Below are 54804 nucleotides of genomic sequence, written 5' to 3' on the forward strand. Positions count from 1 at the left end.
TGGTGCTGGGGTCGTCGAGCGGCACGCTTTCGCAGTCGTTGGGCGTGTTCCAGTCGGCCTCGCAGTCTTGCAGCGTGGCGTAGCTGGCGCGGCGCACGGTCACGCCGGGATCGTCGTCGGCGTCGTCGCTGCAGGAGCCGAGTACGGCGACGCCGGCGACCACGGCGCAGGCGCCGACGATCCACAGCGCGGGCGAGCCGCCCTTCGTCTTCTGTTCGGCCTGGTAGGCGGCGATGCGCGGCGACGCACCGCCGGAGCCGCCACTGCCGGGCAGGTACGGGCTGCCGTACTTGGAGCGTTTGGTGCCCTTCTTCTTGTTGGCCATGGCTTACGCGTGGGTGAAGTAGTGGGGGACGAAGAAGCTGGTGTTCTTGGCGATGGGCCCGGATTCTTCGCGCACGCACAGGCCGCTGGGCACGTCGTCGACGATCCAGACGCCGAGCGTGGTGTAGCGGCCGTCAAAGCGCCGCGCCGGTTCGTAGGCCTGGTAGATGAAGCCTTCCTCGCCATACTCGCCGGGGTTGTGGACGCGCTCGCCTTCTGGCGTGATCAGCGTCACGCTTTCGCCTTCGCGCGACAGGAAGGGCTTCTTCGCGTGCGGCCGGCCGGCGAACTGGCCTGGGTCGAAGCTGGCTTCGATCAGGTTGGGGTGTCCCGGGAACAGCTCCCACAGGATCGGCAGGATGGCCTTGTTGGACAGCACGGCCTTCCACGGCGGCTCGACCCAGCGCACGGGGCTGTGCGCGAGCTGGTCGCGGTAGTCGGAGGTGGCCATCCATTCCCACGGGTAGAGCTTGAACACGACTTCCATCGGCACGTTGTCGGCGTCGTAGAAGTTGCCGCGGCCGTCGGTGCCGATGTCTTGCAGGTCGACCAGCTTGACCGACCAGCCGGCCTGCAGCGCGGTGTCCATCAGGTATTCGGTGTTGCAGATGTCTTCCTGGCTGTCGAACATGCACGCCAGGTGCAGCAGGCTGGCGTTGCGGTAGTGGTTGCGCAGCCATTGCCAGCGCGCGACCAGTGCGTCGTGCAGGCTGTTGAACTGGTCGGCCTGCGGCTGCACGGCGTCTTTCCAGTACCACTGGGCGACGGCGGATTCGATCAGCGAGGTGGGGGTGTCGGCGTTGAACTCGTATAGCTTCGGCACGCCGTGCGCGTCCAGCGTCATGTCGAAGCGGCCGAACAGCGTGGGCTCGTCGCGGTCCCACGAGGTGCGGATCAGTTGCGCGAAATCCTTGTCGATGGCCAGGCGCGCGAACAGGTCGTGGTCGACGACGTGCTGCACGGCTTCCAGGCAGCGCTGGTTCAGGTCATACGCGGCGGCATAGAGGGTTTCCACCTCTTGCTTGGAGAAGGCATAGGCGGCGTCTTCGCGCCAGTAGAAGAAGGTGTTGTCATCGACTTCGCGCGGGACGTTGAACTCGTCCAGCGAATGGAAGTGGAAGCCCACCTTCTCGAGTTCGCGCGGCCAGTTGCGGCGCGGGGTTTGCGGGATGCGTTGCATCAGCAGGCAAGGGTCAGGAGAGCGGGATCGGGCCGGACCTTGGGGTCGTCCAGCAGGAAGTCGGTGAAGGCGAGCGACGCAGCCCCGGGCCGCGGCAGCCAGTCGGTGAATGCCATGCTGAGCGGCGCCCACCAGTGCGCGGCATCGGCCAGCACCGGGCGGAAATCGAGCGCATCGGATTCCACCACGCCACGCGCGGGATGGGCCAGCATCCATTGCATGCCGGCGACCAGGCTCGATGCCACCTGCAGGCTGGTGGCGGTGTTGTAGGGCGCCAGTGAACGCGCGCGCTGCACCGAAAGGCGCGAGCCATGCCAGACCGCGCCGTGCCGGCCGCTCATCAGCAGCACGCCAAGTTCGTCTTCGCCGCACTGGATCTCGTCGCGCAGGATGCGTTCGCCGCGCACGCGCGAGGCGGCGCGCTCGTCCAGCCATTGCATCGAGGCTTGCGTGGCGGCGGTAGGGCGGTAGGCGTAGTAGACGGTAGGGCGATACAGCGGCTGGCCGGCGCTGGTGTCGGTCAGGTACTCGGCGATCGAGATCGATTCGTTGTGCGTGATCAGGTAGGCGTCGAAGGGACCATGCACCGGCGACCACGACCGCACGCGCGTGCGGTGGCCTGGCCGGTCCAGCGCGATCGCGGCGCCGCTGCCGTAGCCGTGGCGATAGCCATCGGGCGGCAACTGCGGCTCATGGCTGCCCCAGCCGAGTTCGGCATCCTGCAGGCATTCGGTGATAAAGCCTTCGGCGGACCAGGTGTTGGCGAACTCGCTGTCGCGCGGATAGCCGGGTGCCTGCTGGCTGTCGTATTCGGACACTTGCACGACGCGCACATCCAGCGTGCGCGCCAGCGCGGCCCAGCCGGCGCGATCGCGGGGCTCCGGCTGGTGCATCCCCGCCTTGCCGGCCAGTGCCATCAGCGCGGCCTTGACCAGCACCGAAACCAGTCCGGGATTGGCGCCATGCGCCACCAGCGCGGTCGGCAGGGTCTCGCGGCCGCGGGCGAAGGCCAGCATCTCGTGGCGCAGCGCGTAATTGCTCAGGTGCGAGGCCTGCGGATCGGCTTCGTAGTCCCAGGGTTCGATGCCGGCGTCGACATAGAAGGCGCCACGCGCCTGCGCCAGCGCGATCAGGTCGCGGCTGCAGACGGACGGGGCCAGGTTCAGCAGGAAGGCGCCGGGCCGCAGCAGCGGGTCCAGCGTGGCTTTGAAATTGGCTGCCGTGAGGGTGGCCTGGATGGCGTGCAGCCCGTGCCTGGTGACAAGCGCCTGGCGAGCGTTGTCCAGCACGCGGTCGACCACGGTGATCGCCGCCCGCGGCCAGGCTCGCTCCAGCAGCGGCAGCACGGCCTGGCCGATGCAGCCAAAACCGACGATAACGATGTGTTCGATCACGCAGACCCTTCCGCCCGTAATACGGCAAGGTGGTCCGCGGGCGCGGCAACGGCCGCGCCGGCGCAGGACTGCCCTCGCCTGGCTTTATCAATTCTGATCAGAATCGCCAAATATAGCGAAGGGCAATACTATCGCCACGAGCGGCGGCTGCCAACTGCCGGCAGGGTGCGCGGACCGCCTTTCAGCGCAACAGGCGCCAGGCCAGCCGGGCCGCCACGCGCGCGCCGTGGTGGTCGCGGTCGTACTGGGGGTTGTACTCGGCGAGGTCGGCGACGCGCAGCTTGCCGCTGCGGCGGACCAGCCGGGCCACTTCTTCCACCACCGGCAACGGCACGCCGTAGGCGGCGGGCGCCGACACGCCCGGCATCACCGCGCCGGGCAGCGCGTCGAGGTCGATGGTCAGGTACACATGGTCGGCGGCATCGATGCGGGCTGACAGCTCCGCCAGCCGCGCGGCGAGGTCGCGTTCCTGCATGTCGACGTCTTCGACGTAGCAGACACCCAGTGCCTCGGCGCGACTGAACAGCGCCGGCGTATTGCTGAGGCGGCTGACTCCCAGGCAGACATAGTCGAACGGCTGGCCGCGCTCGGCGCAGGCGTTGGCAATCTGGTCGAAGGGGGTGCCGGAGCTGGCCGGCCGGCTGGTGCGCAGGTCGAAGTGGGCGTCGATATTGATGATGAGCACGCGCCCGCCATCGTCCTGAGCATCCAAGTGCGCGCGCAGGCCCTGCCACGTGCCCCAGGCCACTTCATGGCCGCCGCCCAGCACCAGCGGAACGCCGCCGCGGGCCAGTACGGCGCGCACGGTGTCCGCCAGCGCCTGCTGCGCCGATTCGAGGTCGCCGTCGTCGCAGTCGACATTGCCGGCGTCATGCAGCACCGGCAGGCCGTGCGCCGGCACGTTGGCCAGCGCCTGGCGGATGGCGTCGGGGCCCTGGGCGGCGCCGGGGCGGCCCTGGTTGCGCAGCACGCCGGCATCGCAACGGAAGCCGAGCAATACCGGCGCGTTGCCCAGCGGCGTGGCCTCCGAGGTGTCCAGCGCCTGCACGATGCGGAACAGCCGCGTGGTGTCGCCTTGCTCGCCGTGGTCGACACGGCCTTGCCACGGGTGATGCGTCACTGCCATCCTCATGCCCGCGTCAGCACGGCCTGCAGGAAGCCGCGCGTGCGTTCCTGCGTCGGCGCGGAGAAGATCACCGACGGCGGTCCCGCTTCGATGATGCCGCCGCCATCCATGACCACCACCACATCGGCCACCTCGCGGGCAAAGCCCATTTCATGGGTGACCACGACCATGGTCATGCCTTCGGCGGCCAGCACCTTCATCACCTGCAGCACTTCGCCCACCAGCTCCGGGTCCAGCGCGGAGGTGGGCTCGTCGAACAGCATCACGCGCGGCTCCATGGCCAGCGCGCGGGCAATCGCCACGCGCTGCTTCTGGCCGCCCGACAGGCTCGCCGGCATGGCATGGGCCTTGTGCGCCAGGCCGACTTTCTCGAGCAGGCGCATCGCCTTGCGCTCGGCGTCATCGCGAGACACGCCGCGCAGCATGCGCGGCCCGACCGTGACGTTGTGCAGCACCGACAGGTGCGGGAACAGGTTGAACGACTGGAACACCATGCCCACTTCGGTGCGCAGCTGGTTCAGCTGCTGCTCCCCGATCAGCTGGCCGTCGGTCACCAGGCGCTTGCCGACGATATCGATGGTGCCGGCTTCGGGCTGTTCCAGGCCGTTGCAGCAGCGCAGGAAGGTGCTCTTGCCCGAGCCGCTGGGGCCGATCACCACTACCACCTGCGACGGCTCCACGTCGAAGTCGATGCCGCGCAGCACCGTGTGGCTGCCGAACGATTTGCCGAGGTTGCGGATCCGGATGATTGCGGAATCGCTCATTGCACCATGCCTCCCATGCGCAGCCGTTGTTCGGCGCGACGCAGGATCAGCCCGGCCGCGCTTGTCAGGATCAGGTAAACCAGCGCGATCGCCAGGTAGACCTCCAGCGAGCGGTACGACACGCTGATGATCTTCTGGCCCTCGTGCATCAGGTCGGCGATGGTCAGCAGCGACACCAGCGCCGAGTTCTTGATCAGCGCGATGAACTCGTTGCCCAGCGGCGGGATCATGCGCACGATCGCCTGTGGCAGGATGATCGCGCGCATGGCCTGGCCAGACGACATCCCGATCGAGCGCGCGGCTTCCATCTGGCCCTTGTCGACGGACTGGATCGCGCCGCGCACGATTTCCGAGACATAGGCGCCGGAATAGATGCCCAGCCCGATCACGCCGCACACGAACGCCGGCAGCAGGATGTTGAACTGCGGCAGCCCGAAGAACAGCAGGAACAGCTGCACCAGCAGCGGCGTGCCGCGAATGAAGGTCACATACGCCGTGCAGATGCTGTAGATCACGCGGCGCTTCGGGTCCAGCCGGCCGATGCCGACCAGCAGGCCCATCACGCAGCCCAGCACCAGCGCGCACGCCGTCACCTGCACGGTGATGACGGCGCCGTGGAGGATGTCAGGCCACCCGGCGAAGACGGGAGAAAAATCCAGTTCCATGATGTCGGTCCGCGTGGCTTACTTGGCGGCGCTGCCGAACCACTTCTGGGTCAGCTTCGCGTACGTGCCATCGGCCTTGACTTTGGCCAGCGCGGCGTTGAGCGCGCGGGTCAGCTCGGGCGTGTCCTTGCGCACGGCCATGCCGTATTCCTCGGTGGTCAGCGGCTGCTCCACCATGCGCAGGCCGCCGCGGGTCTTGACGTACTGCATCGCGGCCGGCTTGCCGGTTACCGCGGCGTCGGCGCGGCCGATCTCGACCAGGTTGAACATTTCCTGGTTCTTCTCCACTTCCACGCGCTGCACTTGCGGATAGGTGTCGCGCAGGAAGCTGACCGACTTGGTTCCCACCTGCACGCTGACCTTCTTGCCGTTCAGGTCTTCCGGCTTGTTGATGGCGGTGTTGCCGCTCTTGACCAGCGCCACCAGGCCGCCGGTGTAGTACGGCTCGGTAAAGTCCACCACCTTGCGGCGCTCCGGGGTGATGTAGATGCCGGACACCGCCATGTCGAAGCGGCGCGAGACCAGGCCCGGGATCAGGCCCTTGAAGTCGATGTTGGTCCATTCCACCTGCTTGCCCATGGTCTTGGCCATGGCCTCGACCAGCTCCACGTCAAAGCCGGTGCGCTTGCCGTTCTCGATGAATTCCATCGGCGGGAAGGTGGCGTCGGTGGCCACGCGCAGCACGTTGCTGTCCTGCGCATGCGCGGCGGCGCCGAAGGTCAGTGCGGCCACGGCCGAGAGGCCGGCGATCAGGCATTTGCGACGAAGGTTCATGGGGGTCTCCTTTTTTCCGGGAACGGGATATCTGCCGTCGCGCGGGCTGCGGACGGCGGCGGTATTGCTCGGGTTTCAGTAGGACTGCAGCCGCGCGGAAATCCGCATGGCCGCGGCCACGGTCATCTCGATCAGCGCGCTTTCGCGCCCTTGCCGGCGCGTGGCCGGCACCATCAGCGTGATAGCGCCCAGCGCGTCGGCCTTGGCGCGCCGCGAGAACAGCGGCGCGCTCACGCCCCACACGCCGGGATCCACTTCGCCTTCGCTGATGGCGTAGCCGGTGTCGCGAATCGCAGCGAGTTCCGCCAGCAGTTGTTCCGCTTCGGCCGGCTCGCACTGCGCGCGGACCACGCGTTCGCGCGTGTCGTCGCGCATGAAGGCCAGCAACGACTTGGCCGACGCGCCCGCGCGCAGCGGCACGCCGCGCCCTTTCTCGAACGAGCAGCGCAGCGACTGGCGGCTCTCCACCATCTCCAGGCATACCGCGTGATCCTTGACCGCGACCACCAGGCCGACGCTTTCATCGGACTGCTGCGCCAGCAGGCGCATATCTGGCAAGGCTTCGCGGGCGAGGTGCGAGGCCATGTCAAAGCCCAGCGCTAGCTGCAGGCTGATCGGGCCCGGCGCATATTCGCCGTCGGACTCGAGCACGAAGCCCCAGCGCTTGAGCAGCATCAACTGGCGATAGAGCGTGCTTTTGGGCAGGCCGGTCCTGGCCACCAGCTCGCGCACCGTGATCGGTGCGCCGTGCTGCGCCAGCGCGGCCAGCACGAACAGCACGCGATCGGCACCGCCCGCGGGCTGGGCGGATTCGGCGGACACGGGCGCCGCCGGCGAGGGGACGATGGTGGGGTCGACAGCATTCAACATGGGGCCCAAGAATAGGACCGGATTCCCGGAAATCAAAACTGCCAGTCCCGGAAAATGGGAATGCGTGCCTAGGGATAACCCTTGGTGATCGGCAGATTTATCGTGCAGGTGAAGGGCGCGCCGCTTCGTCGCGTTCAATAGATGCCCGGCAGCATCCGCCACGTCCTGCCGCAGTACGACGTGTAGGCGTCGCCAAACTGGTCGCGCAGCAGCGCCTCTTCTGCCCGGATGCGGGCCAGCAGTGGCGGCACCATCAGCAGCGTCAGCACCACGCCCATGGCGGAGCGAAAGGCCAGTACCCATCCCAGCGAACTGATCAGGAAGCCGAGGTAGCTGGGGTGCCGGATGACGCCGTAGATGCCCGTGGTGACCAGCGTGTGGCCGGGCTGGATCGCCACCAGGCCGCTGAAGCGCCGCCCCAGCACAAACACGGGCCACAGCCGCAGCACGCCGCCGCCGGCGAACAGCGCCACGCCGATCCAGCGCATGGTGTCGCCATCGATGGTCCAGACGCCAATGCGGTCGGTAAAGGGGGGCAGGTACGCCGCCAGCAGCCCCAGCACGCCGAACACGGCCAGCACCCAGCGGTTGCCGCGGTCCTCGCGCATGCCGCTGCTGACGTTGCCGCCGGAAAAGAGGGCGGCGCCGGCCAGGGCAAACAGGACCAGGGACAGCGCCACGCGCGCCGGGTGCGCGAAGAAGGGCGCGATGCCGCCCCAGCCGGCGATGGCGATGGCCAGGTAGGCAATCGTGCCGGCCAGCGTGGCGAGCGCCATGCCAGGATTCGGGCGCATGGGGACCTCCGTTGCGACGGTGGATGCACAAGCGAAGGGTAAGCCTCGGGCGGCCAGGATGTCGAGGGCGTGCGGGTCATGCTTAAATCTGCGTTTCGTGCCCGTTGAAACCCGCGCCGGCAAAACACTATCGCCACACCATGACACCCCTGATCGATATCAAGAACCTCCAGCAAGCCGCCCAAGCATTTGGCGAAGCCCGACACTGGGGCAAGTACCACAGCCCCAAGAACCTGGCGATGGCGCTAAGCGTGGAGGTGTCCGAACTGGTCGAAATCTTCCAGTGGCAGACCGAGGATGAATCGCGCGCCATCATGTCCACGTCCAAGCGCGAGCATGTGGAGCAGGAGCTGGCGGATATCACCATCTATCTGACCCAGCTGGTGACGGCGTTGGGCGTGGATCTTGACGCGGCGGTGCGGGCGAAGATGGAATCGAATGCGAGGAAGTATCCGGTGCCGGAATGAATCACGGCGACGGCGTCGGATGATGGGGTGGGTGATCCCGGGCCATCAGCGGCTTTCCTCGATCACGACCCCCGCGTGCGCAGGGACGACATCAGCCTTTCCCGGCGGCATCCTTCTGTCTGACAAAAACAAATAAGGACGAGGGTCAACATGGGTCGCAGGAAGCAATCGAGCGTCTTCGAGGATCTGTATGGCATTGCCGCGGCACTGCCATGGTGGCTGGGCGCAACGGCGGCGATCCTTGCCTACGTCGTGTTGCATCGCTATGCAGTGGCCGAAGTGCCGGTCAACGCCGCGCCGGGGCAGATGGGACAGATGGTTGTATCGCAGATGGCCAAGGCGCTGTCGACATACGGCCAGTACATTGTCCCGCTGATATTGCTGGCGGGCGCGCTGGCTTCATGGCTCGGACGCCGCAAGCGGCAAGATCTGGTTCGCGACGTAGCGGCGGCCCGGCCTGGCGATGCGCTGCGTCAGATGACCTGGCAGGATTTCGAGCGGCTGGTGGGCGAGGTGTTCCGGATGCGCGGATATGCCGTCGCGGAGACCGGCGGCAGCGGAGCGGATGGCGGTATCGATCTGCGACTGAGGAAGGGAAACGAACTGGCTCTGGTTCAGTGCAAGCAATGGCGCGCCTACAAAGTCCCCGTCATGGTGGTACGCGAGCTGTATGGTGTGATGGCCGCGCAAGGGGCGGCGCAAGGGTATGTCGTGACATCGGGAAGGTTCACCGCCGATGCCCGGGCCTTCGCATCCGGGCGGAACATCGAACTGATCGACGGCGAAGCACTGATTGCACTGGCCAAGCGCGTCCGCGCGGCCACCCCGGTCGATCTTACCGCCCGGCCGTCCGCTCCTGCGAGCACGCCCGGATCCGCCCCGCAGCAGCCAGGGCGCGAGGCAAAACCGCCCGGCATTGCACCGGAGTGCCCGCGCTGTGGCGCTGCCATGATCCAGCGCATCGCAAAACAGGGAGCGAACGCTGGCAATTCCTTTTGGGGCTGCTCCACCTTTCCGAAATGCCGTGGGGTGCGTGGTCTCTGACCGTCGGCAACCTGCTGTGCGCTGATCAGAGCGACCTGGTCGCAAGGCTCGCCACCCAACCCGCCCCGTACAACCCCACCCCGAACACTGCATGCGTCAACAGGCTATGCAGCCGTGCCATGTTCGGCCGTGGCGTGCGGCGGGCCGCGATACCGGCGCCCATCGCCGGCTGCATCACCAGGAATGGCGCGGCGACGCTGCCGATGCCGACCATCAGTGCTGGCGCCAGCGTCGGGTGGCGCGTCCAGTCCAGGCCCCATAACGCCAGCAATATTCCCGCGAACGCGATCCCCGTCAGGTAATGGGCGAACCAGCCGATGGCCTGCTCGCCGCGCACCGGTGGCGTGGCGGCGATGGGGTGATGGCGCAAACGTCCGCGCGGCAGCCAGGCGAGCCAGCGCCCGACCAGGCCATAGTTCAACGCGGGCACGCCGAGCAGCCGTTTGCGCAGGATGGCCCAGGCATCCATGACCAGCGTCGCGCCGGTGCCGATCACGGTGGCATGGAGCAGCATTGCGGTGGTGCTATCCGGCATGGTTTGAGTCCTGGCCATTGGGCGAAGTGGCCGCGGTCGCGCGGGCGGTGATGGTCCAGCACGCTGCGGTGTAGCGCACGGTGTCGCCATGCACGTAGGGCGCGAATGCGGCGCGCACGGTGTCGATAACCCGCTCGCGCGTGGCGGCGTCGGCGCCTTGCAGCGCCAGCCCCACGGGACCGAGCCGGGACAGGTAGCCGGCCAGGGCCGGCTCCGGCAGCGTGCAGCTCACGTCGGTCGGGCGGATGTCGATATCGCCCCAGCCGCTCGCTTGCAGTACCGACAGCACGCGCCCGCGGTCGCCAAAGGCGAATTGTCCCGGCGCGCCCGGCTGCCGCGGCGGCAGGTTTGGCAGCAGCGGCGCGGCGGCCCGCTCGGCGGTGGTCATGAAGGGGTTGTCGGCGGCGCTGCGCCAGGCGATGCAGTGCAGCGTGGCGTCGGACGTCGCAGCCCGGCGCAGGTTGGCGAAGGCGCGCACCGGGTGGCTGAAGAACATCACGCCCAGGCGCGACACGATCATGTCGAAGCTTGCCGGGGCGAAGGCGTGCTCTTGCGCATCGGCATGGATAAAGTCTGCGTTGGCGCCCTCGCGCTGGGCGCGTGCGCGCGCGGCGGCGAGCATCGGTGCGGAAATGTCGATGCCGGTGCAGCGGCCCCGCGCACCCAGGCGCCGCGCCAGTGCCAGCGTGGTGCTGCCGGTGCCGCAGCCGACATCGAGGATGCGCTGCGCCCGGTTCCGGGCCACGGCTTCGACCAGCAGTTCCTCCAAGGGCCGGAGCATGTCGTCCAGCAGTCCCTGGTGCTCGACCCACGCCTGGCCTGACGCGCCGTTCCACAGTGCGGCCTGCTCGTTGCCATTGCCGCTGGTTTGCCGTTGTTCACCCATGGTCGTATCCCCTTGCCTGGTTGGAAGCTACACTGTGCCAGTTCAAGTCGACTTGAGGTCAAGGGTGCAAAGCCTGGATATTGCGGAAGTGGCCCGGCAGGCCGGCGTGCCGGCCTCGACGCTGCGGTACTACGAGGAAAGGGGCCTGATCGCGTCGATTGGCCGGCGCGGGATGCGGCGCGTGTTCGCCGCCGACGTGCTGGAGCGGCTGGCGCTGGTCGCGCTGGGGCGGGCCGCCGGTTTCACGCTGGACGACATTGCGCGGATGTTCTCGCCGCAGGGCCAGCCGCGCATCGACCGGCAGATGCTGGCCGCCAGGGCGGACGAGCTGGACCGGACCATCCGCAAGCTGACGGCGATGCGCGACGGGCTGCGGCATGCGGCGGTTTGCCCGGCGCCCAGCCATATGGAGTGCCCGACCTTCCGGCGCATCGTGCAGGCGGCGGCTTCCGGGGCGATCGGCGGGCGGCGCGAGCGCGCACCCGCGCCACCGGCCAGATCGCGATGATTGCCCGGGAACTCAGCCCAGCCTGAACTGCCCCACCGCCCCAGCCAGGCTTCCGGCCTGCGCCTGCAGCGCTGCTGCCGCCGCGCTGGACTGCTCCACCAGCGCGGCGTTCTGCTGCACCATCTGATCCAGCTGGCCCACGGCCATATTCACCTCTTGAATGCCGCGCGTCTGTTCCGTCGCCGCATGAGTGATCTCGTTAATAATTTCGGTCACCTTCGAGACGTTGCTGACGATCTCGCTCATGGTGTCGCCGGCGCGTCGGACCTGGTCCGAACCCGTGGCGACGCTGCCGACGGTGGTTTCGATCAGGGTCTTGATTTCCCGCGCGGCCTGGGCGCTGCGCTGGGCCAGCGCGCGCACTTCGCCGGCGACCACGGCGAAGCCCCGGCCCTGGTCGCCGGCGCGCGCGGCTTCCACGGCGGCGTTGAGCGCCAGGATGTTGGTCTGGAAGGCGATGCCCTCGATCACGCCGATGATGTCGGAAACCTTGACCGAGGCGGTTTCGATCTGCCCCATGGTGCTGATCACTGCGCCGATCACCACGCCGCCGTCGGCGGCCACGCGCGAGGCGGCCGCGACGGAGGCGTTGGCGTGCTGCGCCGAACTGGCCGACTGGCCGACCGTGGCGGTGATTTCTTCCATCGACGCGGCGGTCTGCTGCAGGCTGGCGGCGGCGGACTCGGTGCGGCGCGACAGGTCCATGTTGCCGGCGGCAATCTCGTCGGAAGCGGCGCGCACGGATTCGCTGGCATCGCGGATCTGGCGCAAGATCGTGCAGAGCTTGTCGGCGAAGGCGTTGAAGGCGCGCGCGATCTGCGCGACCTCGTCATGGCCTGTAGCGGGCAGGCGCTGGGTCAGGTCGCCGTCGCCGGAGCCGATCGCGTCCATGGCGTCGCGCACGGTGGACAGGCCACGCAGCGACATCGTCGCCACGCCCCACACCACCGCCGCGGCCACGCCGGCGATCAGCACCAGCGCGATGACCGAAGCGATCAGCACGGAGCGCATGCCCGCGGTGGCTTCGGCCTTGTCCAGGGCGACGATGACCATCCAGTCGGTGCCCGGGATGGCGCGCGCGCCCAGCAGCTTGGCGTTGCCGCCGACTTCGACTTCCAGCGGCGTCTTCGCGCCGGTTAAGGCGGCCAGCTTGTCGGCGGTCAGCGCGGGCACCAGCTCCGTCACCGGCTTGAGCGTCAGCTTGTCGTCGGTGTGCGCGACGATGTCGCCGTTCATGGCCACCAGCATGCCGAAGCTTGCCGGCGACGGGTGGATCGCCTTGACGTTGGCGATCACGGTGTCCATGGCGACATCGCCCGACACCACGGCGCGCACGGCGCCGTCGCGCACCACCGGCGTGGCGAATGCCACCACCAGCTTGCCCGTGCCGGCATCGACGTAAGGCGGCGTGACCACGGGCTTGCCGGCCGCGGCGGCCTGCTGGTACCAGGGGCGGCCGGTGGGATCGTAGCCGGGCGGGATGCCTTGCGGGTTGGAAAACTTCGCGCTCTTGTCGGCGTAGCCGACGTAGACGTTGGTAAAGCCGCCGGCATCGGCAACCTGCTTCAGCGCAGCGTCGGGCTCGGGCTGCAGCACGGCATCCTGCAGCGACGCGATCATCTGGCTGTGCGATGCGACCCAGTCGACGATGGCGCTGGCGTGCCCGCTTTGCACGGCGGCCAGGCTGCTGTCGATGGCGTCTTCGTTATAGCGATTGGCAACGAACTGGTTCAGTGCCGTGTTAATGGCGAGCGCGGCGACCACGATGGCCACGCACAGGGCCACGATCCGCGCCGGAGGGAAATGAACATCAAGGGGAATCCTTCGTAAGGAATCGTTGGGGGCGTTTGCAGAGATCTGCAGCGTGGGATTTCCACCCCGCTGTATACGGTGCGCGGCCTGCCGACTTGAGCAATGTGACGGAATCGCGGGCGGTGCGCGAAAGTTGACGAAACAATGGGCCGAAATCGTGCAGGAGTCGCCGCTTTAAAAGGCATTGCAGCAGCGGCAGGCAGCAATTGCGCACCAGCACGCCCGGCGGATGCGAAACGGATCAGCGGTCTGCCGAACCGCGTCAATGCACTGCAATAAGCGCCGCGCTGCGGCGCAACGGCAAAACCGAAGCGCTCGCTTCCGCGCAAGGGCTGGAATGCAGCAGAAGCGCTGCGGCGCCGCGCTGACGGCGTCAAGCGATCGGCCGTGGCGTTCCTCCAAGACAGGCTGACCGCTCATGCAGACAATGCGCGGACTTTTTCACAACGTATTACAAAGATTTACAACGATTATGCGAACCGCAACATATGCTCCGATCACCCCACAAACAACAATGCGGAGAAACTACCGTGTCAGTCCTTTCTAATACTTCCGCGCCGTTGCGTCTGCTGGCCCTGAGCGGCGTCCTTGCGCTGGCCGCCTGCGGCGGTGGCGGCGGCGATGATGGTGGCGCCGGTCGGGGCACGCTGCAGGTGTCGATGACCGATGCGCCGGCCTGCGGCTTCAGCAATGTCTTCGTGACGGTGAACAAGGTGCGCGTGCATAGCAGCGCCAGCGCCGAGACCAACGCCGCCGGCTGGGTCGATATCGATGTGGTGCCGGCGCGCAAGATCGACCTGCTGTCGCTGACCAACGGCGTGATGACGGTGCTAGGCCAGACCGCGCTGCCGGCTGGCAACTACCAGCAGGTGCGCCTGGTGCTGGATGCCAACCGTGGCGGCGGCGCGGCGGCCCTGGCCAATTCCGTGGTGCCCGTCGGCGGCACCGAGCAGGCGCTCGATACGCCCAGCGCGGTGCAATCCGGCATCAAGATCAATCGTCCGTTCACGGTGGCGCGCGACACGCTGACCGACCTGGTGCTGGACTTCGACGCATGCAAGTCGGTGGTGACGCGCGGCAATGGCACCTATGGCCTGAAGCCGGTGGTGACCGCGATCCCGATGACCGTCAGCGGCGAAGTGAACGGCGTGGTGGCCGCGGCGCCGGGTGCGCGCGTCTATGCCGAGCGCAATGGCGTGGTGGTGAAGGCGACCGTGGCCGATGCCAACGGCAGCTTCCGGCTGTCGCCGATCGAGCAAAGCAGCACGGCTGGTCCGGTCGACGTGGTGGTGGTGCCGGGTGCGGCCAACGCCAAGGCCGCGGGCATCGTGCGCGGCGTGCCGGTGGTGGTGGGCACGCCCACCGTGGTCTCGACCGCGGCGGCACCGATGACGCTGCCGGCATCGACCTATCGCCGCGTGTCGGGCGTGGTGGCGCCGGCTTCGGCCGAAGCCACGCTGCGCGCGCTGCAACTGGTCAGCGGCGGTACCTTTGAAATCGCCGCGACCGCGGCGGCCAGCGATACCGGCGCCTACAGCCTGTTTGCGGCCGAACCAGCGCTGCCGGTGGCCGCGCCGGTGATCGGCACCTACCAGGCCGCGCTGCCGATCCCGCTGTCGCCGGATGGCGCCGCGGCCGGCAAGTACAGCATCCAGGCCACCAGCATCACCGGTGCCGCGCAGACGCAGCCCGCGGACGTCAATATCGCGGACGCGCTGCTCAATTTCTCGTTCTGAACCCGGGGGATCGGGGAGCGGGCCGGAAGGGGGCGTTTGCCCTCTTCCGGTTTTTTCATGGGCGATCGGTTTAGGCGCGCCGTCACCCGCCGGGCTTGGATTCCCGCTAGACTGCCAGTCTCGCGATTCGGGAGACCGCGCCATGCCAGCACGCCCCGCGGCGAAGGCCGCATCCACGCCTGCAGTACCCGCAGCGCCCGCGTCCAAAGCAACATCGACCGCGCCATCGCGCAAGGCCGCCACGCCGGCCGGACTGGTGCGCGTGGGCATCGGCGGCTGGAATTACGCGCCGTGGCGCGACAACTTCTATCCCGCGAAATTGCCGCAGTCGCGCGAGCTGGCCTACGCCAGCCGCCACCTCAGCGCGATCGAAATCAACAGCACCTATCACGGCACGCAGAAGCGCACCTCGTTCGCCAAGTGGCGCGACGAAACGCCCGATGACTTTGTCTTTGCGGTAAAGGCCTCGCGCTTTGCCACCAACCGCCGCGTGCTGGCGGACTCCGGGGACTCAATCGCGCGCTTTGTCGACAGCGGCATTGCCGAGCTGGGCCGCAAGCTGGGGCCGGTGGTGTGGCAGTTCGCGCCGACCAAGCAGTTCGATGCCGAAGACTTCGAGGCCTTCCTGCAATTGCTGCCGGATTCGGTGGAAGGCGTAAGGCTGCGCCATGTGCTGGAGGTGCGCCACCCCAGCTTCCGCTCGCCGGATTACCTGAAGCTCGCCCGCAAGTACAAGGCCGCCACGGTCTTTACGGATTCGCATAAATTCCCGTCGATGGCGGACCCGACCGCCGACTTTGTCTACGCCCGACTGATGGAAAGCAGCGAGAAGCTGAAGACCGGCTATGGTCCGAAGGCGCTCGACCAATGGGCCGAACGCGCGCAGTCGTGGGCGCGGGGCGCGCAGCCGGACGACTTGCCGATGCTCGAAGACCGCAAGCCCGCTGCACGCAAGCGCGAGGTCTTTATCTTCTTCATCAACGGTGCCAAGGAACGAGCCCCGGCCGCCGCGCAGGCGTTGCTGGAGCGGCTGGGCTGGACCCCGCCCGCCGATGCGAATGCCTGACGCCGCCTCGCTATAATCGCGCATGAACTCGACCCCCGCCCAGCCGCAAGCCGGCACCGCTTTCTCCACCCTGCCCTTGTCGCCCGCCATGCTCGCCACGCTGGCGCAGCTCGGCTATGACGAAATGACGCCGATCCAGGCGGCCAGCCTGCCGATCACATTGGCGGGCCAGGACCTGGTGGCGCAGGCCAAGACCGGCAGCGGCAAGACCGCGGCGTTCGGGCTGGCGCTGCTGCACCGGCTCGATCCGCGCCGCTTCGACGTGCAGGCCATGGTGCTGTGCCCTACGCGCGAGCTGGCCGACCAGGTCACGCAGGAAATCCGCCGCCTGGCGCGCGCCGAAGAAAACGTCAAGGTGCTGACACTGTGCGGCGGCTCGCCGATGCGCCCGCAGGTCGACAGCCTGATCCATGGCGCGCATATCGTGGTCGGCACGCCGGGCCGCATCCTGGACCACATCGATCGCGGCAGCCTGGACCTGTCCGGCATCAGCACGCTGGTGCTGGACGAGGCCGACCGCATGCTCGACATGGGCTTCTTCGACGACATCGCCTATGTGGCCAGCCGTTGCCCGAAGGACCGCCAGACCCTGCTGTTTTCCGCGACCTACCCGCCCGGCATCGACAAGCTCAGCCACCGCTTCCTGCGCCAGCCGCAGTCGCTCAAGCTGGATGCCACGCACGACAACAGCACCATCCGCCAGCGCTTCTACGAGGTGGAAGAGAGCGAGCGCCTGAACGCGGTGGGGCGGCTGCTGGACCACTTCCGGCCGGCCAGCACGCTGGCCTTCTGCAATACCAAGGCGCGCTGCCGCGACCTGGTGGAACTGCTGCGCGCGCAGGGCTACCAGGCGCTGGCGCTGCACGGCGAACTGGAGCAGCGCGAGCGCGACCAGGTGCTGGTGCAGTTTGGCAACCGCAGCTGCTCGGTGCTGGTAGCTACCGACGTGGCCGCGCGCGGGCTTGATATCGCCCAGCTGGAGGCGGTGATCAATGTCGAGATCACCCCCGACCCGGAAGTCCACGTGCACCGTATTGGCCGCACCGGGCGTGCCGACCAGGAGGGCTGGGCCTTCAGCCTGGTCAGCATGGACGAGATGGGCCGCGTGGGCAACCTCGAGCAGCACCACGGCGGCGAGTTCGAATGGCATCCGCCGGCCGAGTTGACCCCAGCCAGCACCGAGCGCCTGCTGCCGCCGATGGTGACGCTGCAGATGCTGGGCGGCCGCAAGGAGAAGATCCGCCCCGGCGACATCCTCGGCGCGCTGACCGGCGAGGCCGGCTTTGCCAAGGAGCAGATCGGCAAGATCAACGTGCTGGAAATGTCGACCTATATCGCCGTGGAACGCAGCATCGCCCGCGAGGCGGTGAAGCGGCTCAACGCCGGCAAGGTCAAGGGCAAGAAGGTGAAAGTGCGGTTGCTGACAGAGTAAGGCGCCAACGGCCAGTAATGGGTGCGCCACACCCTTGCTTACGAAGATTAGCGTAAGTCACCCTGTAAGCCGGCGCATTCCTTTGCTACTCTGGTTCCATTGGCAGCAAGCCAGGTAGCGCCAGCCGCATGTTTCTAGACGGAAGAGGAGTTGGTGATGAAAACCGCACGCCAGGTTCTGGAGTCCAAGCCGAGTCAGGCCATCTACAGCATTCCCCCCACGGCGACAGTCTACGCCGCGCTGCAGCTGATGGCCGAGAAAGGCATCGGCGCGCTGCTGGTCATTGAGCATGGCGAGATCAAGGGCATCCTCAGCGAGCGCGACTATGCGCGCAAGGTGATCTTGATGCAGCGCACCTCGCGCGAGACGCTGGTGCGCGACATCATGACCACCGCGGTCATCTACGTCAGCGCCAACCAGACCACCGACGAATGCATGGCGCTGATGACCCGGCACCGGCTGCGCCACCTGCCGGTGATGCAGGGCGACGAGCTGATCGGCATGCTGTCGATCGGCGACCTGGTCAAGGACATCATCTCCGAACAGCAGTTCATCATCGAGCAGCTGGAGCATTACATCACTGGCGGCGGACATTAGCGTTTCATGGGTCGCTGCCCGGCCCTGATGGCGAAGGCAGCGGCTCCCGCGGGAGGCCATGTCCGACCGGCCCGATCCCGCTGCAAGCACGATATGCGATGGCCGCATATAATTATGCGTTCGCTGAATTAGGCCAACCGCCCCGGCATCACGCCCCCCTCGCGCGGTTCCCGGCCGAGATTCCCCGCATTCGTCGTTGCTTTCGCCGCACATTGCTGCGGCTTTGTGCTTGCCCATGTCTTCGCCCGCTTCTGCCGCATCGCCTGTTTCGCCAACCCCCGGCAACACAACCGCCCTGCCCGTCCACGATCACCGCGCGGTGATGCGCGTGATTGGCGGCATCGTGCTGTGCATCCTGCTGGCCGCGCTCGACCAGACCGTGGTGATCCCGGCGGTGCCGGCAATCGCCAATGACCTGAACGGCTTCGGCCACCTGTCGTGGATCGTCACGGCCTACCTGATCGTGTCGACGGTGACCACGCCGCTGTACGGCAAGCTGTCCGACAGTTTCGGGCGGCGGCGCCTGCTGATGGTGGCGATCACACTGTTTATCGGCGCCTCGGTGGCGTGCGCGCTGGCGCAGACGCTGGGACAGCTGATCCTGTTCCGCGCCTTGCAGGGCGTGGGCGGCGGCGGGCTGATGTCGCTGGCGCAGGCCGCCATCGCCGACGTGGTGGCGCCGCGCCAGCGCGGGCGCTACCAGGGCTACCTGGCCACGGTATGGGCCGTGGCGTCGATCGCCGGGCCGCTGGTGGGCGGCTGGGTCTCCGACCACATGTCGTGGCGCTGGCTGTTCTGGGTCAACGTGCCGCTGGGCCTGCTGGCGATGTTCATGTGCTACCGCGGCCTGGCCATGCTGCCCGCGCGCGGCGGGCGCGCGCGCGTCGACTGGCTGGGCGCGCTGCTGCTGGCGGTGGCCATCGTTGCCTTCCTGCTGGCGATGAGCTGGGGCGGCGACGTCTACGACTGGCTCTCGCCGGAACTGGGCGCCCTGCTGCTGGCCGCGGTCGCGGCCGTGCTGCTGCTGGGCTGGCAGGAGCGCCGCGCGGCGGACCCGATGCTGCCGCCGCGCCTGTTCGCCAACCGTGCCTATGTGCTCGGGGTGGCCGCGTCGGCGCTGGCCGCGCTCGACATCTTCCTGTGCATCTTCGCCCTGCCCCTGCATTTCCAGCTGGTGCGCGGCGCCGATGCGTCGACCTCCGGCCTGCTGGTGATGCCGTTCCTGCTGGCGACGGTGGCGGGCAACTTCATCGTGGCGTGGCTGGCGCCGCGGGTGGGCCGCATGCGCGGCATCCTGACCGCGGGCTATATCGCCGGCGCGCTGGGGCTGATCGTGCTGGCGCTGGTGACCCCCGGCGTGCCGCTGTCGGTGGTGCTGGCGGCGATGACGCTGGCCGGCGTGGGCCTGGGCATCACCATGGTGGCGACGCTGATGAGCGTGCAGAACACGCTGGAGCGCCGCGATACCGGCGCCGGCACCGGCGCGCTGCTGGTGCTGCGCTCGCTCGGCAGCGCGCTGGGCGGCGCCCTGGCCGGCACGCTGCTGACGCTGGAATTCCGCCATTCGCTCGCGGCCTCGGGGGTCACGCAAGTGCTGGACCTGGGCGCGCTGCGCCATGGCAGCGAGGCCTTCGCGCAGCTGTCGCCCTCGGTACGCGCGGTGTTGGCGGGCGGCGTCGAATCCGGCTTTCACCTGATCTTTGCGGTGGGCGCGGCGGCGGCGGTACTGGCGCTGCTGATCGTGCGCCGCATGCCAGACGTGGAGCTGCGCAGCAGCGTGACCGAACACGCCGCCACGTTGGCGATGGACTGACCGGACTGAAGCGGGGGCGCATCCGGCAGGCCGCCGTGGGCATAAACTAGCGTACCTGCTACTGCGAGCCGACCACCGGAGCCCCGTTGCCATGAGCCGTCGTCCCCTGACTTTCCGCCTGTCCGCCCCCCTGGCTGCCGCCCTCACCCTGGCCGCGGCCGGCGCCACGCTGACGCCGTCGCCGCTGCGCGCCGCCGACAAGCCTGCCGTGCCTGCCGCACTGGCCGCGGCCGGCGCTTGCCCGGCCTCGCTCAACTTCACCTTCCCGCGCCTGCAGGACGATGCGCCACAGAACCTGTGCCAGTACGCGGGCAAGGTGGTGCTGGTGGTCAATACCGCGAGCTATTGCGGATTCACGCCGCAGTACGAAGGGCTTGAGGCGCTGTACGCGAAGTACGGCGCGCGCGGACTGGTGGTTCTGGGCTTCCCGTCCAATGACTTCTCGCAGGAGCCGGGCTCGCAGAAAGAGATCGCGGACTTTTGCTACAACACCTACGGCGTCAAGTTCCCGATGCTGGGCAAGTCGCATGTGCGCGGCAGCGACGCCAACCCGATGTACGCGCTGCTGGCGAAGCAGACCGGCACCGCGCCCAAATGGAATTTCTACAAATACCTGATCGGCCGCGACGGCAAGGTGGTGTCCAGCTACGGCAGCCGCACCGCGCCGGACGACAAGGAGCTGGTGGCGAAGATCGAAGCGCTGCTCGGCGCGCCGCGCTGAGCAGCGCTTCGTCGCGCGGCCTGACTCAGTCGCGCACCAGCCCTTCGGCCCGCATCGCTTCCTGCACCGCGGGCCGCGCGGCAACGCGGGACAGGTATTGCTGCAGCGCCGGGTAGTCATTCAGCGGCAGCTTCAGGATGCGGGCCCAACCGACGATGGTGAAGCAGTACGCATCGGCCACCGTGAAGGTGTCGCCGGTCAGGTACGCGCGGGTTTGCAGATGCTGGTCCAGTTCGGCAAAGCGGCGGTGCAGCTTGGCCTTGCATTCTTCCTGCGTGCTTTGCGCGGTTTCCTTGTGCCACAGCCAAGGGCTGAAGACCTTGTGCAATTCCGTCGACACCAGCGTGATCCAGCCGGTGGCTTGGAGGCGCTCGCGGGTGCCGGCGGCGGGCAGCAGCGCGCGTTCGGGAACCAGGTCGGCGATGTATTGCAGCAGCGAGGCCACCTCGGTATGGCGCGAGCCGTCGTCCAGCTGAAGCAGCGGCACGTAGCCGCGCGGGTTGATGGTGTAGTAGTCGTCGGTGCCGTTTTCCGGCACGGCGAGCTTGTGGTGGTGCAGGTCGACCTTGGCCAGCGTGACCGGCAGGCCGGCTTCGCGCAGCGCGATATGGACGGCCATCGAGCAAACGCCCGGCGTGTAGTAGAGCTTCATCGCGATCCTGTGGTGGTTGCCAGGCCGCCACGCCATGCGGCGGCCGTGCAGGCAGTCTAGGATCGGGGCGCTTGTGCAGCAATGCGCGTCCTTGCGGACGCGCATTGCAGATCTGCACAGGACTTCCGGCTGTCCCGGCTTACTCGACTTCGCGGAACAGGCGGCCCCAGCCGCGCAGCTCGCGCGTGTCCACGCCGCACAGCCGCAGCGATTTCCACACCACCGTGGAGATGGTGTCGTACAGCGGGATGCCGGTTTCGGCTTCCAGTTCTTCCGCCAGGTGCGCCGCGCGCAGGTTGGTGCAGAACGTGGTGATGGCCTGCGGCTGATGCTGCGCCAGCCCGCGCACCATGTCGCGGATGGTGTTTTCCTCGACCTCGGCGAAGCTGTAGTTGACGTGCAGGTCGAGGTGGCTCTCGGCCACGCAGTGGAAGCCGCTGCGCTCGTAGTTGGCGATGATGCGCTGCTGTACGTCGTCCAGGTACGGCGTGGCCAGGCCGAAGTTGCGCGCGCCGGTCTTTTCCAGGATCTCGTTGAGCGCCAGCACCGAGGTGGTGGCCGGGATGCCGGTGGCTTCAGTGATTTGCTTGCACAGCGCTTCGTCCTTGTCGAAGCCGAGCCAGCCGGAAGAGGTGCCGTTCCAGGCGATGACATCGACGCGCGCGTCGGCCAGCAGGCTGGCGGCGGCCAGGATCTTGTCCAGGTTGAACTGGCCCAGCGCCTGGTCGCGCAGCGAGATCTCGGTCACGGTGAAGCGCGAGAAATGCGCGCTGACATTGGGCAGGCCGGCCACCATCGCGCTGGTGATCGGTTCGAGCGCGGTGTTGGAAGACGGCGTCAGCATGCCGAGTCGGATTTGCTTGGTCATTTGCTTGTGTCTCAGGAGTGAGTGCGGGCGCCGGGACGTTGCCGGCGCCTTGCGCGGGTTGCTTTGCGGAACTCGGTGATCCGACGGGTCTTCAGACCGGAATCTTAGTCTCGTAGTCGATCGCGGTGGAAGCCAGCAGCAGGCCCACGCCGGCCGCGGCGAAGAACATCAGCGCCAGGAAGTACGAGCCGGTGAACTGCACGATCATGCCGACGATGATCGGCACCGAGATGCCGCCGATATTGCCGCCCAGGTTCATCACGCCGCCCAGGAAGCCGACCTTGTTGCGCGTGCCCAGCATCGACGGCACGCACCAGAACAGGCCGCACCAGCGCAGGAAAAACAGCGTGGAAGACAGCAGCACGACCACCACCACCGGGTCGGTGACGTAGGCCACCGAGAAGATCGACGCCGTGGCCACTACCGCGGCGATGCCGAACAGCGTGCGCATCACCACATTGGGCCGGCCGCCGGCTTCCTTCCATTTGTCGGCGATCCAGCCGCCGATCAGTTCGCCGATAAAGCCGCTGAAGAAGATGATGAAGCTGGCGCCGCCCATCTGCTTGATGTCGAAGCCGTGCACCTTGTTCAGGTAGTTGGGCATCCAGGTCAGCAGGCCATAGAACACAGTGTTGAAGCACATCCAGCCGATCGCCATGCACCACACCGAGCGGTACTTGAAGAAGTCGAGCGAGCGGCCCGACAGGTTGGCCGGCTCGGCGCGGTGTTCATTGGCCAGGGCTTCCTCGATGTAGCGGGCTTCCAGTTCATTGACGCCGCGGTGCTCGCGCGGGGAATTGCGCACGTAGTACCAGGCCAGTACGCCGGCCAGCACCGTGCCAACGCCGGCGACGATAAAGGCGAGGCGCCACGAGCCGAGCGAGGCGATCAGCCACGTGATGATGATCGCGCCCAGTGCCGCGCCCAGCGGCGCGCCGCCGTCCAGCAGGGTGGCCCCGCGGCCGCGCTCGTTCTGCGTCATCCAGATGGCATTGAGCTTGCCGCCGGCCGGGTAGATCGGCGCCTCCGCCGCACCCAGGCCCAGCCGCGTCAGCAGCAGTGCTGTAGCGCTGGTGGTGAATGCCGCCACAGCCTGGGCAATGCCCCAGAACACGGTGGCGCACGCAATCACGATGCGCGGCTTGTACTTGTCGGCCAGCATGCCGCCCGGTACCTGCATCAGCGCGTAGGTCCAGAAGAAGGAGCTGAGAATCAGGCCCTGCATGGTGGGGCTGAGGTCGAACTCCTTGGCGATCAGCGGCATCGCCACCGACAGTGAGGCGCGATCGATGTAGTTGATCGCGATGAGAAACAACATCATCAAAAAAATCTTCCAGCGGACCGAGGTCCTGGCCTCGGTAACCACTGTTGCCCGCGTTGTCGTCTGCATGACGTTCGTCTCCTGTTTCGTCCTTTGGTTGAGGCAGTTCTAATGGGTGTCGCGCAACAGGCCGGAGTATAGGATACGTAATCTGTAATTACAACGCGTGTAAGTCATTGATTTTACGATGTTGCGGATGCACAATTTCGGGGTGTGGTAGCCTTGCTGTGGTGCATTTCCCCATTTTGGTGACGTCTGTGACACAAACGCTTTCCCCTTCCGCGCGCCTGCGCACGCTTGGCATGTCGGCCGAAATCGCCGCGCGGCTGCGCACCATGATCGAAGAGGGCGAATTGCCGCCCGGCGCGCGCATCGATGAACGGGCCTTCTGCGAGACCTTCGATGTCTCCAAGACGCCGCTGCGCGAGGCGCTGAAGGTGCTGGTGTCCGAGGGGCTGGTGCTGCACCGGCAGTACATCGGCTACCGGGTGGCGCCGCTGGACCTGGAAGAATTGCGCGCCACCTTCGAAACCCTGCACGGCCTCGAGGCGCTGGCAGGCGAACTGGCAGCGCAGCGGCTGGGCGCGGCGGCCATGGCCAAGCTGGAGCGCCGCCACCAGGCCATGATCGACGCCCACGCCGCCGGCCGGCGCACCGACTATTTCCGCATCAACCAGGAAATCCACCAGCTCATCATCGACGGCGCCGCCAACCCGGTGCTGGCCAGCATCTACGCCACGCTGATGAGCAAGGTGCACCGCGCGCGCGGCGCCGCCAACGCCGATACCCTGCGCTGGCAGGAGTCGCACGAGGAACACGAGGCCATCATGGCCGCGCTGCGTGAACCCGGCCGGCCGCGCTTGGCCCAGGTGCTGCGCAGCCATTCCGAGAACACCGCCCGGGAAGTGCTGACCGTGGTGGCGCAAACGCTGGCCGAAGGCACCGGACGCGCCGGCGCGCTCAAGCAATCCGCCTGAACCCCTTAAACATTCACCACACCACGACGACGATGAAACTGGTTCGAGTAGGCCACCCGGGCGCCGAGCGTCCCGCCATGATCGATGCGGCAGGCCGCGTGCGCGACCTGTCTGGCGTGATCCACGATGTCGATGCGGCGCAACTTGCGCCGGCCGCGCTGCAGGCGCTGGCGCAGGTCGATCCGCACACGCTGCCTGTCATCGAAGGCGCGCGTTTTGGCGTGCCCTGGACCGGACTCGGCAAGATCGTCGCGATTGGCCTGAACTATGCCGACCACGCCGCCGAAGCCGGCATGCCGCTGCCGGCCGAGCCGATCGTGTTCCTCAAGGCCAACAGCTCGCTCAATGGCCCCAACGATGCGGTGATGCTGCCATTCGGCTCGAACAAGACCGACTGGGAGGTGGAGCTGGGCGTGGTCATCGGCACCACCGCGCGCAACGTCTCGCGCGAGCAGGCGCTGGAGCACGTGGCGGGCTACTGCGTGGTCAACGACGTCTCGGAGCGCGAGTTCCAGATCGAGCGCGGCGGCACCTGGGACAAGGGCAAGGGCTGCGACACCTTCTGCCCGGCCGGCCCGTGGCTGGTGACGCGCGACGAAGTGCCGGACCCGCAGGCGCTGGGGCTGTGGCTGGAGGTCAATGGCGAGCGCGTGCAGCAGGGCACCACCGCCACCATGGTGTTCGACGTGGCGACGCTGGTCAGCTATGTCAGCCGCTTCATGACGCTGCTGCCAGGGGACCTGATCGCAACCGGCACGCCGCCCGGCGTGGGCATGGGCTGCAAGCCGCCGCGCTTCCTGAAAGCGGGCGACACCATGCGCCTGGGCGTGGACGGGCTGGGCGAGCAGGTGCAGCGGGTGGTGGCGTACGGCGAGCGCTGACAGCGGGCGCCAGAAGGGTTCCCCATCGATACGCTTTCATACAAAGCGTTGGGTTTCCACACAAAGCGTACGATTAGGGCAACAGTTCTGGCGCCTAATGCGGCCCGATTACATGGTTTTACAGGAAATCGCCGGCCTGGCGTTTCGCTCGCGTTTTCTGCGTGAAATACTGGTTACACAGGTTTCGCCAGAGAGCAAAACATCATGTCTGAGCACGCCCCCGAAATCGAGTCTTATCTCGGCACCACCCTGCAGTCCCCCGCGTCATCGCTGAAGCATCGCTACTGCGCGCTGGCCGATACCCTGGACAGCCGCGCCGAACTCGAAGCCATCCGGCGCAATATCCACCAGCATCCCGAACTGGCCTTCGACGAGGTCCGTACCGCCGGCCTGGTCGCCACCTTGCTGGAAGGCTGGGGCTACACGGTCACGCGCGGCGTGGGCGGGACCGGGGTGGTGGGCACGTTGCGCAGTGGCGAGAGCGGGCATAGCGTGGGCATCCGCGCCGACATGGATGCCTTGCCGATCCACGAGCGCACCGCGCTGCCATACGCCAGCGTCAATGCGGGCCGCATGCACGCCTGCGGCCACGACGGCCACACCGCGATCCTGCTCGGCGCGGCCAGGCAACTGGCGCGTACGCGCAACTTCAACGGCACCGTGCACCTGATTTTCCAGCCGGCCGAGGAAATCGGCGCCGGCGGCGGCGCCGAGCGCATGCTGGCCGATGGCCTGTTCGAGCGCTTTCCTTGCGATGCCATCTTCGGGCTGCACAACCATCCGGGCATGGAGCAGGGCACTTTCCTGTTCCGTTCGGGCCCGTTCATGGCGGCGTGCGACACCGTCACCATCACCATCCGCGGCAAGGGCGGCCACGCCGCGCGGCCGCACCAGTCGGTCGACCCGATCCTCGTGGCCGGCAGCCTGGTGATGGCGCTGCAGTCGGTGGTGTCGCGCTATGTCGACCCCAACGAAACCGCTGTGGTGACCATCGGCACGCTGCACGCCGGCCACGCCCCCAACGTGATCCCCGATCATGCGCGCATGGAGATCAGCGTGCGCTCGTTCAGTCCTGATGTGCGCGCCGCGCTGGAGCACCGCATCCGCCAGCTCGCCACGTCGCACGCCGAAGGCTACGGCGCGGTGGCCGAAATCGACTACGTGCGCGGCTACCCCGTGCTGGTCAACAGCGAGCGCGAGACCGAGTTCGCGCGCCAGGTGGCCGAGGAACTGGTCGGCGGCGCCAAGGTGGTGGACCAGGCCGCGCGCATCGCCGGCAGCGAGGACTTTGCCTACTTCCTGCAGCAGCGCCCCGGCTGCTTCGTGCGGCTGGGCAACGGCGCCAACCAGCCGCTGCTGCACAACGCCGGCTATGACTTCAACGACGACAACCTGACCGTCGGCGCCGCCTACTGGACGCGGCTGGTGGAGCGCTACCTGGGCAACTGAGCACGGGGGGGCCCGCGCCCCTAACGGAAGAACGCGCTCGGCGGCACGCCGAACTGCCGCCTGAACATGGTGGCGAATGCGCTCGGGCTGTCATAGCCCAGGTCCAGCGCCACATCCACCACCTTGCTGCCCGCCGCCAGCTTTTCCAGCGCGGCCAGCAGGCGTGCCTGCTGGCGCCACTGGCCGAAGGTCATGCCGGTCTCGCGCGCAAAGCGGCGCTGGATGGTCTTGGGGTCCAGTCCCAGCCGCGCGCCCCAGTCGGCCAGCGTCAGCGCGGTATCGGGCGCGCGGGCGATGGCGTCGCAGATCTGGCGCAGGCTGGCATCGGCCGGGCGCGGCAAGTGCAGCGGCAGCGACGGCACCAGCATTACTTCATCGAGCAGCAGCCGCATCAGCCGGGCATCGCGCGTGTCCGGCGCGTAAGGCAGCGGAATCTCCACCGCGGCCAGGATCAGCTCGCGCAGCAGCGGCGAGATGCCCAGCACGGTGCAGCGCTGTGGCAGGTCGGGCGCGGCATCGGGGCGGATATAGGCGGTGCGCATCTGCACCTGGCCCACCATGCGGATCCAGTGCGTGGTGCCGCCCGGCATCCACATGCCGCGCGTGGGCGGCACGATCCACTGGCCTTCGACAGTCGCCACCACCATCACGCCGTGCACCGCGTGGATCAGTTGCGCGTGCGGATGCTGGTGCGGCCGGGTCACGTGGCCGGGCAGGTAGTCGGCGGCCATCGCGGTGACCGGCAGCGGGCTGCGGTCGAAACGGAAATAGGGTGGCGGATCGCCGTAGGTATCGCCCAGTGCCAGCGTCTCGGGCGTCGGATCGGGCAGTGGCTGCCGGGAACGGCGGCTGGCGGGGGCCGCGGCGGCCGCTTCGGAAAGAGGGCGGGGGGCGCGCGCCATGTCCTTTTCTCCAAGGTTGCGGACCTATTCTCGCAGGACAGGCGCGGGCGCGCCAGCTAGCATCGGGGCTTAGGTCCTTTCCTGGCCGGCGCCCCCGCTGGCCGCTTTCTGTTTGTCGAGAGCCGCCAATGAGCACAACCATCGACGCCGCGCCGGCTGGCGCAGCCCCCGCGACCCCGTCCCCGTCGCCATCCCCGCAGGCAGAACGCACCGGTTTCCGCGTGCTGTCGGCTATCAGCTTCGCCCACTTCCTCAACGACATGATCCAGTCGCTGATCCTGGCGATCTATCCGATGCTGAAGGGCGGCTTCAACCTGAGCTTCAGCCAGATCGGGCTGCTGACCATGACCTACCAGGTCACCGCGTCGTTGCTGCAGCCGGTGGTGGGCCTGTACACCGACAAGCATCCCAAGCCGCGTTCGCTGGCGGTGGCGATGGCGTTTACGCTGGCGGGCTTGCTGCTGCTGTCGGTGGCGCCTACCTATGGCGTGCTGCTGGTGGCCGCGGCGCTGGTCGGCACCGGCTCGTCGATCTTCCATCCGGAGTCGTCGCGCGTGGCGCGCATGGCGTCGGGCGGCCAGCATGGGCTGGCGCAGTCGATCTTCCAGGTGGGCGGCAACGGCGGCAGCGCCATGGGCCCGCTGCTGGCCGCGCTGATCGTGCACCAGCAGGCCAGCCTGGCGTGGTTCTCGCTGGCGGCGCTGGTGGGCATCGTGGTGCTGTGGCGCATCGGCGGCTGGTACGCGCGCCAGCTGGCGCAGGGCGCGCGCAAGCGCAAGGCCGCGGGCGCGGCAGCCAGCCCGGTGGCCACGCGCGTGGTGGTGCGGGCCATGGTAGTGCTGATGGTGCTGGTGTTTTCCAAGTACTTCTACATGGCCAGCCTGACCTCGTACTACACCTTCTACCTGATGGAGCGCTTCGCGATGGCGCGCCAGGACGCGCAGCTGCACCTGTTCCTGTTCCTGTTCGCGGTCGCCGCCGGCACCATCCTGGGCGGGCCGATCGGCGACCGCATCGGCCGCAAGCGCGTGATCTGGGCCTCGATCCTGGGGGTGGCGCCGTTCACGCTGCTGCTGCCGCACGTGGGCCTGTTCTGGACCACGGTGCTGACCTTCATCATCGGCTTTATCCTGGCCTCGGCGTTCTCGGCGATCCTGGTGTTTGCGCAGGAACTGATCCCCGGCAAGGTGGGCATGGTCGCGGGCCTGTTCTTCGGCTTTGCCTTCGGCATGGGCGGCATTGGCGCCGCGGTGCTGGGCGGCATGGCCGATACCCACGGTATCCGCGCGGTGTACGAGTACTGCGCCTACCTGCCGCTGCTGGGCTTGCTGACGGTGTTCCTGCCGGATCTGCGCGAGGGTCCGCAGCGCGCCTGACGCGCGCCAGGCAAGTGCAGGCGATCAGTCGCCCGGCTTGCCTTCGCCGCCATCGCCCGGTGGCGGCTCGAACATGCGCAGCCAGCGGCGTAGCAGCGCGGCCAGCTGCGCGCGCTCCGTCGCGGTCAACCCCTCCAGCAGGCGATGCTCGTTGGCCACGTGCAGCTCCACCGCGTGGTCGACGCGTTCGCGACCCGCGTCGGTCAGCGCCACCAGCAGCCCGCGCCGGTCCTCCGGATTAGGCTCGCGCCGCACCAGCCCGGCTCGCTCCAGGTGGTCGAGCCGGTTGGTCATGGTGCCCGAGGTAATCATCAGCGAACCGATCAGCGCGCCCGGCGACAGCGCATAGGGCGGGCCGCTCCGCCGCAGCGTCGCCAGCACGTCGAACTCCCACGGCTGCAGCCCGGTTGCCCCGAGCGCGGCTTCGATGGCGCGGCCGGTATGGCGGTTGAGCCGGCCCAGCCGCCCTAGGATACCCATCGGCGAGGCATCAAGATCAGGCCGTTCGCGCGACCACTGGGCGAGGATGCCGTCGACATGGTCGGGTAGGTCTTCGGGTTTGCGGCGGGCGGTCATCAGGGCGGCGACGTAGATACGAGGTAGACGGAAGTATCTTGACATCAACCAATCGCCTTCGTAAAGTGATTTATCTTGACATCAAGAATATCGACATGAAGGCGAATGGAGTTTCCACTGCCCCGGCGCCGGCCCCGAGCCTCCGGGACATCCTGCTGACCGGGCTGGCCCCGGCGATCTGGGGCAGCACCTACCTGGTTACCAGCCAGTGGCTGCCGCCCGGGCAGCCGCTGCTTTCCGGCGTGATCCGGGCGCTGCCGGCCGGGCTGGCGCTGCTGGCCTTCGGCAGGCAACTGCCGCGGGGCAGCTGGTGGTGGCGCGCGGCGGTGCTGGGCGTGCTCAATATTGGCTTCTTCCAGGCGATGCTGTTTATCGCCGCCTACCGGCTGCCGGGTGGTGTCGCGGCCACCGTGGGCGCGATCCAGCCATTGATCGTGGTGGTGCTGGCGTGGGCTTGGCTGGGCGCACGTCCGCGCCCCGCCGCGTGGATGGCGGGCGCGGGCGGGCTGCTGGGCGTGGCGCTGCTGGTGCTCGGGCCGGCCGCCAGGCTGGACACGGTAGGCGTGGCGGCAGCGGCCGCGGGGGCCGTGTCGATGGCGGTGGGTACGGTGCTGACGCGGCACTGGCGTCCGCCGGTCTCGCCGCTGGTGCTGACGGCATGGCAATTGTGCGCGGGCGGGCTGTTCCTGCTGCCCTTCGCGCTGGCGTTGGAGCCGCTGCCAGGGCATTTCACGCTGGCCAATTGGCTCGGCTATGCATGGCTGAGCATTGTCGGCGCCGGCTTCAGCTACGCGCTGTGGTTCCGCGGGGTAGGGCGCATGGCGCCGGCGGCGGTGGCGGCGCTGGGCTTGCTCAGTCCGGTCAGCGCCACGGTGCTCGGCTTCCTGGTGCTGGGGCAGGCACTGACGGCGGTCCAGGCCGCCGGCGCGCTGCTGGTGCTGGCCAGCGTGTGGCTTGGCCAGCGCGCGGCCACGCCGGCCGCAGTGACGCGCACGCAGCCCGCCTGATGTCATCCGCGAAGGGTGCTGCTGCCGCGCGGAATTTTGCGGCATCATGGCGGGCACTCAGTCAGACGTGCCCGTTCCCCCCGACGATGCCTCCCGCCCCAACCCCTTCCGCCGCCCCCGCCACGCCGCCCTGCGAGCGCTGCCTGGCGCTGGCCGACGACCCGCGCCGGCGCGAGCCGCCGGCTTGCCTGGCACTGCGCGGCACGGCGCCGGTGGTCACGCAGAGTGCCGCCGGGGTGCCTTACAGCATGCTGTCGTTTTGCTGCCGCGACTGCGGTACGGGCTGGCGGCTCTACGATCGCGCCAACGAACTCTTTGTCTCGTGGGTGCCGGAACGGCCGCTGGAGCGCTGAGCGCGCCGCACGATCGGCTAAGATAGCGGCTGTTCCGCGCCAGGCGTGTCCGTTGCCGCCGCGCGGCCCCTCCCGTCGAATCTCTCCCGCTTCTTCATCATGGCCTTTCCCTTCCGCTCGTCGCTGCTGGCCGCAGCGTGCGTCTTCAGCGGTGCCGCCGCGCTTGCTCCCGCCGCTGTCGCCGCAGCCGACGCCTATCCCAGCCGCCCGATCCGCCTCATCGTCGCCTATCCCACCGGTGGCATCAGCGACACCGTGGCGCGCGCACTCGGCGAACGGCTGTCGGCGCAGATGGGTACCTCGGTGGTGGTCGAGAACAAGGCCGGCGCCGGCGGCAGCATCGGCATCGATGCGGTGGCCAAGGCCGCGCCGGACGGCTACACGCTGGGCTTCGCCGCGACCAGCCCGCTGACGCTGAATCCGCATGTCGGCCGCGTCAACTACGATCCGCAGAAGGATGTGGCCCCCGTGATGAGCGTCATGTATTCGCCGGTGCTGGTGGTCGCGACTGCCGCGTTCAGCGGCAAGGGCTTTGCCGACGTGGTCGGGCAGGCCAGCGCGAAGCCGGGCTCGGTCCGCTGGGCCACTTCGGGCCTGGGCACCGTCGGCCATGTCGTGCTGGAACAGATCAAGCAGAAGTCGAAGGCCGACATCGTGCTGATTCCGTACAAGGGCGCGGGCCAGCAGATGAACGATGCGCTCGGCGGCCAGTTCGAGGTGATGAGCACCAACGCCAGCCCGGTGCTGACCCAGCATATGCAGGCGGGCCGCCTGCGCGCGCTGGCGGTGGGCGCGCCCAGGCGCCTGGAGAGCCTGCCCGCCGTGCCGACGCTGGCCGAGCTGGGCTACCCCAAGGCCAACCTGACCTCTACCTTCGGCATCTTCGCGCCGGGCAAGACCCCCGCGGCCATCATCAACCGCCTGAACGCCGAACTGAACAAGGCGCTGGCGGAGCCGGAAGTCCACGAGCGCCTGCTCAAGGGCGGCGAAGTGCCGACCGGCGGCACCCCGGCGCAGTTTGCCAAGGCCATCCGCGAAGAGTCCGCGGAGAACGCCCGCATCGTCAGGGAAGCCGGGATCAAGGCTGACTGACTGAAGGGCTAGGCCGCATCGAGCCGGCTCCCCAGCCCATACACCGACGACAGCCGCACGCCGTTGTGCGGCCACAGCGCCAGCTTGGTGCGCACGCGCGACAGGTGGCTGTCGACCGTGCGCGAAGCGGTGTCCATGTGATAGCGCCAGACCTGGTCGACCATGGTCTGGCGCAGCACCAGCGAACCCAGGTTGCGGAACAGCAGCACCGCCAGGTCGAATTCCTTCGGGGCCAGCAGTACCGGCTTGCCTTGCACCCACACCTGCCGCTCGGCGGTGGCAAAGCGGAACGGCCCGTGTTCCAGGTCGCAGTCCGCGCTGGCCGGCCGCGCGCGGCGCAGCAGCGCCAGCACGCGCGCGGCCAGTTCCGCGGTGCGCAGCGGCTTGGGCACGTAGCTGTCCGCGCCCTGCGCCAGGCAGGCCGCGACAAAGCCTTCTTCATTGGAGCTGCCGGTCAGCATCACCGGCAGTTCGTGGCCCAGCGTGCGGCGCACCCATGCCAGCACTTCGAGTGCCGGGATGCCCGGCGTATCGCAATCCAGCATCAGCAGGTCGAACGACCTGCCGCGCAGCGCGCCGATCAGGCTGCGCCCGCTGAGGTAGCGCGTGCACTGGTGGCCGTTCAGGCGCAGGGTCTGTTCGATGCTGACGGCGAGGGTGGGGTCCGCCTGCAGCGCGGCGATCTTCACGGACGTGGCTCCTGTGCGCGGGCGCACCGCAATGCGCCGATGGATGGACACAGCCTGGTCACCACGGGCGCCATTCGGCCCGCAGCGAAGCCCATGGTAGGAGCGGCGCGCTGAGGCCAGAAGTAAAAGATTGTTGAAAGGCGAGATTGAGCCCTTTCCTATTCGTGCGGCACGCAACACCGGTTCAAATGTCCCGCTAATGACCTAGTTCCGTCGGAGGCAACATGGGAAAGAAAACGGCAACGCGCATTGCATCGCTTGAAGACGCGCCCGCGGACGCGGCGCTGATCCGCCAGGTCGTCGCCGGCGCGGGCTTTGAATGCGTCAGCTTCGGCGAAAGCCGGCGCCTGCTGCTGGCGCTGCGCGACGCCGGCTTCGACCTGCTGCTGCTGGACTGGCACATGCCCGACCTGTCCGGGCGCGAGGTGCTGGCCTGGGTGCGCACCCACCTGGACCGGCGCATTCCGGTCATGTTCCTGACCTGCCGCGATGCCGAGCACGATATCGTCAGTGCGCTCGCCGCCGGCGCCGACGACTACATGGTCAAGCCGATCCGCCCGGCCGAACTGGCCGCGCGCATCGGGTGCCTGCTGCGGCGCGCCTATCCCGCGCAGGCGTCGCCGCACGCGCCGCTGCGGCTGGGCGATTACGCCTTTGACTGCGCGTTGCGCAAGGTCACCTGCAACGGCGAGCCGATCGGCCTGACGCCCAAGGAGTTCGACCTCGCGGTGCTGCTGTTCCGCCACGAAGGCCGTATCGTCACGCGCGACCACATCACCGCCGCGGTCTGGGGCCGCGAGATCTCGCCGATGTCGCGCACCATCGATACCCACGTGTCGCGCGTGCGCAGCAAGCTCGGCTTGCAGGCCGGACACGGCATGCGGCTGACCCCGGTCTATACGCATGGCTACCGGCTGGAGCGCATGGCACACGCCGAGCGGGCCGCCGCATGACGGCGCGCCCGCTGCACCATGCGCTGGTTGCCGCGGCAGTGTGCCTTGGCGGCTGCTGGCTGGCGCGACGCGCGCGCGGCGCCGCAGCGATGCCGGCACCGGCGCCGGCACCGGCAAGCAGCGGCGGCGACGACGTGCGCGCTCCGGCCGCCGTGCAAGACATGGTGCTGCATGTGCTTGGCCACGACCTGCGCGAACCCAACGCCTCGCTGCTGGCGTGGCTGGCGCTGCGCCAGACCCGGTCGCAGGCCGATGCGGCGCTGCTGGCGCAGGTGGGCGGCCATGCGCGCCGCTCGCTGCGCCATATCGACGACCTGAACCGGCTGCTGCACGAAACGCGGCATGCGTACCGGATGCGGCGGATCGCCATGGAAACCCTGCTCGATGAAGCGCTGGACCGTGTCTGGACCGAGGCCAGCGAGGCCGGCGTGCGGCTGGAACGCCCGGCAGCGCGCCTGCCGCGCATCGGCGGGGATGCGGCGATGCTCGCCGGCACGCTCGAATGGCTGCTGACCAGCGCCATCGGCGCGGCGGCGCCGGGCACGGCCCTGCGCACCGCGTGCCGCGGCCATGCCGGTGGCGTGGCGCTGTCGATCGTGTTCCAGCCCGCCGATGACGCGGGCGCCGCGCAACTGGCCCGGCCCGGCCCCGCGCTGCTGTGCGCACAGCGGGTGGTGGCACGCCATGGCGGCCTGCTGGTGCCGCTGCAGCCGGTGCAAGGCACTGCCGCGCAGGCGGGCTGGTACCTGTGGCTGCGGCGCCGGCCGCGCCCATGAAAAAAGGCACCCGAAGGTGCCTTTCGCCAGGTGCTGCTGATCAGGTATCGATCAGAAGATGTGGCGGATACCGACGGCAGCGCCGGTCTGGTTGTTGCGGCCCGGCAGTTCGGTGGTGGTGCCGCCCGAAACCTTGTTGAAATCAACCGTGCCGTAAACCTGGGTGCGCTTGGACAGCGAGTACTCGGCCAGCAGCACGCCGGTGTAGCGGCGGCCGTTGTTGTCGTTCACACCGTTCTTGTTCTCGACGTAGTCGCCGTAGAACACGCCCGTCAGCGCCAGGGCCGGGGTGGCCTGGTAGGTCAGGCCGATGTAGCCGATGGTGTCCTTGCGCGGGTTGTTGGCAGCGCCAGCGGTGACCACGGCCGGAGCGGGCGCGGCAGCCGAGTTGTTCAGGAAGCCGTTGTCGATCACGCCGGTGCGGTCCTTGCCGCCCACGTAGCCGACGAACAGCTTGGCCGGGCCGAAGGCATACTTGCCCGCAGCGCCCCACATTTGCTGCTTGTTGCCGTTGATGTCGCGGATTTCCTGGTACACGCCACCGATGCCGAACGGACCGTACGTGTAGGCGGCACGGGTACCCCAGTACTGGTTCCGGGTCATGCTGCCCGGTTGCTCGCCGAAGCCGTAGCTGGCGCCCACGTCCAGGCCACCGAACTTGCCGCCGTAGCTGACCACGTTGTCGCTGCGGAACTGGGTCAGGAAGAACGGCCAGGCGTTGGCGGTGTAGTTGCCGATGGTCAGCGGATCGTAGTCGCCGAAGAAGTTAAAGCCTTCGGTGTACTGGCGGCCCAGCTTGATCGTGCCGAAGTCACCCGACAGGCCAACGTATGCCTGACGACCGAACAGGCGGCCATTCGGGTTGGTGGCGCTGGCTTGATTGGAACGGCCGGTATCCGGATCGAAGCCACCTTCGAGCTGGAAGATCGCCTTCAGGTTGTTGCCGAGGGCTTCGCTGCCCTTCAGGCCCCAGCGGCTGTTGGTAACTGCGCCGTTGGTCAGTTCAAACAGGTGATCGTTGTTGGCGTTGGCGTTGGTGGTGAAGCGGATGCTCTGGTCAACGATGCCGTACAGGGTGACGGACGACTGGGCGAATGCCGAACCTGCCAGCAGGCTGCCGGCTGCGAGGACGATGGCCGATTTCTTCATGGTGCTCCTTTTCTGTCTTGTACTTGCCCTTCGCCGGATCACGGCGGGGATAGAGGTCTACGTTTCGTGTAAACGCCGCGAAAATTTAACAAAACGTAAGGAACAAGGACACAAAACTCCGTGGAGCCGCGCTTTCAAGCAGCAAATTGGTGGGAATTCGTTGTCTGGCCGCTACAGAATTCTGCATTTGGCGGCCGCGGCAGCGCTGCGGGACGGCCTCGAAGCCGGGCTGGTGTGGCGGCGGAGGCGTTGGCGCGTCAGGGCGGGAGAGGGGAGGGGGCGGGGCGGGGCGCCCCGCAGGCGCATGGACCCGGCGCTGCCGGGTCCTGTCGTCAGTGCTGCGGGATCTCGATCTTGACCTCGAGCACCTCGAGGTTGTCCTGGCGTTCCAGGCTGACGCGCAGGTCCTGGTCGCCGATCTTGACGTATTTGGAGATCACCGCCACCAGCTCGCGCTGCAGCGCGGGCAGGTAGTCGGCGGGTGCGGAATGGCCGGTGCGCTCATGCGCCAGGATAATCTGCAGCCGCTCCTTGGCGACTGACGCGGACTTTTTCTTCTCTCCCAGCAGGAAGGAAAGGATCGACATGGGGTGAGCCCTCCTTGACCGTTACTTGTTGCCGAAGATGCGCGAGAACAGCCCGGGCTTCTGGTAGTCGGTGAAGCGCATCGGCTTGTCCTTGCCGAGGAAGCGGTCCACCACGTCGCTGTAGGCGTCCGACACGTCGCTGCCTTCCATATGGATGGCGGGCGTGCCCTGGTTGGAGGCATGCAGCACGGCTTCCGATTCCGGCACCACGCCGATCAGCTTGATGCGCAGGATTTCCTGGATGTCGGTCAGCGACAGCATCTCGCCGCCATGCACGCGCTTGGGGTTGTAGCGGGTGATCAGCAGGTGTTCCTTGATCGGGTCGCCGCCCTCGGTGGCACGCTTGGTCTTGGACGCCAGGATGCCCAGGATGCGGTCCGAATCGCGTACCGACGACACTTCCGGGTTGGTCACGATCAGCGCCTCGTCGGCAAAGTACATGGCCATCAGCGCGCCCGATTCGATGCCGGCGGGCGAGTCGCAGACGATGTACTCGAAATCCATCTCGATCAGGCCGTCGATCACCTTCTCGACACCCTCGCGCGTGAGCGCATCCTTGTCGCGCGTCTGCGAGGCCGGCAGGATGAACAGGTTCTCGCACTTCTTGTCCTTGATCAGCGCCTGGCGCAGGTTGGCTTCGCCCTGCACCACGTTGATCAGGTCATACACCACGCGGCGTTCGCAACCCATGATCAGGTCGAGGTTGCGCAGGCCGACGTCGAAGTCGATCACGGCAGTCTTGTGGCCGCGCAGGGCCAGGCCGGCGGCAAAGCTGGCGCTGGTGGTGGTCTTGCCGACGCCTCCCTTGCCGGAGGTCACAACGATGATTTTTGCCATGGCTCTTTGGTCCAGTAATAAGTTGAAGCTTGCGCTCTCTGCGATTCGGTCCCGGGGGGCGCCGCGGTTACTTGAGCCGCAGCGCCTCGAGGATCAGTTTTTCATCGGCCAGGCGCACCTGGGCGGTCTTGCCGTGCACATCGGCCGGAAGCGTCTGCTCCGCGGTCCGGTAGATGCCGGCGATGGAAATCAGTTCAGGCTCCATGCACGTGCTGAAGATGCGCGCGCCGGTGTTGCCCTTGACGCCCGCCAGCGCGCGGCCGCGCAGCGGGGCATAGATATGGATGTTGCCTTCGGCGATGACTTCCGCACCGTAGCTGACCACGTCCATGATGACTACGTCGCCATGCGCGTAGACCTGCTGGCCGGAGCGCAGCGGCTTGTCGATCAGCAGGGTCTGGGTCTGGCGCACGGCCGCGGCGATGGCGGCGTCGTTGGCCGCCTGCGCCGCGGCGCGGGCGGCTTCCTCGCGCGCCGCCTGCGCGGCGGCGGCCTGTTCCGCGGCGGCAGCGGCCTTGGCCTCGGCGGCACGCTCGGTGGCGCCACTGCGGCGGGCCTGGCTGTCGAGCAGCGGCAGGCCGAAGCGCTCGGCCCACTCGCGCTGGCCCGCACGGGCCACCACGCCGATGGCGCGGGCCTTGAGCGTGGCCAGCGTGTCGATCACGGTGCCGAGCGCGACTTCGCTGTCGTCTTCCAGCGCGCGCAGGTCGAGCGCGATCACGTCATTGGAGAAGAAGTCGGGGGTGGCTTCGAAGCGGGTGAGGAGGTCATCCCGCAGCGCAGCCATGTCGGCGGTCTGGAGGGCGAGAAGGAGGGCGTCGACGTTGCCACTGCGCAGCTCGAAGCGTGGCGATTTCTTCTGGGACATAGCCGGGTGACCGTGGAAATGCCACATTCTAACGTTGTATCTGTCGCGAACTGTAACAATTGGATCGATATGTACCGCAGGTGGCGCGTGGGCTCCATGCGCGCGCCGGTGGTGCAGCGCAAGTGTGGCCGGCGCGGCTTGCGCGGCATCGTACGCAGCGGCCCCGGGCCCCATGCAAAGCCTTGTTACGATTGCGCCATCTGATCAGCGGAGTTTCCATGGGCGCCATTGTCAATTGCGTGGCTTACCGGCAGGGCAAGCGCCTTGGCACGGTAAGCATGGAGGAAATCCCAACGGTGCTGGCCGTGCCCGGCACCTTCGTCTGGCTGGGACTGCATGAGCCCGAGCTGGCGTTGCTGCGCCAGGCCCAACAAGCCTTCGGGCTGCACGACCTCGCGGTCGAAGACGCGATGAACGCGCACCAGCGGCCCAAGCTCGAGGCGTACGGCGATTCCGTGTTCCTGGTGCTCAACACCGCGCAACTGGCGGAGGATGAAGTCGTGGTCGGCGAGACCCATCTGTTCGTCGGGACCCACTACGTGGTCTCGGTACGCCATGGCGCCAGCAGCACCTACACGCCGGTGCGAGAGCGCTGCGAACACGACCCGCATGGCCTGGCGAACGGGCCTGGCTATGTGCTGTACGCACTGATGGACTTTGTCGTCGACCATTACCTGCCCATCGTCACGCGGCTGGAGGACACCTTCGAGGCGCTGGAGCAGGGCATCTTCCGCGACGAATTCGACCGCGCCGCCATCGAGCGCCTGTACCAGATCAAGCGCCAGGTGCTGCGCCTGCGCAATGCGGTCAGCCCGATCGAAGACATGTGTGGGCAGCTGATCCGGCTGCACGAAGACCTGGTGCCAAAGGAATTGCGCGCCTATTTCCGCGATATCGAAGACCACGCCAGCCGGCTGGTGCGCACGCTCGACGTGGTGCGCGAAATGCTGACCACCGCGGTGCAGGTCAACCTGGCGCTGGTGACCGTTGGCCAGAACGAGGTGGTCAAGCGGCTGGCCGGCTGGGGCGCGATCCTGGCGATCCCGACGGTGGTGTTCAGCCTGTACGGCATGAACTTCGATTTCATGCCAGAGCTGAAAGTCCACTACGCCTATCCGGCCGTGATCGGCGTGACTGCGGTGGCTTGCGGCGCGCTGTGGCGGCGGCTGCACCGCGCGGGCTGGATTTGAACGCCGCGCAGAAGTATTGGTGCGACGAATGAAAGGATGGATTTTTGCAGTCCTTTGATTATTTGCGCGGATAATCGCCTGCTACCGGGCGCCCACGCAGACTCCTACACTGGAGCAAAGAAGGCCCCGCGCCCGGAGTCCGCCATGTCGAAAGCCCGTTCCCCGCATGCCGCCATGCTGGCCGGCATCCTCAGCGCATGGCTGTGGCTGCCTCCGGTTGCGGCCGCACCGCAGCCGCCCGCTCCCGCGCAGGCGCAGACCCGCGACGCGGTAGCGGCTTACGAATCGGGACGCTTCGACGAGGCCTTGCAGGGTTTCGCCGGCGCCGCGCGCCAGGGCAACCGTCTCGCGCAGTTCAACTACGCGATGATGCTGCTGCGTGGGGAGGGCACCGCCGCGCGGCCGCAAGAGGCGCTGGTGTGGCTGCGCAAGGCGGCCGACAACGGCATGACCCATGCGCAATACACCTGGGGCGATCTTTACGAGCGCGGCGAACTGGTGCCGAAATCGCTGCAAGAAGCGAACCGCTGGTATGAGCGCGCGGCGCAGGGCGGCCATGTGCAGGCGCAGATGGAACTGGCCACGAACTATTTCACCGGGCGCGGCGTGCCGCGCGACTACGCGCAGGCGTTTGCGTGGTACCGCCGCGCGGCGACCGCGGGGGATGGCGGCGCGCAGTACATCGTCGGCAGCTTCTATGAGCGCGGCGAGCCTGGCGTGGTCGAGCGGGATATCGAGCAGGCGAAGATCTGGTACGCGCGCTCCGCGGCGCACGGGGATCCGGGAGCGCTGGCGAAGCTGAGGTCGCTGCTGGAGGAAACGGTGAGGGGCAGGGCGGGGATGTAGGCAAGAACTGCCTTCACGACAACGAAGCGGTGGTTTGGGGGTGCTCCAGAGTCGCCGGAGCTAACCCAAGCAAGGTGTTCTCCCTCTCCCCTCATGGGGAGAGGGCCGGGGTGAGGGGTGGGCTAGCAAGCGACCACATCAAGCAAGGCCTACGGTGTTAACCCACCGGCCTTAGCCAGTGGAAACGCTCACCCTCACCCCCGCCCCTCTCCCGCAGGCGGGAGAGGGAGCAAACCGGCGGAGATTGAACCGCTCAACCTCAGCCCAGCTTCTTCCTCAACAACTCATTCACCTGCGCCGGGTTGGCCTTGCCCCGGGTCGCCTTCATCGCCTGGCCCACCAGCGCATTGAACGCCTTTTCCTTGCCCGCGCGGAATTCCTCGACCGACTTGGCATTGGCGGCCAGCACGTCGTCGATGATCTTTTCCAGCTCGCCGCTGTCGGACATTTGCTTCAGCCCCTTGGCCTCGATGATGGCGTCGGCGTCGCCGCCATGCTCGCCCGCCCACATGGCCGGGAACACATCCTTTTTCGCGGTGTTGTTCGACACCGTGCCGTCGGCGATGCGCGCGAGCAGCTTTGCCAGTTGCGCCGGCGTGACCGGCGCCGCGTCGATGGCGATGCCTTCGCGGTTCAGTTGCGAGGCCACGTCGCCCATCAGCCAGTTGGCGGCGGGCTTGGCACTGGCCGCGCCAGCGCCGGCAACCACGGCTTCGTAGTACGCGGCGAAGGCCTTGGTGGCGGTCAGCATGGTGGCGTCATACGCCGACAGGCCGTATTGCGAGACCAGGCGCGCCTGCATCGCTGCCGGCAACTCGGGCAGTTGGCCACGCACGCGCTCGATCCAGCCGGCGTCGATCTCCAGCGGCATCAGGTCCGGGTCGGGGAAGTAGCGGTAGTCGTGCGCATCTTCCTTGGTGCGCATGGCGCGGGTTTCGCCGGTGTCCGGGTCGAACAGCACGGTGGCCTGCTGGATCTTGCGGCCGTCTTCGATCTCGGCAATCTGCCACTGCACTTCGTATTCGATGGCCTGCTGCAGGAAGCGGAAGGAGTTCAGGTTCTTGATCTCGCGGCGCGTGCCGAATTCCTTCTGGCCCAGCGGGCGCACCGACACGTTGGCGTCGCAGCGGAAGCTGCCTTCCTGCATGTTGCCGTCGCAGATGCCCAGCCACACCACCAGCGAGTGCAGCGCCTTGGCATAGGCCACCGCTTCGGCGGCGCTGCGCATGTCGGGCTCGGTGACGATTTCCAGCAGCGGCGTGCCGGCACGGTTCAGGTCGATGCCGGTCATGCCGGCAAAGTCCTCGTGCAGCGACTTGCCCGCATCTTCCTCGAGGTGCGCGCGCGTCAGGTTGACGGTCTTCTCATAGGACTCGCCCTGCTTGCCCTCGACCTGGATGGTGATGGTGCCGCCCTGTACCACCGGAATCTCGTACTGGCTGATCTGGTAGCCCTTGGGCAGGTCGGGGTAGAAGTAGTTCTTGCGCGCAAACACGCTGCGCGGCGCGATGGTGGCGCCGATCGCCAGGCCGAACTGGATCGCGCGCTCGACCGCGCCCTGGTTCAGCACCGGCAGCACGCCCGGCAGCGCCAGGTCCACCGGCGACGCCTGCGTGTTGGCCTCGGCGCCGAAGGCGGTGGAGGTGCCGGAAAAAATCTTCGAGGCCGTCGACAGCTGCGCGTGCGTTTCGAGGCCGATCACCACTTCCCATTGCATGGCGGTATTCCTGTTCGGTTCTTTCGATGTTGTCTGTTGCGAGGGAACGGCAGCGCCGCCCCGGTGTTGGGTCTGGTCTTGCGTGGCGGTCAGGGGTCGGGGCTGGCCAGCCAGGAGTCGAGCTGGGCCAGCGCGGCGACGCGGGCCACGGCGTCGCCGCCAACGGTGACGCTCTGGGTCTTGCGCATGGCGGCGGCGGGCACGTCGGTGCGCCGATGCAGTTCGCTGGTGCCGTCAAAGCCGTGATAGGCGCCCGGATAGATCTCCAGCCGGAAGCGCGCCCCCGGCTGGCGCGCCAGCACGGCGCTCTGCAGCATCGCGCAGCGCGTCGCGGGGGTCCAGTCGTCGGCGCCGCCGATCATCAGCAGCAGCGGCGCGCGCAGGCGGAAGCTGTGCTGCTGCACCGCGCGCTTGCAGCCCGGGTAGAACGCCACCGCGCGCTCGACCGGCGGCGTGCCGGCCGGCCAGGGGCGGCTGGCGTCGACGGTGGCCAGCACCGCCTGCGCGCCGTTCGACCAGCCCAGCAGCACGATGCGGGCGGCGTCGACCGCGGGTTGCTGCGCCACCCAGCGCAGCGCGGCGAGCGCGTCGGCACGGCGGGTGCGGTCGTCGATGGCGCGCGTGTCGATGGGCTCGGTACAGATGCCGTGAGGCCTGCCGCGCGCGCTGAAGCTGTCCGGCATCAGCACCGCATAGCCGCGTTCGGTCAGCCAGTGGGCGTATTCACGGTAGCGTTGCTGCAGCAGTGCGGCAACGCCGGCCTTGTCGGTGTCGGCCGTACCAGCGGTGCGCTCGCGCGCAGGGCGCTGGGCCAGCAGGCCGCCACAGCCGTGCAGCGCCACCACCACGGGCAGCGCGCGCGGCGTGGCGCCTTCGCGCGGCAGGAACCAGTAGGCGGTCAGTGCCGGCGTGGCGGCATCGCCGCGCAGCTGCACCCGCTGCGCGGGCACGGGCGCCGTGGCCGCAGCGGCGGGCGCGGCCCGGCTCACCGCGTTCGGCGCCAGCACGCCCGCCGGCGTCAGCGGTGCCGGCGCGTCCAGTGCGGGTGCGGGCAGGTCCGGCGTATGCGCCGCGGCGCCGGCCAGCCATGCGCCGAGGCCCAGCGCCACCGCGGCGCGCACCCAGGCGGCCACCGGGCGGGCGGCGCGCGGCGCGGGTTGCGGGGTGGCGGGGGACTGGATCATGACCGGCTGCGGTGGCTTCAGCGCGTGCGGGCGCAGGCGCCGGTGCCTGGTTCGAACATCACGGGCCAGGCTTCTTCATAGATGCCGGGCGTGCAGCGCTGCTGGCAGTTGGCGTGCGCCAGCGTGACGCGGCGCGGGTCCTGCCAGACCATCAGCTTGCAGCCGCTGCCGTCGTTGGCGCGCAGTTCGATATGCGGCTTCTTCTGGACCTGGCGGAAGTCGGCCAGGTTGAAGCTGCACGAGCCGCGCTTGCCCACCCACAGCTTCCACGACAGCTGCTGCACGCTGTTGTCGGCGATGCGCAGCTGCGCGTCTTCGCGGAAGCCGTCTTCCTCGGTGCGGCGGCAGTCGCCGGCCAGGTCGATGTCGCGGCTGGCGATCGGCGTGGGCTTGCCGATGATCGGCAGCTGGATGCAGCCCGCCACCAGCGCGGCGAGCGCTGCGGCAGCGAGCAGGCGGAGCAGGGTGCGGGTCATGGTCAGGCCTTGGCGGGGCGGCGCAGGTGCCAGTCGGTCGCCTGCTGGAACGCATGCGCGGCCTGCAGCAGGCGCGCTTCGTCGAAGTAGTTGCCGATCAGCTGCAGGCCGACGGGCATGTTGCCCGCGCCGAAGCCGCACGGCACGCTCATGCCGGGCAGGCCGGCCAGGCTGGTCGACAGCGTGAAGATGTCGGCCAGGTACATCTGCACCGGGTCCGAGGTCTTCTCGCCCAGCTTCCACGCCACCGTCGGCGCCACCGGGCCCATGATCACGTCGCACTGGGCGAAGGCGCGCTGGAAATCGTCGGCGATGATGCGGCGGATCTTCTGCGCCTGCAGGTAGTAGGCGTCGTAGTAGCCGTGCGACAGCACGTAGGTGCCGACCATGATGCGGCGCTTGACCTCGGCGCCGAAGCCTTCGGCGCGGGTCTTCTTGTACATGTCGAGCAGGTCGCGGTACTCGGCGGCGCGGTGGCCGTAGCGCACCCCGTCGAAGCGCGACAGGTTGGACGAAGCCTCGGCCGGGGCGATCACGTAGTACACCGGGATCGACAGCTCGGTCTTGGGCAGCGACACCTCGACCAGCGTGGCGCCCAGCTTTTCATATTCGGCCAGCGCCGCGCGCACGGCCTGCTCGACGTCGGCCGCCAGGCCCTTGCCGAAGTATTCCTTCGGCAGGCCGATGCGCAGGCCGGCCAGCGGGCGCTCGGCGGTGGCGCCGGCGCGCGGCTGGCTCAGCAGGCGGGTGTAGTCCTCGTCGACGCCGCCCTGCGCGGGCGGGATGCTGGTCGAGTCCTTCGGATCGAAGCCGGCCATGGCGTTGAGCAGCAGCGCGCAGTCCTCGGCGCTGTGGGCCATCGGGCCGCCCTGGTCCAGCGACGAGGCAAAGGCGATCATGCCGTAGCGCGACACGCGGCCGTAGGTCGGCTTGATCCCGGTGATGCCCGAGAACGAGGCCGGCTGGCGGATCGAGCCGCCGGTGTCGGTGCCGGTGGCGGCGGGCGCGAGGCCGGCGGCGACCGCGGCGGCCGAGCCGCCCGACGAACCGCCGGGCACGCGGCTGGTGTCCCAGGGGTTGCGCACCGGGCCGAAATGCGAGTTCTCGTTGGACGAGCCCATCGCAAATTCGTCCATATTGGTCTTGCCCAGCGTGACCATGCCGGCCGCGGCCATGCGCTCGACCACGGTGGCGTCGAACGGGCTTTCATAGCTGGCCAGCATCTTCGAGCCGGCCGTGGCACGCCAGCCGCGCGTGACGAACACATCCTTGTGCGCGACCGGCACGCCGGTCAGCGGCGCGGCCTCGCCGCGCGCGCGGCGTGCGTCGGCGGCGCGAGCCTGGGCCAGCGTCAGCTCGGCATCGACGTGGATAAAGGCGTTGAGCGCGGCGGCCTGCTCGATGCGGGCCAGGTACTCGCGCGCGAGTTCCTCGGCGGAGACGGTGCGCGCGGCCAGGGCGTCGGCAAGCTGGCGCAGGGAAGTCACGGAATCAGCGGAAAAGGGCATGACAGTCGGTTGGCATCAGGGGTGTTGTACTGGCGGGCGGCCGGCGCCGGACCGCGCGCCTGGCGGCGCCGGCGGCATGGGCCGGGCAACGGTCATTCGATGACCTTGGGCACCAGGTACAGGCCGTTTTCGGTGGCCGGCGCGGGGCGCTGGTAGTCGGCGCGGCGGTCGGCTTCGGTGACCACGTCCTCGCGCAGGCGCTGGACCATGTCGCGCACGGCCGACAGCGGATGTGCCAGCGGCTCGATGCCGGTAGTGTCGACCGCCTGCATCTGTTCGACCAGCGAGAAAAAGTTGTTCAGCTGCGCAAGCGTCTGTTCGGCCTCGGCATCGCTGGTTTCGATGCGGGCGAGGTGGGCAATGCGCTTGACGTCGGATAGGTCGAGGGCCATGGCGTGGTGGGTCGATGCTCGGATGCTCGGAATACGAAAGGCGGCGCGGGCTGCGCCGGCGGCTGGCTTACGGGGCCGCCGCGTGGCGTGGCCCGGGGACCTGACCGCGGGCGCCGGAGGGCGCCCCGGAGTCGCCAGAATTGCAGGTATTTTCAGGCTGTAAACGCCCGAAGCCGCTGGAATTATAAGGTATCATTGCGAGTTACCGACCTTTGGCAACGCCTACGCCACATGGCCTGCGGCCGGCGCCCCCGCGCCGGGTGTCCGAAGGCGCCCGAAGGGCAAACCTGGGTCCTCTGATTAGGCCTTGCCGCCGGTCCCGCATGTCGCGCCACAGCCGACGTGATGCGCCGGCGTCTGCACATTTCCGCGAACTTTTTCGCGGGGTCTAATCAAAGGTTCCCGTAGGGCCGGCGCGCGCGGTGCGCCGGCGGTGCCGATCCCATGCCCATCCGGCCGGACAACCTCCGGCCGGGCGGCGGGCGGAGCGGGAAGCCGAGAACCATTCCGTATTCAACACCACGTACTTCGTGGCCGGGCCGCTCGCGGCGCCGGCCGCTTCGCCTACCCGCGAACACCACCACAGACAGGATTCCTGATGTTCGGATTTCTCCGCAGCTACTTCTCCAACGACCTGGCGATCGACCTCGGCACCGCCAACACGCTGATCTACATGCGCGACAAGGGCATCGTGCTGGACGAGCCCTCGGTGGTTGCGATCCGCCAGGAAGGCGGCCCCAACGCCAAGAAGACCATCACGGCGGTGGGCAAGGAAGCCAAGCAGATGCTGGGCAAGGTGCCGGGCAATATCGAGGCGATCCGCCCGATGAAGGACGGCGTGATCGCCGACTTCACCGTCACCGAGCAGATGCTCAAGCAATTCATCAAGATGGTGCATGACAGCAAGCTGCTGCGCCCGAGCCCGCGCATCATCATCTGCGTGCCGTGCGGCTCGACCCAGGTCGAGCGCCGCGCCATCCGCGAATCGGCGCTGGGCGCCGGCGCCAGCCAGGTCTACCTGATCGAGGAGCCGATGTCGGCGGCGATCGGCGCCGGCCTGCCGGTGTCGGAGCCGTCGGGCTCGATGGTGGTCGATATCGGCGGCGGCACCACCGAGGTCGGCATCATCTCGCTGGGCGGCATGGTCTACAAGGGTTCGGTGCGCGTCGGCGGCGACAAGTTCGACGAGGCCATCGTCAACTACATCCGCCGCAACTACGGCATGCTGATCGGCGAACAGACCGCCGAGGCCATCAAGAAGGAAATCGGCTCGGCCTTCCCGGGCTCCGAGGTCCGCGAGATGGAAGTCAAGGGCCGCAACCTGTCCGAAGGCATCCCGCGCGCGTTCACGGTGTCGTCCAATGAAATCCTGGAAGCCCTCACCGATCCGCTCAACCAGATCGTGTCGGCGGTGAAGATCGCGCTGGAACAGACTCCGCCCGAACTGGGCGCCGACATCGCCGAGCGCGGCATGATGCTGACCGGCGGCGGCGCGCTGCTGCGCGACCTGGACCGCCTGCTGGCCGAGGAAACCGGCCTGCCGGTGCTGGTCGCCGAAGACCCGCTGACCTGCGTGGTGCGCGGCTCCGGCATGGCGCTGGAACGCATGGACAAGCTCGGCAGCATCTTCTCGTACGAGTAAGCAGGACGCTCACGTGGCGATGCGCGGCGTGCCGGATCGACCGATCATGGCGGCGCCGCGGCGCCGCATCCGCCGGGGCCGGGCCCTGGCAGTTCCCGCCGCCCGACCGTGCCGCGCCTGTCCCCGCCAGGGGGCGGGGCGCGGCACGGCGGGCGGCGGGGCGTTTCCGCGTGGCCTCCGGCCTTTGTTCGGGTAAATGGATTACTCCCCTCCGCCGCTCTTCAAGCAAGGCACCTCGGCTGTCGCCAGGCTGGTCCTGTACGTGGGCATCGCGCTGGCGCTGCTGGTGGTCGATGCCCGTTTCGACGCGCTGCGCGTCGGGCGGCAGGTTGCCGCCACCGTGCTGATGCCGGTCGAGCGCCTGGTGCTGGCGCCGCGCGATGCGCTGCGCGCCATGTTCGACTACGCGCAGTCGTCGGCGACGCTCGCCACCGAGAACCGCGAGCTGCGCCAGCACGCCGTGCAGCAGGCCCAGGCCTCGGTGCGCCAGGCGCAGCTCGAGGCCGAGAACAACCAGCTGCGCAAGCTGCTCGGGCTGGCGCAGCAGTCGGCCACGCCGGTGACGGCGGCCGAAATCCTGTATGACGCGCGCGACCCGTACAGCCAGCGCATCGTGATCGACAAGGGTAGCCAGCACGGCCTGCGCGCCGGCTACCCGGTGATCGACGAGCGCGGCGTGGTGGGGCAGGTCACGCGCGTGTCGCCGTTCCAGTCCGAAGTGACGCTGCTGACTGACAAGGACCAGGCGATTCCGGTGCAGGTGGTGCGCAACGGCCTGCGCAGCGTGGCCTTCGGCGGTGCGCGCGCCGGCCAGCTGGACCTGCGCTTCATGGCCGCCGCCGCCGACCTGCAGCAGGGCGACCTGCTGGTGACCTCGGGCCTGGACGGCACCTATCCGCCGGGCCTGCCGGTGGCGAAGATCGTGCAGATCGAGCGCAAGGCCGATACCGCGTTCTCGCGCGTCTATTGCGAGCCGGTGGCCGGCGTGCGCGCGCACCGCCAGCTGCTGGTGGTGCGCTACGACGCCGCCATCCCGGCGCGCGAAGCGGTCGAGGCCCGGCCGGAAGCGCCGGTCAGGGGCGCCCGGTCCGCCGCCGCGCGCGCCGCCGCCGACAGCGCCGCGGCGGGCAAGGCCGCGTCCGCCAAGGAGGCACCACGGTGACCAATCCCCAATACCTGCTGCGGCCGGTCAACCCGGCCTTTATCGCCTTCAGCTTCGTGCTGGCGTTCCTGTTCAACCTGATGCCGTGGGGCACCACGCTGTGGATTCCGGACATGGTGGCGCTGGTGCTGGTGTTCTGGAACATCCACCAGCCGCGCAAGGTGGGCATGGGCGTGGCCTTCCTGCTGGGCCTGCTGATGGACGTGCACGATGCCCGGCTGCTGGGCGAGCACGCGCTGGCGTACACGCTGCTGGCCTACTTCGCCATCACCATCCACCGCCGCGTGCTGTGGTTCACGGTCTACACCCAGGCGCTGCACGTGCTGCCGCTGCTGTTCATCGCGCACGCGGTGCCGGTGCTGATCCGGCTGGCCATGGGCGCACCGTTGCCCGGCTGGCCGCTGCTGCTGGCACCGGCGATCGAGGCGCTGCTGTGGCCGCTTGCGACCAGCCTGCTGCTGGCGCCGCAGCGCCGCTCGAACGACGTCGACGAGACCCGGCCGATCTGACGCCGCCATCGCCATCGCCCGCCACCGTCCACCACCGATGTCTCCAGGCCACGCAGTACCATGACCGAAATCCGCAACGTCGAACTGGAAATCGGCCGCTTCCGCATCCGCGTGGCGGCCGCGGCGCTGTTTACGGTGATCTGCTTCGGCCTGCTGTTCTCGCGCTTCCTGTGGCTGCAGTGGTACAAGCATGACCAGTACTCGGCCAAGGCCGAGGACAACCGCATCTCGGTGGCGCCGATCGAGCCCAACCGCGGCATCATCATGGACCGCAACGGGGTCGTGCTGGCGCGCAATTATTCGGCGTACACGCTGGAGATCACGCCGTCCAAGCTGACCGATACGCTGGACAACACCATCGAGAGCCTGTCCGGGCTGGTGGAGATCCAGCCGCGCGACCGGCGCCGCTTCAAGCGGCTGATGGAAGAGTCCCGCAGCTTCGAAAGCCTGCCGATCCGCAGCCAGCTGACCGACGAGGAAGTGGCGCGCTTCTCCGCGCAGCGCTTCCGCTTCCCGGGCGTGGATGTGCGCGCGCGGCTGTTCCGCCAGTATCCGCTGGGCGAGTCGGCGTCGCACGTGGTGGGCTACCTGGGCCGCATCTCGCAGCGTGACCAGGAGCGCATCGAGGCCATGGACGAGGCCAACGATGCCGACGCCGCCAAGTACGATCCGCGCAAGGATGCCGACAACTACAAGGGCTCCAACTACATCGGCAAGATCGGCCTGGAGCAGAGCTACGAGAGCGAGCTGCACGGGCTGACCGGCTTCGAGGAAGTGGAAGTCAGCGCGGGCGGGCGCCCGATCCGCACGCTGTCCACTTCGCCCGCCACGCCCGGCAACAACCTGATCCTGTCGCTCGACATCCGCCTGCAGCAACTGGCCGAGGCCCTCTATGGCAATCGCCGCGGCGCGCTGGTGGCGATCGAGCCGTCCACCGGCGACATCCTGGCCTTCGTCTCCAAGCCGACCTTCGATCCCAACCTGTTTGTCGAGGGCATCGACACCAATACCTGGAACGAGCTCAACGGCTCGCCCGACAAGCCGCTGCTGAACCGGCCCCTGCGCGGCACCTATCCGCCCGGCTCGACCTACAAGCCGTTCATGGCGCTGGCCGCGCTGACCACCGGCAAGCGCACCGCGGCGTGGGGCATGTCGGATCCGGGCTTCTTCACGCTGGGCAACCACACCTTCCGCGACGACAAGCCGGGCGGCCACGGCTGGGTCGACATGCACAGCTCGATCGTGCATTCGTGCGATACCTATTACTACGCGCTGGCGCGCGACATGGGCGTCAACGGCATCCATGACTTCATGAAGCCACTGGGCTTCGGCCAGATCACTGGCATCGACATCGAGGGCGAAAGCCGCGGCATCCTGCCGTCGACCGAATGGAAGCGCAAGGCTTACCGCAAGCCCGAGCAGCAGAAGTGGTATGACGGCGAGACCATCTCGCTGGGCATCGGCCAGGGCTACAACAGCTTCACCATCCTGCAGTTGGCGCAGGCCACTTCGGTGATCGTCAACAACGGCAAGGTGATGAAGCCACACCTGGTCAAGGCGGTGGAAGACGCGGTCACGCGCAAGCGCGCGCTGACAGTGCCCAAGGAAAGCTACACGATTCCGCTCAAGCAGGCCGATATCGACGTGATCAAGCGCGCGATGGTGGCGGTGACGCACTCCGGCACCGCTGCGCGCGTGTTTGCCGGCGCGGCGTATGAGTCGGCGGGCAAGACCGGCACGGCGCAGACCTACAGCCTTTCCAAAGGCGAGAAGTACAACCACCACGCGCTCGACGAGCGCAAGCGCGACCACTCGCTGTACACGGCCTTTGCGCCGGCCGACAACCCGAAGATCGCGATCGCGCTGATCGTCGAGAACGCCGGCTTCGGCGCCGCGGTGGCCGCGCCGATCGCGCGCAAGGTGATGGACTACTACCTGACCGGCAAGTGGCCCGCCGAACTCGAGGCGATCGCCCCCCCTGCCGGCGAGCGCGTGGCGGGCCGCGCGCCAGTGGATACGCCGAGCGTGTTCACCACCGGCCAGACCGCCAGCATTGCCAGCGCCACGGTAATGTCCAGCGGCGGCGCGCCTGCCAGTGGCGCTGCCGCCAGCGCGGTGGCGGCGGCCTCGGGCGCGCAGGCGCCGACGCCGGAGGCCATCGCCGCCACGCTGGATCCCGACGCCATCGCCCCGGCCTCTGCGGTGCAGACGCTGGACCAGCGCATGCTGCAGGCACTTGGCCACAGCAAGCCGCAGACCCCCGCGCCGGCCTCGGCGACGGTGGTGCCGGCCAAGGCGCCCGCGCCCAAACCACGCGTCAAGCCCGTGGCTGCCAAGGCAGCCAGCGGTGCCGACGCCACTCGCTGAAGGAGACGCGCATGGATCGCCGCCGCGTCCTGTCCCTGGTCAAGACCGCGCTGACCGGTTTCGACAAACCGCTTTCGCTGATCGTGTTCCTGCTGTTCGCCACCGGCATCGTCGCGCTGTACTCGGCCGCCATCGACATGCCGGGCCGCGTCGAGGACCAGTTGCGCAACATCCTGCTGTCGTACGTGGTGATGCTCGTGATCGCCTACCTCCCTACGCAGACGCTGATGCGAGTCGCGGTGCCGATCTACACGGTAGGAGTGGCGTTGCTGATCGCGGTGGCCATGTTCGGCCTGATCCGCAAGGGCGCGCGCCGCTGGCTCTATGTCGGCATGGTGATCCAGCCCTCCGAGATCATGAAGATCTCGATGCCGCTGATGCTGGCGTGGTACTTCCAGAAGCGCGAGGGCGTGATCCGGTGGTTTGACTTCGTGGTGGCGCTGGTGATGCTGCTGATCCCGGTGGGGCTCATCGCCAAGCAGCCCGACCTGGGCACCGCGCTGCTGGTGATGGCCGCGGGCGTGTACGTGATCTACTTCGCCGGCCTCTCGTGGCGGCTGATCCTGCCGCTGCTGGGGCTGCTGGTGGTGGCGATCACCCTGCTGATCACGTTCCAGAACGACATCTGCGCGCCGGGCGTGAACTGGCCGGTGCTGCACGACTACCAGCAGCACCGCGTCTGCACGCTGCTGGACCCGACCAGCGATCCGCTGGGCAAGGGTTTCCACACGATTCAGTCGATCATCGCGATCGGCTCCGGCGGAGTCGAGGGCAAGGGCTGGCTCAAGGGGACGCAGACCCACCTGGAGTTCATCCCCGAGAAGCACACCGACTTTATCTTCGCGGTGTATTCGGAAGAGTTCGGGCTGATCGGCAACGCGGTGCTGCTGGTGCTGTACCTGCTGCTGATCTTCCGCGGGCTGTTCATCGCGGCCAATGCGCCGACGCTGTTCTCGCGGTTGCTGGCGGGATCGATCACGCTGATCTTCTTCACCTATGCCTTCGTCAACATGGGCATGGTCAGCGGCATCCTGCCGGTGGTGGGGGTGCCGCTGCCGCTGATGAGCTATGGCGGCACCGCACTGGTGACGCTGGGCGCGGGCATCGGCATCCTGATGAGCATTTCGCGGCAGAAGCGGCTGATTCAGACGTAGCGGGGGCATGCCAAAGGTTTGCTCCCCTCTCCCGCTTGCGGGAGAGGGGCCGGGGGTGAGGGCGGGAGGGTCAAAGGCTGAGGCCTGTGGGTTAACACCGTTGGCCTTGCTTGAAGTGGCTCCTCGCTAAACCACCCCTCACCCCGGCCCTCTCCCCATGAGGGGAGAGGGGGAACACCTTGCTTGGGCTAGTCCGGGCGGCTTGGGCGCACCTGACACCGGACGTCTCTTTGCTTTGTTGGGTTTGCTAAACTGCCACCCACTTTACCTCTACCGGTCCACGCCCCATGAACGCCCACGACGTTGCCGCCTACCTGCAGAGCCATCCTGAATTCTTCGAAGAGCATGCCGAGCTGCTGGCCGCGGTGCAGCTGACCAGCCCGCACAGCCATCGCGCCGTGTCGCTGCAGGAGCGCCAGATGGAAATCCTGCGCGAGAAGAACAAAGGACTGGAGCTGCGCCTGGCGGACCTGGTCCGCCATGGCCACGAGAACGACCGCACCCAGCAGCGCATGCACGACTGGCAGCTGCGCCTGCTGGCCGAGGCCGATTCGCACGCGCTGCCGTATGCCGTGCAGGACGGCCTGCAGCAGGTGTTCGACGTGCCGGCGGTGGCTCTCAGGCTGTGGGATGTCGCCGAGCAGTACGCGCACATGGAAGTGGCGCAGGGCGCCAGCGAAGACCTGCGCATCTTTGCCGAGGGCCTGCGCGCACCGTTCTGCGGCAGCAACAGCGGCTTCGAGGCGGCCAGCCTGCTCGAGCGCGACGATATCACCTCGCTGGCGATGGTGACGCTGCGCGTGCCGGTGCGCGCCGGCGAGGCCGAGGCTGGCGCCGATGTGCGTGGCGCCGCCTTTGGCATGCTGGTGCTGGGCTCGCCCGATCCGCGCCGTTTCCACGAAGGCATGGGCACCGCCTACCTGTCGCAGATCGGCGAAGTCGCGGGTGCCGCGCTGAACCGGTTGCGCGACTGAAGCCATGACTGCACGCCGGCCGCCGCGCGACGCGGTCGCGCCGCCCGCTGCCGCCGGCGGCGAAGCGCCGCCGTCAGACCCGCTGGTCACGCGCTATCTCGACTGGCTGCGCGGCAGCCGTAAGCTGGCCGAGCATACGCTGTCAAATTACGCGCGCGAACTGCGCGTGCTGCAGGCACACGCGGCGCAGCATGCGCCGGGCGTCGCGCTGCTGGCGCTGCAGACCCACCATATCCGCAATTTCGCCGCGCGGCTGCATGCCGCCGGGCTGGTCGGCACCAGCATCGCGCGCGCGCTGTCGGCCTGGCGCGGCTTCTACCTGTGGGCGGCGCGGCACGGCCACGGCGTCAGCGTGAATCCGGTCGACGGCGTGCGCGCGCCGCGCTCGGGGCACGCGCTGCCCAAGGCGCTGTCAGTCGAGCACGCGGTGGCGCTGGTCGCGCACCCTGCGGGCACCGATGCCGAGGCGCTGCGCGACCAGGCCGTCTACGAACTGTTCTATTCCAGCGGGCTGCGGCTGTCCGAGCTGGTGCAGCTGGACCTGCGCTATGCCGATGCCGACGGCTACCGCTCCAGCGGCTGGCTCGACCTGGCCGGCGCCGAGGTGACCGTGACCGGCAAGGGCTCGCGCCGGCGCTCGGTGCCGGTCGGCAGCAAGGCCGTCGCCGCGCTGCAGGCGTGGCTCGCGGTGCGCGACGCCTGGCTGCGGCCGGGCGCGGCGCCCGAGGACGCCCATGCCTTGTTCCTCGGTCCGCGCGGGCGGCGCCTGTCGATGCGCACGGTGCAGTTGCGGCTCAAGCAGCAGGCGCTGCGCGCCGGCGTGCCCGCCGATGTGCATCCGCATATGCTGCGGCATTCCTTCGCCACGCACATGCTGCAATCTTCCGGCGACCTGCGCGCGGTGCAGGAAATGCTCGGCCATGCCAGCATCTCGACCACGCAGGTCTACACCGCGCTGGATTTCCAGCACCTCGCCAAGGTCTACGACAAGGCCCACCCGCGTGCCGGCCGGGCACGCGCGAAAGCGGCGGCCGATGCCCCGGGCCGGGCGGCGGATAGCGACGATACGCCGGAAGACTGATTCACTCCCACTGCGCCAGCACTTCGCGAAAGCGCTCGATCTCGGGCAGCAGCCAGCCACGGAACGCCTGCACCTTGGGCAGGTTCAGCGCGCCCGGCGCGCACACAAAGTACAACAGCCACGGGCATGGAATGCTGACCTCGAACAGCCGCACCACGCGCCCGGACAGCAGGTCGTTGCACGCCAGCGACGAGCGGATCAGGGCAATGCCCTGGCCTTCCGAGGCGGCCTGCAGCAGCAGCGACGAATCTTCCAGCAGCAAGCCCTTGCGCGGCTCGGGCCAATCGAGCCCGGCGGCCTCGAACCACGGCTTCCACGGATCGCCCTCGCCGCGCAGCAGCGGCAGGCCCGCCATGTCCTGCGGCCGTTCGGGCAGCCGCCCGCCGTTGAAGGCAGGGCTGCATACCGGGAAGAAGACATCGTCGAGCAGCCGTTCCACATACAGGCCGGGATAGTCGCCGCTGCCCATGCGCAGCGCGACATCGACCTCTTCGTGCGCAAAATTGACCAGCGTGTTCGACGACAGCAGTTCGACATCCAGTTCCGGGTGGCGCTCGATAAAGCTGCCGATGCGCGGCGTCAGCCAGCGCGCGGCGAACGACGGCATGGTGCTGATGGTCAGGCGCTTGTCGCGGTTGCCGGCCTGCAGCGCGCGCGTGGCATCGGCGATCTGCAGCAGGGCGTCGCGCACGCGCTCGGCATAGAGCCGGCCCGCCGGGGTCAGCGCCACGCGCTTGCCGTGGCGCTCGAACAGCGGCATGCCCAGTTCTTCTTCCAGCGC

The 54804-nt window shown here is 68.1% G+C and carries 55 protein-coding genes (2 of these 55 cut by a window edge); 27 read left to right on the forward strand and 28 right to left on the reverse strand.

Annotated features, from left to right (window positions below):
* From ACOCMH_RS16960 to ACOCMH_RS17000, 9 genes are all read right to left on the reverse strand, one after another.
* Positions 1-325: the beginning of a hypothetical protein gene (locus tag ACOCMH_RS16960; RefSeq protein ID WP_427312160.1), read on the reverse strand. It extends 419 nt beyond the left edge of the window; only the first 325 of its 744 coding nucleotides appear in the window; its start codon is at positions 323-325; its stop codon lies beyond the left edge, outside the window.
* A gap of 3 nt (positions 326-328) precedes the next feature.
* Positions 329-1504 carry a glutathionylspermidine synthase family protein gene (locus ACOCMH_RS16965; RefSeq protein ID WP_427312162.1) on the reverse strand — a complete coding sequence of 392 codons (1176 nt, stop codon included), beginning with the start codon at positions 1502-1504 and terminating at the stop codon, positions 329-331.
* Complete coding sequence (locus tag ACOCMH_RS16970; protein WP_427312164.1) at positions 1504-2898, reverse strand: saccharopine dehydrogenase NADP-binding domain-containing protein; 1395 nt, start codon at positions 2896-2898, stop codon at positions 1504-1506. Before ACOCMH_RS16970 ends, ACOCMH_RS16965 begins: the two co-directional genes overlap by 1 nt.
* Positions 2899-3079: 181 nt before the next feature.
* The gene (gene hutG, locus ACOCMH_RS16975) at positions 3080-4030 is read right to left on the reverse strand and encodes a formimidoylglutamase (protein ID WP_427312166.1); all 951 of its coding nucleotides are present in this window, start codon (positions 4028-4030) and stop codon (positions 3080-3082) included.
* Complete coding sequence (locus ACOCMH_RS16980) at positions 4027-4788, reverse strand: amino acid ABC transporter ATP-binding protein (RefSeq protein ID WP_427312168.1); 762 nt, start codon at positions 4786-4788, stop codon at positions 4027-4029. The genes hutG and ACOCMH_RS16980 overlap by 4 nt, the downstream gene beginning before the upstream one ends.
* The gene (locus tag ACOCMH_RS16985; protein ID WP_116330216.1) at positions 4785-5453 is read right to left on the reverse strand and encodes an amino acid ABC transporter permease; all 669 of its coding nucleotides are present in this window, start codon (positions 5451-5453) and stop codon (positions 4785-4787) included. Before ACOCMH_RS16985 ends, ACOCMH_RS16980 begins: the two co-directional genes overlap by 4 nt.
* Positions 5454-5471: 18 nt before the next feature.
* Positions 5472-6227, reverse strand: a complete 756-nt coding sequence (locus ACOCMH_RS16990; protein WP_427312170.1) for a glutamine ABC transporter substrate-binding protein — start codon at positions 6225-6227, stop codon at positions 5472-5474.
* A gap of 75 nt (positions 6228-6302) precedes the next feature.
* Positions 6303-7097 (reverse strand): IclR family transcriptional regulator, encoded by a 795-nt coding sequence (locus ACOCMH_RS16995; protein WP_427312172.1) that lies wholly within the window; start codon positions 7095-7097, stop codon positions 6303-6305.
* 134 nt (positions 7098-7231) lie between these two features.
* Positions 7232-7891, reverse strand: a complete 660-nt coding sequence (locus ACOCMH_RS17000) for a methyltransferase family protein (RefSeq protein ID WP_427312174.1) — start codon at positions 7889-7891, stop codon at positions 7232-7234.
* Between the two features lie 140 nt (positions 7892-8031).
* On the opposite strand from ACOCMH_RS17000, the gene ACOCMH_RS17005 reads away from it, so the two are divergent.
* Together ACOCMH_RS17005 and ACOCMH_RS17010 are read left to right on the forward strand one after the other, a co-directional pair.
* Positions 8032-8358 (forward strand): nucleotide pyrophosphohydrolase, encoded by a 327-nt coding sequence (locus ACOCMH_RS17005; protein WP_427312176.1) that lies wholly within the window; start codon positions 8032-8034, stop codon positions 8356-8358.
* A 150-nt stretch (positions 8359-8508) separates the two neighbouring features.
* Positions 8509-9402 carry a restriction endonuclease gene (locus ACOCMH_RS17010; RefSeq protein WP_427312178.1) on the forward strand — a complete coding sequence of 298 codons (894 nt, stop codon included), beginning with the start codon at positions 8509-8511 and terminating at the stop codon, positions 9400-9402.
* 25 nt (positions 9403-9427) lie between these two features.
* Here the strand turns inward: ACOCMH_RS17010 and ACOCMH_RS17015 are convergent, their stop codons facing one another.
* Positions 9428-9937 (reverse strand): DUF2938 domain-containing protein, encoded by a 510-nt coding sequence (locus ACOCMH_RS17015; protein WP_427312180.1) that lies wholly within the window; start codon positions 9935-9937, stop codon positions 9428-9430.
* The gene (locus tag ACOCMH_RS17020) at positions 9927-10823 is read right to left on the reverse strand and encodes a class I SAM-dependent methyltransferase (protein WP_427312182.1); all 897 of its coding nucleotides are present in this window, start codon (positions 10821-10823) and stop codon (positions 9927-9929) included. Before ACOCMH_RS17020 ends, ACOCMH_RS17015 begins: the two co-directional genes overlap by 11 nt.
* A gap of 64 nt (positions 10824-10887) precedes the next feature.
* Here ACOCMH_RS17020 and ACOCMH_RS17025 point away from each other — a divergent pair, with 64 nt between their 5' ends.
* Positions 10888-11331 (forward strand): helix-turn-helix domain-containing protein, encoded by a 444-nt coding sequence (locus ACOCMH_RS17025; protein WP_427312184.1) that lies wholly within the window; start codon positions 10888-10890, stop codon positions 11329-11331.
* Positions 11332-11343: 12 nt separating this feature from the next.
* Here the strand turns inward: ACOCMH_RS17025 and ACOCMH_RS17030 are convergent, their stop codons facing one another.
* Positions 11344-13152, reverse strand: a complete 1809-nt coding sequence (locus ACOCMH_RS17030; protein WP_427313311.1) for a methyl-accepting chemotaxis protein — start codon at positions 13150-13152, stop codon at positions 11344-11346.
* Between the two features lie 521 nt (positions 13153-13673).
* Between ACOCMH_RS17030 and ACOCMH_RS17035 the strand changes: the two genes are divergently transcribed.
* The 6 genes from ACOCMH_RS17035 to ACOCMH_RS17060 all read left to right on the forward strand — a co-directional run bounded on the left by ACOCMH_RS17035 (position 13674) and on the right by ACOCMH_RS17060 (position 20508).
* Positions 13674-14879 (forward strand): DUF4382 domain-containing protein, encoded by a 1206-nt coding sequence (locus ACOCMH_RS17035; protein ID WP_427312186.1) that lies wholly within the window; start codon positions 13674-13676, stop codon positions 14877-14879.
* Between the two features lie 142 nt (positions 14880-15021).
* Complete coding sequence (locus tag ACOCMH_RS17040; RefSeq protein ID WP_427312188.1) at positions 15022-15945, forward strand: DUF72 domain-containing protein; 924 nt, start codon at positions 15022-15024, stop codon at positions 15943-15945.
* 22 nt (positions 15946-15967) lie between these two features.
* Positions 15968-17377, forward strand: a complete 1410-nt coding sequence (gene dbpA / locus ACOCMH_RS17045; RefSeq protein ID WP_427312189.1) for an ATP-dependent RNA helicase DbpA — start codon at positions 15968-15970, stop codon at positions 17375-17377.
* 156 nt (positions 17378-17533) lie between these two features.
* On the forward strand, positions 17534-17974 hold the full coding sequence (locus ACOCMH_RS17050; RefSeq protein ID WP_427312191.1) for a CBS domain-containing protein: 441 nt from the start codon (positions 17534-17536) through the stop codon (positions 17972-17974).
* A 322-nt stretch (positions 17975-18296) separates the two neighbouring features.
* Positions 18297-19787 (forward strand): MDR family MFS transporter, encoded by a 1491-nt coding sequence (locus ACOCMH_RS17055; protein ID WP_427313312.1) that lies wholly within the window; start codon positions 18297-18299, stop codon positions 19785-19787.
* Positions 19788-19878: 91 nt separating this feature from the next.
* Positions 19879-20508 (forward strand): glutathione peroxidase, encoded by a 630-nt coding sequence (locus ACOCMH_RS17060; protein ID WP_427312193.1) that lies wholly within the window; start codon positions 19879-19881, stop codon positions 20506-20508.
* Positions 20509-20533: 25 nt separating this feature from the next.
* Here the strand turns inward: ACOCMH_RS17060 and gstA are convergent, their stop codons facing one another.
* The 3 genes from gstA to ACOCMH_RS17075 all read right to left on the reverse strand — a co-directional run bounded on the left by gstA (position 20534) and on the right by ACOCMH_RS17075 (position 23418).
* Positions 20534-21160 (reverse strand): glutathione transferase GstA, encoded by a 627-nt coding sequence (gene gstA / locus ACOCMH_RS17065; protein WP_427312195.1) that lies wholly within the window; start codon positions 21158-21160, stop codon positions 20534-20536.
* A 139-nt stretch (positions 21161-21299) separates the two neighbouring features.
* The gene (locus ACOCMH_RS17070) at positions 21300-22028 is read right to left on the reverse strand and encodes a maleate cis-trans isomerase family protein (RefSeq protein WP_427312197.1); all 729 of its coding nucleotides are present in this window, start codon (positions 22026-22028) and stop codon (positions 21300-21302) included.
* 91 nt (positions 22029-22119) lie between these two features.
* A complete protein-coding gene (locus tag ACOCMH_RS17075; protein ID WP_427312199.1) occupies positions 22120-23418 on the reverse strand; it encodes an MFS transporter in 1299 nt (432 codons plus the stop codon).
* A gap of 188 nt (positions 23419-23606) precedes the next feature.
* Between ACOCMH_RS17075 and ACOCMH_RS17080 the strand changes: the two genes are divergently transcribed.
* From ACOCMH_RS17080 to ACOCMH_RS17090, 3 genes are all read left to right on the forward strand, one after another.
* Positions 23607-24326: a GntR family transcriptional regulator gene (locus ACOCMH_RS17080; protein ID WP_427312201.1), complete on the forward strand. Its 720-nt coding sequence runs from the start codon at positions 23607-23609 to the stop codon at positions 24324-24326.
* A gap of 32 nt (positions 24327-24358) precedes the next feature.
* Positions 24359-25207 carry a fumarylacetoacetate hydrolase family protein gene (locus ACOCMH_RS17085; protein ID WP_427312203.1) on the forward strand — a complete coding sequence of 283 codons (849 nt, stop codon included), beginning with the start codon at positions 24359-24361 and terminating at the stop codon, positions 25205-25207.
* A 204-nt stretch (positions 25208-25411) separates the two neighbouring features.
* Entirely contained in the window at positions 25412-26656 is a 1245-nt protein-coding gene (locus ACOCMH_RS17090; RefSeq protein ID WP_427312205.1) for a M20 aminoacylase family protein, read from the forward strand.
* Positions 26657-26676: 20 nt separating this feature from the next.
* Here ACOCMH_RS17090 and ACOCMH_RS17095 read toward each other — a convergent pair whose 3' ends face one another.
* The gene (locus tag ACOCMH_RS17095) at positions 26677-27558 is read right to left on the reverse strand and encodes an AraC family transcriptional regulator (RefSeq protein ID WP_427312207.1); all 882 of its coding nucleotides are present in this window, start codon (positions 27556-27558) and stop codon (positions 26677-26679) included.
* Between the two features lie 128 nt (positions 27559-27686).
* Here ACOCMH_RS17095 and ACOCMH_RS17100 point away from each other — a divergent pair, with 128 nt between their 5' ends.
* Positions 27687-28934 (forward strand): MFS transporter, encoded by a 1248-nt coding sequence (locus tag ACOCMH_RS17100; RefSeq protein ID WP_427312209.1) that lies wholly within the window; start codon positions 27687-27689, stop codon positions 28932-28934.
* Positions 28935-28958: 24 nt separating this feature from the next.
* Here ACOCMH_RS17100 and ACOCMH_RS17105 read toward each other — a convergent pair whose 3' ends face one another.
* Positions 28959-29510, reverse strand: coding sequence for a MarR family winged helix-turn-helix transcriptional regulator (locus tag ACOCMH_RS17105; RefSeq protein ID WP_427313313.1), 552 nt, complete (start codon positions 29508-29510; stop codon positions 28959-28961).
* A 95-nt stretch (positions 29511-29605) separates the two neighbouring features.
* On the opposite strand from ACOCMH_RS17105, the gene ACOCMH_RS17110 reads away from it, so the two are divergent.
* The 3 genes from ACOCMH_RS17110 (at position 29606) to ACOCMH_RS17120 (ending at position 31962) form a co-directional block, all read left to right on the forward strand.
* Positions 29606-30517: an EamA family transporter gene (locus tag ACOCMH_RS17110; RefSeq protein WP_427312211.1), complete on the forward strand. Its 912-nt coding sequence runs from the start codon at positions 29606-29608 to the stop codon at positions 30515-30517.
* An 86-nt stretch (positions 30518-30603) separates the two neighbouring features.
* Positions 30604-30870 (forward strand): hypothetical protein, encoded by a 267-nt coding sequence (locus ACOCMH_RS17115; protein ID WP_427312213.1) that lies wholly within the window; start codon positions 30604-30606, stop codon positions 30868-30870.
* Between the two features lie 99 nt (positions 30871-30969).
* Entirely contained in the window at positions 30970-31962 is a 993-nt protein-coding gene (locus tag ACOCMH_RS17120; RefSeq protein ID WP_427312215.1) for a Bug family tripartite tricarboxylate transporter substrate binding protein, read from the forward strand.
* An 8-nt stretch (positions 31963-31970) separates the two neighbouring features.
* On the opposite strand, the gene ACOCMH_RS17125 is transcribed toward ACOCMH_RS17120, so the two are convergent.
* Complete coding sequence (locus ACOCMH_RS17125) at positions 31971-32651, reverse strand: response regulator transcription factor (RefSeq protein WP_427312217.1); 681 nt, start codon at positions 32649-32651, stop codon at positions 31971-31973.
* A 224-nt stretch (positions 32652-32875) separates the two neighbouring features.
* On the opposite strand from ACOCMH_RS17125, the gene ACOCMH_RS17130 reads away from it, so the two are divergent.
* Together ACOCMH_RS17130 and ACOCMH_RS17135 are read left to right on the forward strand one after the other, a co-directional pair.
* On the forward strand, positions 32876-33604 hold the full coding sequence (locus ACOCMH_RS17130; RefSeq protein ID WP_427312219.1) for a response regulator transcription factor: 729 nt from the start codon (positions 32876-32878) through the stop codon (positions 33602-33604).
* On the forward strand, positions 33601-34380 hold the full coding sequence (locus ACOCMH_RS17135) for a sensor histidine kinase (RefSeq protein WP_427312220.1): 780 nt from the start codon (positions 33601-33603) through the stop codon (positions 34378-34380). Before ACOCMH_RS17130 ends, ACOCMH_RS17135 begins: the two co-directional genes overlap by 4 nt.
* A 51-nt stretch (positions 34381-34431) precedes the next feature.
* Here ACOCMH_RS17135 and ACOCMH_RS17140 read toward each other — a convergent pair whose 3' ends face one another.
* The 4 genes from ACOCMH_RS17140 to minC all read right to left on the reverse strand — a co-directional run bounded on the left by ACOCMH_RS17140 (position 34432) and on the right by minC (position 37821).
* Complete coding sequence (locus ACOCMH_RS17140; RefSeq protein WP_306854936.1) at positions 34432-35529, reverse strand: porin; 1098 nt, start codon at positions 35527-35529, stop codon at positions 34432-34434.
* A 332-nt stretch (positions 35530-35861) separates the two neighbouring features.
* Positions 35862-36116, reverse strand: coding sequence for a cell division topological specificity factor MinE (gene minE / locus ACOCMH_RS17145; protein ID WP_012351386.1), 255 nt, complete (start codon positions 36114-36116; stop codon positions 35862-35864).
* Between the two features lie 21 nt (positions 36117-36137).
* Positions 36138-36953, reverse strand: coding sequence for a septum site-determining protein MinD (gene minD / locus ACOCMH_RS17150; RefSeq protein ID WP_171516587.1), 816 nt, complete (start codon positions 36951-36953; stop codon positions 36138-36140).
* A 67-nt stretch (positions 36954-37020) separates the two neighbouring features.
* Positions 37021-37821 carry a septum site-determining protein MinC gene (gene minC, locus ACOCMH_RS17155; RefSeq protein ID WP_171516588.1) on the reverse strand — a complete coding sequence of 267 codons (801 nt, stop codon included), beginning with the start codon at positions 37819-37821 and terminating at the stop codon, positions 37021-37023.
* Positions 37822-38039: 218 nt separating this feature from the next.
* On the opposite strand from minC, the gene ACOCMH_RS17160 reads away from it, so the two are divergent.
* On the forward strand, positions 38040-39011 hold the full coding sequence (locus ACOCMH_RS17160; protein ID WP_427312221.1) for a magnesium and cobalt transport protein CorA: 972 nt from the start codon (positions 38040-38042) through the stop codon (positions 39009-39011).
* 144 nt (positions 39012-39155) lie between these two features.
* A complete protein-coding gene (locus ACOCMH_RS17165) occupies positions 39156-39857 on the forward strand; it encodes a tetratricopeptide repeat protein (protein ID WP_427312222.1) in 702 nt (233 codons plus the stop codon).
* A 259-nt stretch (positions 39858-40116) separates the two neighbouring features.
* On the opposite strand, the gene gatB is transcribed toward ACOCMH_RS17165, so the two are convergent.
* From gatB to gatC, 5 genes are all read right to left on the reverse strand, one after another.
* The gene (gatB, locus tag ACOCMH_RS17170) at positions 40117-41574 is read right to left on the reverse strand and encodes an Asp-tRNA(Asn)/Glu-tRNA(Gln) amidotransferase subunit GatB (protein ID WP_427312223.1); all 1458 of its coding nucleotides are present in this window, start codon (positions 41572-41574) and stop codon (positions 40117-40119) included.
* An 89-nt stretch (positions 41575-41663) separates the two neighbouring features.
* Complete coding sequence (locus tag ACOCMH_RS17175) at positions 41664-42758, reverse strand: dienelactone hydrolase family protein (RefSeq protein WP_427312224.1); 1095 nt, start codon at positions 42756-42758, stop codon at positions 41664-41666.
* 17 nt (positions 42759-42775) lie between these two features.
* On the reverse strand, positions 42776-43234 hold the full coding sequence (locus tag ACOCMH_RS17180) for a hypothetical protein (RefSeq protein ID WP_171516593.1): 459 nt from the start codon (positions 43232-43234) through the stop codon (positions 42776-42778).
* Between the two features lie 2 nt (positions 43235-43236).
* Positions 43237-44742: an Asp-tRNA(Asn)/Glu-tRNA(Gln) amidotransferase subunit GatA gene (gatA, locus tag ACOCMH_RS17185; RefSeq protein WP_427312225.1), complete on the reverse strand. Its 1506-nt coding sequence runs from the start codon at positions 44740-44742 to the stop codon at positions 43237-43239.
* A 92-nt stretch (positions 44743-44834) separates the two neighbouring features.
* Complete coding sequence (gene gatC, locus ACOCMH_RS17190; protein ID WP_116355310.1) at positions 44835-45134, reverse strand: Asp-tRNA(Asn)/Glu-tRNA(Gln) amidotransferase subunit GatC; 300 nt, start codon at positions 45132-45134, stop codon at positions 44835-44837.
* Between the two features lie 598 nt (positions 45135-45732).
* On the opposite strand from gatC, the gene ACOCMH_RS17195 reads away from it, so the two are divergent.
* The 7 genes from ACOCMH_RS17195 to ACOCMH_RS17225 all read left to right on the forward strand — a co-directional run bounded on the left by ACOCMH_RS17195 (position 45733) and on the right by ACOCMH_RS17225 (position 54023).
* Positions 45733-46776 (forward strand): rod shape-determining protein, encoded by a 1044-nt coding sequence (locus ACOCMH_RS17195; RefSeq protein WP_008648066.1) that lies wholly within the window; start codon positions 45733-45735, stop codon positions 46774-46776.
* A 196-nt stretch (positions 46777-46972) separates the two neighbouring features.
* A complete protein-coding gene (gene mreC / locus ACOCMH_RS17200) occupies positions 46973-47938 on the forward strand; it encodes a rod shape-determining protein MreC (protein ID WP_427312226.1) in 966 nt (321 codons plus the stop codon).
* On the forward strand, positions 47935-48447 hold the full coding sequence (gene mreD / locus ACOCMH_RS17205) for a rod shape-determining protein MreD (protein ID WP_115212027.1): 513 nt from the start codon (positions 47935-47937) through the stop codon (positions 48445-48447). The genes mreC and mreD overlap by 4 nt, the downstream gene beginning before the upstream one ends.
* Before the next feature lie 60 nt (positions 48448-48507).
* Positions 48508-50814 carry a penicillin-binding protein 2 gene (mrdA, locus tag ACOCMH_RS17210; protein ID WP_427312227.1) on the forward strand — a complete coding sequence of 769 codons (2307 nt, stop codon included), beginning with the start codon at positions 48508-48510 and terminating at the stop codon, positions 50812-50814.
* A gap of 11 nt (positions 50815-50825) precedes the next feature.
* Complete coding sequence (gene rodA, locus ACOCMH_RS17215) at positions 50826-51968, forward strand: rod shape-determining protein RodA (protein ID WP_427312228.1); 1143 nt, start codon at positions 50826-50828, stop codon at positions 51966-51968.
* Positions 51969-52255: 287 nt separating this feature from the next.
* Entirely contained in the window at positions 52256-52942 is a 687-nt protein-coding gene (locus ACOCMH_RS17220; RefSeq protein WP_427312229.1) for a DUF484 family protein, read from the forward strand.
* Between the two features lie 4 nt (positions 52943-52946).
* Positions 52947-54023 (forward strand): tyrosine recombinase XerC, encoded by a 1077-nt coding sequence (locus ACOCMH_RS17225; protein ID WP_427312230.1) that lies wholly within the window; start codon positions 52947-52949, stop codon positions 54021-54023.
* 1 nt (position 54024) lies between these two features.
* Here ACOCMH_RS17225 and ACOCMH_RS17230 read toward each other — a convergent pair whose 3' ends face one another.
* Positions 54025-54804, reverse strand: partial view of a transcriptional regulator GcvA gene (locus ACOCMH_RS17230; RefSeq protein WP_427312231.1) — the 3' portion only. The gene runs 177 nt beyond the window's last position; the window shows 780 of its 957 coding nt (coding positions 178-957); its start codon lies beyond the right edge, outside the window — the gene reads right to left on this strand; the stop codon is at positions 54025-54027.

Source organism: Cupriavidus sp. H39, from assembly GCF_050271075.1.
Lineage (GTDB): Bacteria > Pseudomonadota > Gammaproteobacteria > Burkholderiales > Burkholderiaceae > Cupriavidus > Cupriavidus necator_B.

Excerpts from the sequence above, each read along its gene's own strand:
- ACOCMH_RS16990 (WP_427312170.1), bottom strand. The coding sequence starts at position 6,227 with ATGAACCTTCGTCGCAAATGCCTGATCGCCGGCCTCTCGGCCGTGGCC.
- ACOCMH_RS17070 (WP_427312197.1), bottom strand. The coding sequence starts at position 22,028 with ATGACCAAGCAAATCCGACTCGGCATGCTGACGCCGTCTTCCAACACC.
- mreC (WP_427312226.1), top strand. The coding sequence starts at position 46,973 with ATGGATTACTCCCCTCCGCCGCTCTTCAAGCAAGGCACCTCGGCTGTC.
- ACOCMH_RS17095 (WP_427312207.1), bottom strand. The coding sequence starts at position 27,558 with ATGGCGCGCGCCCCCCGCCCTCTTTCCGAAGCGGCCGCCGCGGCCCCC.
- ACOCMH_RS17140 (WP_306854936.1), bottom strand. The coding sequence starts at position 35,529 with ATGAAGAAATCGGCCATCGTCCTCGCAGCCGGCAGCCTGCTGGCAGGT.
- minE (WP_012351386.1), bottom strand. The coding sequence starts at position 36,116 with ATGTCGATCCTTTCCTTCCTGCTGGGAGAGAAGAAAAAGTCCGCGTCA.
- ACOCMH_RS17085 (WP_427312203.1), top strand. The coding sequence starts at position 24,359 with ATGAAACTGGTTCGAGTAGGCCACCCGGGCGCCGAGCGTCCCGCCATG.
- ACOCMH_RS17220 (WP_427312229.1), top strand. The coding sequence starts at position 52,256 with ATGAACGCCCACGACGTTGCCGCCTACCTGCAGAGCCATCCTGAATTC.
- ACOCMH_RS17105 (WP_427313313.1), bottom strand. The coding sequence starts at position 29,510 with ATGACCGCCCGCCGCAAACCCGAAGACCTACCCGACCATGTCGACGGC.
- ACOCMH_RS17010 (WP_427312178.1), top strand. The coding sequence starts at position 8,509 with ATGGGTCGCAGGAAGCAATCGAGCGTCTTCGAGGATCTGTATGGCATT.
- dbpA (WP_427312189.1), top strand. The coding sequence starts at position 15,968 with ATGAACTCGACCCCCGCCCAGCCGCAAGCCGGCACCGCTTTCTCCACC.
- ACOCMH_RS17175 (WP_427312224.1), bottom strand. The coding sequence starts at position 42,758 with ATGATCCAGTCCCCCGCCACCCCGCAACCCGCGCCGCGCGCCGCCCGC.
- ACOCMH_RS17005 (WP_427312176.1), top strand. The coding sequence starts at position 8,032 with ATGACACCCCTGATCGATATCAAGAACCTCCAGCAAGCCGCCCAAGCA.
- ACOCMH_RS17015 (WP_427312180.1), bottom strand. The coding sequence starts at position 9,937 with ATGCCGGATAGCACCACCGCAATGCTGCTCCATGCCACCGTGATCGGC.
- gstA (WP_427312195.1), bottom strand. The coding sequence starts at position 21,160 with ATGAAGCTCTACTACACGCCGGGCGTTTGCTCGATGGCCGTCCATATC.
- ACOCMH_RS16965 (WP_427312162.1), bottom strand. The coding sequence starts at position 1,504 with ATGCAACGCATCCCGCAAACCCCGCGCCGCAACTGGCCGCGCGAACTC.
- ACOCMH_RS17000 (WP_427312174.1), bottom strand. The coding sequence starts at position 7,891 with ATGCGCCCGAATCCTGGCATGGCGCTCGCCACGCTGGCCGGCACGATT.
- gatC (WP_116355310.1), bottom strand. The coding sequence starts at position 45,134 with ATGGCCCTCGACCTATCCGACGTCAAGCGCATTGCCCACCTCGCCCGC.
- rodA (WP_427312228.1), top strand. The coding sequence starts at position 50,826 with ATGGATCGCCGCCGCGTCCTGTCCCTGGTCAAGACCGCGCTGACCGGT.
- ACOCMH_RS17075 (WP_427312199.1), bottom strand. The coding sequence starts at position 23,418 with ATGCAGACGACAACGCGGGCAACAGTGGTTACCGAGGCCAGGACCTCG.
- ACOCMH_RS17120 (WP_427312215.1), top strand. The coding sequence starts at position 30,970 with ATGGCCTTTCCCTTCCGCTCGTCGCTGCTGGCCGCAGCGTGCGTCTTC.
- mrdA (WP_427312227.1), top strand. The coding sequence starts at position 48,508 with ATGACCGAAATCCGCAACGTCGAACTGGAAATCGGCCGCTTCCGCATC.
- ACOCMH_RS17090 (WP_427312205.1), top strand. The coding sequence starts at position 25,412 with ATGTCTGAGCACGCCCCCGAAATCGAGTCTTATCTCGGCACCACCCTG.
- gatB (WP_427312223.1), bottom strand. The coding sequence starts at position 41,574 with ATGCAATGGGAAGTGGTGATCGGCCTCGAAACGCACGCGCAGCTGTCG.
- ACOCMH_RS17225 (WP_427312230.1), top strand. The coding sequence starts at position 52,947 with ATGACTGCACGCCGGCCGCCGCGCGACGCGGTCGCGCCGCCCGCTGCC.
- ACOCMH_RS17100 (WP_427312209.1), top strand. The coding sequence starts at position 27,687 with ATGAGCACAACCATCGACGCCGCGCCGGCTGGCGCAGCCCCCGCGACC.
- ACOCMH_RS16995 (WP_427312172.1), bottom strand. The coding sequence starts at position 7,097 with ATGTTGAATGCTGTCGACCCCACCATCGTCCCCTCGCCGGCGGCGCCC.
- ACOCMH_RS17110 (WP_427312211.1), top strand. The coding sequence starts at position 29,606 with ATGAAGGCGAATGGAGTTTCCACTGCCCCGGCGCCGGCCCCGAGCCTC.
- ACOCMH_RS17050 (WP_427312191.1), top strand. The coding sequence starts at position 17,534 with ATGAAAACCGCACGCCAGGTTCTGGAGTCCAAGCCGAGTCAGGCCATC.
- minD (WP_171516587.1), bottom strand. The coding sequence starts at position 36,953 with ATGGCAAAAATCATCGTTGTGACCTCCGGCAAGGGAGGCGTCGGCAAG.
- minC (WP_171516588.1), bottom strand. The coding sequence starts at position 37,821 with ATGTCCCAGAAGAAATCGCCACGCTTCGAGCTGCGCAGTGGCAACGTC.
- ACOCMH_RS16985 (WP_116330216.1), bottom strand. The coding sequence starts at position 5,453 with ATGGAACTGGATTTTTCTCCCGTCTTCGCCGGGTGGCCTGACATCCTC.
- gatA (WP_427312225.1), bottom strand. The coding sequence starts at position 44,742 with ATGCCCTTTTCCGCTGATTCCGTGACTTCCCTGCGCCAGCTTGCCGAC.
- ACOCMH_RS17115 (WP_427312213.1), top strand. The coding sequence starts at position 30,604 with ATGCCTCCCGCCCCAACCCCTTCCGCCGCCCCCGCCACGCCGCCCTGC.
- ACOCMH_RS17020 (WP_427312182.1), bottom strand. The coding sequence starts at position 10,823 with ATGGGTGAACAACGGCAAACCAGCGGCAATGGCAACGAGCAGGCCGCA.
- ACOCMH_RS17165 (WP_427312222.1), top strand. The coding sequence starts at position 39,156 with ATGTCGAAAGCCCGTTCCCCGCATGCCGCCATGCTGGCCGGCATCCTC.
- ACOCMH_RS17180 (WP_171516593.1), bottom strand. The coding sequence starts at position 43,234 with ATGACCCGCACCCTGCTCCGCCTGCTCGCTGCCGCAGCGCTCGCCGCG.
- ACOCMH_RS16980 (WP_427312168.1), bottom strand. The coding sequence starts at position 4,788 with ATGAGCGATTCCGCAATCATCCGGATCCGCAACCTCGGCAAATCGTTC.
- ACOCMH_RS17135 (WP_427312220.1), top strand. The coding sequence starts at position 33,601 with ATGACGGCGCGCCCGCTGCACCATGCGCTGGTTGCCGCGGCAGTGTGC.
- ACOCMH_RS17160 (WP_427312221.1), top strand. The coding sequence starts at position 38,040 with ATGGGCGCCATTGTCAATTGCGTGGCTTACCGGCAGGGCAAGCGCCTT.
- ACOCMH_RS17040 (WP_427312188.1), top strand. The coding sequence starts at position 15,022 with ATGCCAGCACGCCCCGCGGCGAAGGCCGCATCCACGCCTGCAGTACCC.
- hutG (WP_427312166.1), bottom strand. The coding sequence starts at position 4,030 with ATGAGGATGGCAGTGACGCATCACCCGTGGCAAGGCCGTGTCGACCAC.
- ACOCMH_RS17195 (WP_008648066.1), top strand. The coding sequence starts at position 45,733 with ATGTTCGGATTTCTCCGCAGCTACTTCTCCAACGACCTGGCGATCGAC.
- ACOCMH_RS17130 (WP_427312219.1), top strand. The coding sequence starts at position 32,876 with ATGGGAAAGAAAACGGCAACGCGCATTGCATCGCTTGAAGACGCGCCC.
- ACOCMH_RS17060 (WP_427312193.1), top strand. The coding sequence starts at position 19,879 with ATGAGCCGTCGTCCCCTGACTTTCCGCCTGTCCGCCCCCCTGGCTGCC.
- ACOCMH_RS17055 (WP_427313312.1), top strand. The coding sequence starts at position 18,297 with ATGCGCGTGATTGGCGGCATCGTGCTGTGCATCCTGCTGGCCGCGCTC.